This window comes from Photobacterium sp. NCIMB 13483, assembly GCF_003025475.1.
Classification (GTDB): domain Bacteria; phylum Pseudomonadota; class Gammaproteobacteria; order Enterobacterales; family Vibrionaceae; genus Photobacterium; species Photobacterium piscicola.
Map to the genome: position 1 here is coordinate 1 of NZ_PYLV01000014.1, position 57,671 is coordinate 57,671.

General features: G+C 43.6%; 50 protein-coding genes and 1 other RNA gene (1 of these 51 running past the window's edge). 32 read left to right on the forward strand and 19 right to left on the reverse strand.

What is annotated here, in order from left to right:
• Positions 1–164 precede the first annotated feature (164 nt).
• The 3 genes from degS to zapG form a co-directional block, all read right to left on the reverse strand.
• On the reverse strand, positions 165–1,241 hold the full coding sequence (degS, locus tag C9I86_RS12015) for an outer membrane-stress sensor serine endopeptidase DegS (RefSeq protein WP_080158334.1): 1,077 nt from the start codon (positions 1,239–1,241) through the stop codon (positions 165–167).
• A gap of 137 nt (positions 1,242–1,378) precedes the next feature.
• The gene (locus tag C9I86_RS12020) at positions 1,379–2,749 is read right to left on the reverse strand and encodes a Do family serine endopeptidase (protein WP_080158333.1); all 1,371 of its coding nucleotides are present in this window, start codon (positions 2,747–2,749) and stop codon (positions 1,379–1,381) included.
• A gap of 101 nt (positions 2,750–2,850) precedes the next feature.
• Positions 2,851–3,312, reverse strand: a complete 462-nt coding sequence (zapG, locus tag C9I86_RS12025) for a Z-ring associated protein ZapG (protein ID WP_080158401.1) — start codon at positions 3,310–3,312, stop codon at positions 2,851–2,853.
• 193 nt (positions 3,313–3,505) lie between these two features.
• Between zapG and zapE the strand changes: the two genes are divergently transcribed.
• The 8 genes from zapE (at position 3,506) to sspB (ending at position 10,100) form a co-directional block, all read left to right on the forward strand.
• Positions 3,506–4,651 (forward strand): cell division protein ZapE, encoded by a 1,146-nt coding sequence (gene zapE, locus C9I86_RS12030; protein ID WP_107276499.1) that lies wholly within the window; start codon positions 3,506–3,508, stop codon positions 4,649–4,651.
• Positions 4,652–4,950: 299 nt separating this feature from the next.
• A complete protein-coding gene (gene rplM / locus C9I86_RS12035; protein ID WP_060998308.1) occupies positions 4,951–5,379 on the forward strand; it encodes a 50S ribosomal protein L13 in 429 nt (142 codons plus the stop codon).
• A gap of 15 nt (positions 5,380–5,394) precedes the next feature.
• Positions 5,395–5,787, forward strand: a complete 393-nt coding sequence (rpsI, locus tag C9I86_RS12040) for a 30S ribosomal protein S9 (RefSeq protein WP_036793177.1) — start codon at positions 5,395–5,397, stop codon at positions 5,785–5,787.
• A 490-nt stretch (positions 5,788–6,277) separates the two neighbouring features.
• Complete coding sequence (petA, locus tag C9I86_RS12050; protein ID WP_107276451.1) at positions 6,278–6,868, forward strand: ubiquinol-cytochrome c reductase iron-sulfur subunit; 591 nt, start codon at positions 6,278–6,280, stop codon at positions 6,866–6,868.
• Positions 6,868–8,133, forward strand: a complete 1,266-nt coding sequence (locus C9I86_RS12055) for a cytochrome bc complex cytochrome b subunit (RefSeq protein WP_080158330.1) — start codon at positions 6,868–6,870, stop codon at positions 8,131–8,133. The genes petA and C9I86_RS12055 overlap by 1 nt, the downstream gene beginning before the upstream one ends.
• Positions 8,130–8,867: a cytochrome c1 gene (locus C9I86_RS12060; protein WP_107276452.1), complete on the forward strand. Its 738-nt coding sequence runs from the start codon at positions 8,130–8,132 to the stop codon at positions 8,865–8,867. Before C9I86_RS12055 ends, C9I86_RS12060 begins: the two co-directional genes overlap by 4 nt.
• A gap of 85 nt (positions 8,868–8,952) precedes the next feature.
• On the forward strand, positions 8,953–9,591 hold the full coding sequence (sspA, locus tag C9I86_RS12065; protein WP_080158328.1) for a stringent starvation protein SspA: 639 nt from the start codon (positions 8,953–8,955) through the stop codon (positions 9,589–9,591).
• Positions 9,592–9,593: 2 nt separating this feature from the next.
• Positions 9,594–10,100 (forward strand): ClpXP protease specificity-enhancing factor, encoded by a 507-nt coding sequence (sspB, locus tag C9I86_RS12070; RefSeq protein ID WP_080158327.1) that lies wholly within the window; start codon positions 9,594–9,596, stop codon positions 10,098–10,100.
• Between the two features lie 73 nt (positions 10,101–10,173).
• Here sspB and C9I86_RS12075 read toward each other — a convergent pair whose 3' ends face one another.
• The 4 genes from C9I86_RS12075 to C9I86_RS12090 are packed head-to-tail and all read right to left on the reverse strand — an operon-like array spanning position 10,174 to position 13,512.
• Positions 10,174–10,716, reverse strand: coding sequence for a BON domain-containing protein (locus C9I86_RS12075; RefSeq protein ID WP_080158326.1), 543 nt, complete (start codon positions 10,714–10,716; stop codon positions 10,174–10,176).
• Between the two features lie 3 nt (positions 10,717–10,719).
• Positions 10,720–11,310 (reverse strand): phosphoheptose isomerase, encoded by a 591-nt coding sequence (locus C9I86_RS12080; RefSeq protein WP_080158325.1) that lies wholly within the window; start codon positions 11,308–11,310, stop codon positions 10,720–10,722.
• Positions 11,311–11,312: 2 nt separating this feature from the next.
• Positions 11,313–11,687, reverse strand: coding sequence for a YraN family protein (locus C9I86_RS12085; RefSeq protein WP_107276453.1), 375 nt, complete (start codon positions 11,685–11,687; stop codon positions 11,313–11,315).
• Complete coding sequence (locus C9I86_RS12090; protein ID WP_107276454.1) at positions 11,665–13,512, reverse strand: penicillin-binding protein activator; 1,848 nt, start codon at positions 13,510–13,512, stop codon at positions 11,665–11,667. Before C9I86_RS12090 ends, C9I86_RS12085 begins: the two co-directional genes overlap by 23 nt.
• A gap of 61 nt (positions 13,513–13,573) precedes the next feature.
• Here C9I86_RS12090 and rsmI point away from each other — a divergent pair, with 61 nt between their 5' ends.
• The 17 genes from rsmI to lpxC all read left to right on the forward strand — a co-directional run bounded on the left by rsmI (position 13,574) and on the right by lpxC (position 32,535).
• Entirely contained in the window at positions 13,574–14,434 is an 861-nt protein-coding gene (gene rsmI, locus C9I86_RS12095; protein WP_080158323.1) for a 16S rRNA (cytidine(1402)-2'-O)-methyltransferase, read from the forward strand.
• A gap of 152 nt (positions 14,435–14,586) precedes the next feature.
• Positions 14,587–14,975, forward strand: an RNA gene (gene rnpB / locus C9I86_RS12100) — RNase P RNA component class A.
• Between the two features lie 270 nt (positions 14,976–15,245).
• Positions 15,246–15,704: a division/cell wall cluster transcriptional repressor MraZ gene (gene mraZ / locus C9I86_RS12105; RefSeq protein WP_107276455.1), complete on the forward strand. Its 459-nt coding sequence runs from the start codon at positions 15,246–15,248 to the stop codon at positions 15,702–15,704.
• Positions 15,705–15,718: 14 nt separating this feature from the next.
• Positions 15,719–16,666, forward strand: coding sequence for a 16S rRNA (cytosine(1402)-N(4))-methyltransferase RsmH (gene rsmH / locus C9I86_RS12110; RefSeq protein ID WP_107276456.1), 948 nt, complete (start codon positions 15,719–15,721; stop codon positions 16,664–16,666).
• Positions 16,663–16,980, forward strand: coding sequence for a cell division protein FtsL (gene ftsL / locus C9I86_RS12115; RefSeq protein ID WP_080158320.1), 318 nt, complete (start codon positions 16,663–16,665; stop codon positions 16,978–16,980). Before rsmH ends, ftsL begins: the two co-directional genes overlap by 4 nt.
• Before the next feature lie 3 nt (positions 16,981–16,983).
• Positions 16,984–18,726 (forward strand): penicillin-binding transpeptidase domain-containing protein, encoded by a 1,743-nt coding sequence (locus C9I86_RS12120; protein WP_080158319.1) that lies wholly within the window; start codon positions 16,984–16,986, stop codon positions 18,724–18,726.
• 9 nt (positions 18,727–18,735) lie between these two features.
• Positions 18,736–20,259, forward strand: a complete 1,524-nt coding sequence (murE, locus tag C9I86_RS12125) for a UDP-N-acetylmuramoyl-L-alanyl-D-glutamate--2,6-diaminopimelate ligase (protein WP_107276457.1) — start codon at positions 18,736–18,738, stop codon at positions 20,257–20,259.
• Positions 20,256–21,638 (forward strand): UDP-N-acetylmuramoyl-tripeptide--D-alanyl-D-alanine ligase, encoded by a 1,383-nt coding sequence (gene murF, locus C9I86_RS12130; RefSeq protein ID WP_107276458.1) that lies wholly within the window; start codon positions 20,256–20,258, stop codon positions 21,636–21,638. Before murE ends, murF begins: the two co-directional genes overlap by 4 nt.
• A complete protein-coding gene (gene mraY / locus C9I86_RS12135; RefSeq protein WP_080158316.1) occupies positions 21,638–22,720 on the forward strand; it encodes a phospho-N-acetylmuramoyl-pentapeptide-transferase in 1,083 nt (360 codons plus the stop codon). The genes murF and mraY overlap by 1 nt, the downstream gene beginning before the upstream one ends.
• Position 22,721: 1 nt before the next feature.
• Positions 22,722–24,059 (forward strand): UDP-N-acetylmuramoyl-L-alanine--D-glutamate ligase, encoded by a 1,338-nt coding sequence (murD, locus tag C9I86_RS12140; protein WP_107276459.1) that lies wholly within the window; start codon positions 22,722–22,724, stop codon positions 24,057–24,059.
• Entirely contained in the window at positions 24,059–25,372 is a 1,314-nt protein-coding gene (gene ftsW, locus C9I86_RS12145) for a cell division protein FtsW (protein ID WP_107276460.1), read from the forward strand. The genes murD and ftsW overlap by 1 nt, the downstream gene beginning before the upstream one ends.
• Positions 25,359–26,423: an undecaprenyldiphospho-muramoylpentapeptide beta-N-acetylglucosaminyltransferase gene (gene murG, locus C9I86_RS12150; RefSeq protein WP_080158313.1), complete on the forward strand. Its 1,065-nt coding sequence runs from the start codon at positions 25,359–25,361 to the stop codon at positions 26,421–26,423. The genes ftsW and murG overlap by 14 nt, the downstream gene beginning before the upstream one ends.
• 14 nt (positions 26,424–26,437) lie before the next feature.
• The gene (gene murC / locus C9I86_RS12155; RefSeq protein WP_080158312.1) at positions 26,438–27,901 is read left to right on the forward strand and encodes a UDP-N-acetylmuramate--L-alanine ligase; all 1,464 of its coding nucleotides are present in this window, start codon (positions 26,438–26,440) and stop codon (positions 27,899–27,901) included.
• Between the two features lie 273 nt (positions 27,902–28,174).
• Positions 28,175–28,960, forward strand: coding sequence for a cell division protein FtsQ/DivIB (locus tag C9I86_RS12160; protein WP_080158311.1), 786 nt, complete (start codon positions 28,175–28,177; stop codon positions 28,958–28,960).
• A gap of 12 nt (positions 28,961–28,972) precedes the next feature.
• Positions 28,973–30,229 (forward strand): cell division protein FtsA, encoded by a 1,257-nt coding sequence (ftsA, locus tag C9I86_RS12165; protein ID WP_080158310.1) that lies wholly within the window; start codon positions 28,973–28,975, stop codon positions 30,227–30,229.
• Positions 30,230–30,261: 32 nt separating this feature from the next.
• On the forward strand, positions 30,262–31,392 hold the full coding sequence (gene ftsZ / locus C9I86_RS12170) for a cell division protein FtsZ (RefSeq protein WP_080158309.1): 1,131 nt from the start codon (positions 30,262–30,264) through the stop codon (positions 31,390–31,392).
• Between the two features lie 225 nt (positions 31,393–31,617).
• The gene (lpxC, locus tag C9I86_RS12175) at positions 31,618–32,535 is read left to right on the forward strand and encodes a UDP-3-O-acyl-N-acetylglucosamine deacetylase (RefSeq protein ID WP_045028092.1); all 918 of its coding nucleotides are present in this window, start codon (positions 31,618–31,620) and stop codon (positions 32,533–32,535) included.
• Positions 32,536–32,607: 72 nt separating this feature from the next.
• Here the strand turns inward: lpxC and C9I86_RS12180 are convergent, their stop codons facing one another.
• A complete protein-coding gene (locus tag C9I86_RS12180; RefSeq protein WP_107276461.1) occupies positions 32,608–33,066 on the reverse strand; it encodes a DUF721 domain-containing protein in 459 nt (152 codons plus the stop codon).
• Between the two features lie 448 nt (positions 33,067–33,514).
• Here C9I86_RS12180 and secA point away from each other — a divergent pair, with 448 nt between their 5' ends.
• Positions 33,515–36,250, forward strand: a complete 2,736-nt coding sequence (gene secA / locus C9I86_RS12185) for a preprotein translocase subunit SecA (RefSeq protein ID WP_080158307.1) — start codon at positions 33,515–33,517, stop codon at positions 36,248–36,250.
• Between the two features lie 236 nt (positions 36,251–36,486).
• On the opposite strand, the gene mutT is transcribed toward secA, so the two are convergent.
• From mutT to nadC, 9 genes are all read right to left on the reverse strand, one after another.
• Positions 36,487–36,894, reverse strand: coding sequence for an 8-oxo-dGTP diphosphatase MutT (gene mutT, locus C9I86_RS12190; protein WP_107276500.1), 408 nt, complete (start codon positions 36,892–36,894; stop codon positions 36,487–36,489).
• Positions 36,895–37,026: 132 nt separating this feature from the next.
• Positions 37,027–37,227: a DNA gyrase inhibitor YacG gene (gene yacG / locus C9I86_RS12195; protein WP_080158306.1), complete on the reverse strand. Its 201-nt coding sequence runs from the start codon at positions 37,225–37,227 to the stop codon at positions 37,027–37,029.
• A gap of 7 nt (positions 37,228–37,234) precedes the next feature.
• Complete coding sequence (zapD, locus tag C9I86_RS12200) at positions 37,235–37,972, reverse strand: cell division protein ZapD (protein ID WP_080158305.1); 738 nt, start codon at positions 37,970–37,972, stop codon at positions 37,235–37,237.
• Between the two features lie 46 nt (positions 37,973–38,018).
• The gene (gene coaE, locus C9I86_RS12205; protein ID WP_080158304.1) at positions 38,019–38,624 is read right to left on the reverse strand and encodes a dephospho-CoA kinase; all 606 of its coding nucleotides are present in this window, start codon (positions 38,622–38,624) and stop codon (positions 38,019–38,021) included.
• 3 nt (positions 38,625–38,627) lie between these two features.
• Positions 38,628–39,503, reverse strand: a complete 876-nt coding sequence (locus tag C9I86_RS12210) for an A24 family peptidase (RefSeq protein ID WP_107276462.1) — start codon at positions 39,501–39,503, stop codon at positions 38,628–38,630.
• A 63-nt stretch (positions 39,504–39,566) separates the two neighbouring features.
• The gene (locus C9I86_RS12215) at positions 39,567–40,787 is read right to left on the reverse strand and encodes a type II secretion system F family protein (RefSeq protein ID WP_107276463.1); all 1,221 of its coding nucleotides are present in this window, start codon (positions 40,785–40,787) and stop codon (positions 39,567–39,569) included.
• 52 nt (positions 40,788–40,839) lie between these two features.
• Entirely contained in the window at positions 40,840–42,525 is a 1,686-nt protein-coding gene (gene pilB / locus C9I86_RS12220; RefSeq protein WP_107276464.1) for a type IV-A pilus assembly ATPase PilB, read from the reverse strand.
• A gap of 2 nt (positions 42,526–42,527) precedes the next feature.
• Positions 42,528–42,995, reverse strand: a complete 468-nt coding sequence (locus C9I86_RS12225) for a pilin (RefSeq protein ID WP_107276465.1) — start codon at positions 42,993–42,995, stop codon at positions 42,528–42,530.
• A 344-nt stretch (positions 42,996–43,339) separates the two neighbouring features.
• A complete protein-coding gene (gene nadC / locus C9I86_RS12230) occupies positions 43,340–44,227 on the reverse strand; it encodes a carboxylating nicotinate-nucleotide diphosphorylase (protein WP_107276501.1) in 888 nt (295 codons plus the stop codon).
• Positions 44,228–44,509: 282 nt separating this feature from the next.
• On the opposite strand from nadC, the gene ampD reads away from it, so the two are divergent.
• The 5 genes from ampD to lpdA all read left to right on the forward strand — a co-directional run bounded on the left by ampD (position 44,510) and on the right by lpdA (position 52,404).
• Positions 44,510–45,055, forward strand: a complete 546-nt coding sequence (ampD, locus tag C9I86_RS12235; protein ID WP_107276466.1) for a 1,6-anhydro-N-acetylmuramyl-L-alanine amidase AmpD — start codon at positions 44,510–44,512, stop codon at positions 45,053–45,055.
• A gap of 307 nt (positions 45,056–45,362) precedes the next feature.
• A complete protein-coding gene (gene pdhR, locus C9I86_RS12240) occupies positions 45,363–46,136 on the forward strand; it encodes a pyruvate dehydrogenase complex transcriptional repressor PdhR (RefSeq protein ID WP_107276467.1) in 774 nt (257 codons plus the stop codon).
• Positions 46,137–46,217: 81 nt separating this feature from the next.
• Positions 46,218–48,881 carry a pyruvate dehydrogenase (acetyl-transferring), homodimeric type gene (gene aceE, locus C9I86_RS12245; protein WP_107276468.1) on the forward strand — a complete coding sequence of 888 codons (2,664 nt, stop codon included), beginning with the start codon at positions 46,218–46,220 and terminating at the stop codon, positions 48,879–48,881.
• A gap of 12 nt (positions 48,882–48,893) precedes the next feature.
• Positions 48,894–50,777 carry a pyruvate dehydrogenase complex dihydrolipoyllysine-residue acetyltransferase gene (gene aceF, locus C9I86_RS12250; RefSeq protein ID WP_107276469.1) on the forward strand — a complete coding sequence of 628 codons (1,884 nt, stop codon included), beginning with the start codon at positions 48,894–48,896 and terminating at the stop codon, positions 50,775–50,777.
• Positions 50,778–50,973: 196 nt separating this feature from the next.
• Positions 50,974–52,404 carry a dihydrolipoyl dehydrogenase gene (gene lpdA / locus C9I86_RS12255; RefSeq protein WP_107276470.1) on the forward strand — a complete coding sequence of 477 codons (1,431 nt, stop codon included), beginning with the start codon at positions 50,974–50,976 and terminating at the stop codon, positions 52,402–52,404.
• Positions 52,405–52,513: 109 nt separating this feature from the next.
• On the opposite strand, the gene C9I86_RS12260 is transcribed toward lpdA, so the two are convergent.
• Positions 52,514–54,433, reverse strand: coding sequence for a methyl-accepting chemotaxis protein (locus tag C9I86_RS12260; protein WP_107276471.1), 1,920 nt, complete (start codon positions 54,431–54,433; stop codon positions 52,514–52,516).
• Positions 54,434–54,859: 426 nt separating this feature from the next.
• Between C9I86_RS12260 and acnB the strand changes: the two genes are divergently transcribed.
• A complete protein-coding gene (gene acnB, locus C9I86_RS12265; protein ID WP_107276472.1) occupies positions 54,860–57,457 on the forward strand; it encodes a bifunctional aconitate hydratase 2/2-methylisocitrate dehydratase in 2,598 nt (865 codons plus the stop codon).
• A 111-nt stretch (positions 57,458–57,568) separates the two neighbouring features.
• Here the strand turns inward: acnB and C9I86_RS12270 are convergent, their stop codons facing one another.
• Positions 57,569–57,671, reverse strand: partial view of a glycerate kinase gene (locus C9I86_RS12270; RefSeq protein ID WP_107276473.1) — the final stretch only. The gene runs 1,031 nt beyond the window's last position; only the last 103 of its 1,134 coding nucleotides appear in the window; its start codon lies beyond the right edge, outside the window — the gene reads right to left on this strand; its stop codon occupies positions 57,569–57,571.

Below are 57,671 nucleotides of genomic sequence, written 5' to 3' on the forward strand. Positions count from 1 at the left end.
TGGCAGAAAGCTTTGTACTACCAGAAAGGCAGGAAAGAAGTTATCCAAGGGCAGTAAAGAAAAGGCCTAGTCGCTATGCGACTAGGCCTTCAAGGAAGCGTAAATTATCTTAATTCACATGCATTACGCACCGTGCGAGGCTTTTTTGTGACTGTTATTTGTTATTATTTGGGAGGGTTCGCTAGTGGAGGTCGATTGGCAACCGTAACCGGGATCATCATTGGCTTACCGTTACGTAGAATCTTCACTTCAATATGGGTGCCCGGGCGAATATCCGTGACGATATCACGCACACTTTGCACATTAGTGACTTCTTTACCTGCTATCTCAATCACAATATCATTTTTCTTAAACCCTGCTTTTGATGCTGGGCCAGTTGGATCCATGCCATCAACAATAATGCCATTCACTTTCGCTACATCATAAAGTCGCGCCATTAGTGGGTTGATTTCACGTCCTTGAATGCCAATCCAACCTCGAATAACTCGACCATCAGCAATCAGTTTTTGCATGATCTTAATTGTTAACTGGTAGGGAATCGCAAATGAAATACCATAGGTTTCAATGTCGGTAGCTTGCTGAAAAGAAGCGGTGTTAATGCCCACTAACTCGCCGTCAGTGTTAACCAGTGCTCCGCCTGAATTACCTTTATTTATCGCCGCGTCTGTTTGTAAAAAATCTTGTGGTCCATAAAAACTCATGCCAGAACGGCCCGTGGCGGAGATAATACCAAAGGTGGTTGTTTGACCAAGATTATAGGGATTACCAATTGCCAATACCACATCACCAACAGCAGCTTTATAGTGTGAATTAACCGGAATAACGGGCAGGTTATCGGCATTGATTTTTAATACAGCCAGATCCGTTAGTTGGTCTAAGCCAATTAATTGTGCATTCAGTACTCGACCGTCTTGTAGCGCAACAATGATTTGATCTGCATGTGCCACAACATGATAGTTAGTAACGATATAGCCTTTATCACTCATGATGACACCGGAGCCAAGGCCTTGGGTGCGCAATTCTCGTTCTTGGCTATTACTGTTGTCATAGCGACGATTATAAATATTAACTACGGCAGGTGACGCTCGTCGCACAGCATAATTAAAAGAAAGGGGGGTTGAGTTGTTATCGGGTAATGATAAGGACACTGGCGTCGTCGGACGTAAATCAGGGACTGCAATCAGAACAATAATAGCAGTGATAAGGCCGAGAAAAATTGAACGACCAAGAAATGCTAGCATTAACAGTCCTTATAAAATGAGAAATAAAAAGGTGCTAACAGAATAGCACCCCTCTTAGGTGAGACCAACTATTGGCATTGATGCCGTTGTTAAATTCGTCCCACAATCAGACCTTCACGCGTATTGATACGTTAAAATTAACGAATAATAAGATACAGCACATTATTGCCGCGTTGAATTTCAAGTGCGATAACCTTGGGTGGATGCGCCAATGCTTTACGTAATTGACCCAGATTATTAATAGCAAGGCGGTTAAGACCAATAATAATATCACCTTTTAATAACCCTGAACGCGCAGCCAATGAGCCCTTTGTTAATTGTGTAACTTCAACGCCGTGCGCTTTACCATTAACGGTGGTGTTACTAAATTGCGCACCACTTAAGCTTGAGTGAAGATCATCAGCATTAACAAGGTTGTCAGCACTGGCACTTAACGTGACCGTGAATTGTTGTAATTTACCGTTACGCATAGCTTTTAAAGTGAGGGTTTTACCCGCGCCCAATGTCGCTACTTTTGCTCGTAATTCACTGAAGGAACGAATAGGATCGCCATTTACTGCAATAATAATGTCGCCTGCTTTTAAGCCTGCTTTTTGGGCGGCAGAATTTGGCATTACTTGGTTTACAAAGGCACCTTGATTGGTGTCATAGCCAAATGTTTGTGCTAATTCTGCGGTTAGTTCACGTCCTTGTACACCCAAGGTACCACGGCGAACTTGACCAAATTTAATGATTTGCGCTGTAAGGTTATTTACCATATTGGATGGAATGGCAAAACCAATACCGACGTTGCCTTTATCAGGCGCAAGGATCGCTGTATTAATACCGATTAATTCACCATTGAGATTAATCAGTGCGCCGCCAGAGTTACCACTATTAATTGCAGCATCGGTTTGAATAAAGTTTTCTATATTTTCAAGGTTTAAGCCACTACGACCTAAAGCGGACACAATCCCAGAAGTCACTGTTTGTCCAAGACCAAAAGGGTTACCAATCGCAATCGCAAAATCACCCACACGTAATTTGTCGGAATTCGCTAATTTAATTGCGGTTAATTTTTTTGGCGTGTCGATTTGCAGTAAAGCAATATCAGATGATTTATCACTGCCAATCAGTTTTGCGGTAACTTCATGGCCATCATATAGTTGAACCATGATTTTATCAGCGTTATTGATGACATGTTGATTAGTAACAATATAGCCTTTATTAGCATCAATAATAACGCCAGATCCTAGCCCTCGAAAAGGACGTTCTTGAACTTGCTCAGTTGGGAAATCAGGGCCGAAGAAAAAACGATAAGCGTCTGGTACATGTTGCTTTGAAACTTGTTTACCTTCTATGGCGATACTGACAACGGCTGGTGTGACTTGCTCAAGCATGGGCGCAAGACTAGGCACAGATTGATTACTTACCGTGATAGGAAGAGCAGCATTCGCTGTCAGTGGTGCCATAAGCGTACTAACAGTTAACGCTAATGCACTAATAACGAAAAGGTTTTTTTTACGCATGATTTAACTCCGAGTTAACAAGTTAAATTATGACTTGTTAACTGGAATTAAGTTCCCCAAATTATGCTTTTGAAGCGAAGTATTGATCGTATAAGTGACGACTAGCTTGCTTTTGCTGACTGTGCTGATGCCGCCATATCGTTATCTTTAATGGTGGTTGGCTTATCACTAAACAAGCCGGTTGCACCATTGGCGTAGTCACGCGGTTGGTGATCCATTACTTCATCTTCAATGGGGGTGTCGTTTTCCACTGGCTCTAAGGTGGTGATTCGTTGTGCAAATGGATTGTCTTGGGTCGGTAAATTAGGCATCAACTCCGCTGATGTCTTGGCCATGTGCTCATAGAGCTTACCGTAATCTTTAGATACATTGTCGAGTAACTCAGCGCTACGAGCAAAATGGTCGACAAGTTCTTGGCGATATTGCTCTAATTCATATTTTGATTTATCGAGATCTTTTTTTAATGACGAGTGCTGATTTTGGTTTTTGTTTGTTAACCGACTTATAATGGAACCAACAAAGATTCCCGCAATAAAAATAGCAATTGCAATAATCCAACTCATAACCATGATAACTCCTTGTGATTTTAGTGTTAATACGTGTTTTTCAGTCAAGTCGCTGTTTGTTCGAGCGTAATAACGCTACTACTATACCTTGAGCTAGTTGCGCATGATACTGATTCAATCATATATTGTGATGACGTATGCTGTGATTATTCCAGTAATAGATGAAAAGGGATCTCATCAAATGACGACGCTGACACCGCTCACGCAATACCATGCCGATCTGCAACGTATTGATTTTTTTGCAGACCCAGCCCAAGCCAATGCCGTTACGCATCTGGATGATTTATATCATCGGTTGCTGGAACCTGTTGCACCATTACCCATTACGACGCGATGGCAACGATTATCTTCTGCAACCAAAGCATTATTGCTATCGTCAACATTGTTAACACCAAAGACTAAAGCAGATATCGTGCCAGTTAGAGGGCTGTATTTTTGGGGTGGAGTCGGACGTGGAAAAACCTATTTAGTTGATACCTTTTTTGAGTGTTTGCCAACCCAACGAAAAATGCGAATTCATTTTCACCGTTTTATGTATCGGGTTCATCAACAGCTGCAACAACTTGATGGCATTGAGAATCCATTGGATCATGTGGCGGATAATTTTAAACAACAAACCGATATTATTTGTTTTGATGAATTTTTTGTCAGTGATATTACCGATGCGATGATTTTGGCAACGTTACTTGAAGCCTTATTTCAACGCGGCATTACTTTAGTCGCAACGTCGAACATCGCTCCCCATGAGTTATATCGAAATGGTTTGCAACGTGCACGATTTTTACCTGCGATTGCACTTATTGAGCAACATTGTGAGGTGGTTAATGTTGATGCGGGGATTGATTATCGCTTACGGTCATTGGCGCAAGCGGCAATATATTATTCACCGTTAGGGCCGCAAGCTAATCAAAATTTAGCGGATTATTTTGAACAGCTAAGTTTTGAGCCTCGTTATAGTGAGAAAACAATTGTTATTAATCAGCGCTCAATCACGGCTCAACGTGAGGCGAATGGCATCGTGCAATTTAGTTTTTATCAATTATGCCAAACGGCGCGCAGTCAAAATGATTATATTGAAATCGCTCAGCTGTACCACACAGTGTTAGTTGCTGATGTTCGCGTGATGACTGAGCACCAAGATGCCGCTCGGCGCTTTATTGCGATGGTGGATGAGTTTTATGAACGCCATGTCACCTTAATTATCTCCGCGGAAGTGCCTTTAACTGAGCTTTATATTAACGGACGATTACTGTTTGAATTTAAACGCTGTTGTTCGCGGCTAATTGAAATGCAAAGTGAACAATATTTAGCTCGACCTCATTTGGTCGATGAATAAAGGGAAATTCGTTTTTTTAAGATTCGTCATATCTAAAGGGTAATTAACACACTTTAAATTGTGATTTATTGGCCTAATTAGCAATTAATGAGCGTCGATATGAAAAAAAAACAATTTTTTTGGGAAAAAAGGTGATTTTTTCCGCACCCTTCTCTATAATCTTGCGACCCACCGTACCTGTATGGCGAAAGCCAGGAGTGCCACCCACTCGAAGGGGTGATGACTGGGCTCTTAACAGAGGAATCATCATTCGATGGTTCTAGTAAGTGAAACTATTTAAATAATGGGTATTAATTAGCATGAAAACTTTCGTTGCTAAACCAGAAACTGTAAAACGTGACTGGTATGTTGTTGACGCTGAAGGTAAAACTCTAGGTCGTCTATCAACTGAAATCGCTTCTCGTCTACGTGGCAAGCACAAGCCGGAGTACACTCCACACGTTGACACTGGTGACTACATTGTAGTTATCAATGCTGAGAAAGTAGCAGTAACTGGTGCAAAGCGTACAGATAAAATGTACCACCACCACACTGGCTTCATCGGCGGCCTTAAGTCAATCAGCTTTGATAAGCTAATTGCTAAGAAACCAGAAATGGTTATTGAAACTGCTGTTAAAGGCATGCTTCCAAAAGGTCCTCTAGGCCGTGCTATGTTCCGTAAGCTTAAAGTTTACGCAGGTACTGAGCACAACCATGCTGCACAACAGCCTAAAGTACTAGACATCTAATTGGGAATTATGACAATGGCAGAGAATCAATACTACGGCACTGGTCGCCGTAAAAGCTCAGCAGCTCGCGTTTTCATCAAACCGGGTACTGGCAACATCGTAATCAACAAGCGTAGCATCGAAGAGTACTTCAGCCGCCCAACAGCGCGCATGGTAGTTCTTCAGCCTCTTGAGCTTGTAGGTATGACTGAGAATTTTGACCTATACATCACTGTTAAAGGTGGTGGTATCACTGGTCAATCTGGTGCTATCCGTCACGGTATCACTCGTGCTCTTATGGAATACGATGAAACTCTACGTCCTGCTCTACGTGCAGCTGGCTACGTTACTCGCGACGCTCGTTGCGTTGAACGTAAGAAAGTTGGTCTACGTAAAGCACGTCGTCGTCCACAGTTCTCTAAGCGTTAATATTACGCTTCCAGATTTTATATCTGGTTTACTGTGTACAGAAAAGCTCAGCCCTCGGGTTGGGCTTTTTTTTTGATTATTTTCTATGAAAGTATTGTTTCTTATCTTCAATAGAATATTCTCGCACCTCGCACCTCGCACCTCGCACCTCGCACCTCGCACCTCGCACCTCGCACCTCGCACCTCGCACCTCGCACCTCGCACCTCGCACCTCGCACCTCGCACCTCGCACCTCGCACCTCGCACCTGCTGTTTTCCTATAAACACCCATGCATAATAACGAAAAACACCCTATATCCAACATTTGTTGCTAAACAAGGGCTTGAACTTGTGAATATGTTGACCTTTACTTATTCTTTAGATGTTGGCGATAATTTAAAACTGTAGCAAAATTGTTACTGTATTCTTTTTAGTTAGGCCTCAAGTTAAATATCAGGGATATAAAAAAGAACCAATAAAAAATCCAAGCAGGAGCTATTGGAGAAAATGGATGAGCAATGTGCGAATAAATAATGGAAGACGTCGCTTTTTAACGGCGACAACATCGGTTGTTGGCGGTATTGGTGCGGTTGCGATTGCAATCCCATTTATTAAATCATGGAACCCCAGTGAAAAAGCGAAAGCGGCTGGTGCTCCAGTTAAAGTCAACATTAGTAAATTAGTTGATGGACAAATGATTCGTGTTGAATGGCGAGGAAAGCCTGTGTGGATTGTGCGCCGCAGTAAGGCCGTCTTACAACAGTTAACCACCCATGATAATCAACTTCGAGATCCCGATTCAGATGAACCACAGCAACCGAATTATGCCCAAAATGCTTACCGTTCATTAAAGCCTGAAATATTTTTAGCTGTCGGTATCTGTACTCATCTTGGGTGTTCGCCAACGTATTTACCCCATAGCTTTAATGATCAAGTCAGTGGTATTGCCGCTGGCTTTTTTTGTCCGTGTCATGGTTCAACCTTTGATATGGCAGGGCGAGTATTTGCAGGCGTTCCAGCTCCACTTAATTTGGTGGTGCCGCCACATCAATTTTTGAACGATGACACCATTTTGATTGGGCTTGATAAGGAGACGGCATAATGGCGGGCTTAGTTGATTGGATCGATAAACGATTACCTGTAACCAATGCATACCGTAAGCATTTGTCTCAATATCCAATGCCAAAGAACTTTAACTTTTGGTATGTGTTTGGTTCTTTAGCGATGCTAGTACTGGTGAATCAGATTATTACGGGAATTTGGCTAACCATGAATTACGTACCGTCAGCCGATGGTGCATTTGCCTCCATTGAGTACATCATGCGTGACGTTGAGTATGGGTGGCTATTACGCTATATGCATTCGACCGGCGCATCCGCATTTTTTGTGGTGATCTATTTACATATGTTCCGTGGCCTAATTTATGGATCTTATCAAAAACCACGCGAGCTATTATGGTTGTTTGGAATGTTGATCTTTTTAGTGCTAATGGCTGAAGCTTTTATGGGATATTTGCTACCGTGGGGGCAGATGTCTTATTGGGGGGCACAGGTTATCATTTCCTTGTTTGGTGCGATCCCTGTGATCGGCGATGATCTCACCTTATGGATTCGTGGTGATTATGTTATTTCTGGCGCAACCCTTAACCGTTTCTTTGCATTGCATGTTATTGCATTACCGTTAGTGTTGTTATTGCTGGTGGTATTACATGTGCTGGCGTTGCATGAGGTAGGCTCAAATAATCCTGATGGCATTGATACTAAGTTACCGAAAGGTAGCCAAGGCGATGATTATCAGACCCAGTTTACGTTTCATGAAGACTATACTAAAAAATACGACATTATTGATTCGATCCCCTTTCATCCGTATGGGACGGTAAAAGATTTGATTGGCGTCGCTATATTTGCACTGTTCTTTAGTTATGTGATCTTTTTTGCACCTGAAATGGGCGGCTATTTTTTAGAAGCGCCAAATTTTGAAGCGGCTAACCCGATGAAAACGCCTGAGCATATTGCTCCTGTTTGGTACTTCACTCCGTTTTATGCCATTTTACGCGCTGTGCCTGATAAGCTACTTGGGGTTGCAGCGATGGGGGCTGCGATCATCTTTCTGTTCTTGTTACCATGGTTTGATCGTTGTCGAGTGCGCTCGTTCCGTTATCGCAGTAAATGGCATTTGATTAATTTGGCTCAGTTTACGGTGAGTTTTATTGCGTTGGGCATTTTAGGAGCGTTGCCTGTTACTCCATTATTTACAGTATTAGCGCAGATGTTTAGTTTTACCTATTTTATGTTTTTTATTGTGTTGTTTTTCTACAGTAAAAATGAAGCGACTCAACCGCTACCGAAGAGGGTGAACTTCAAATGAAACAATGGATTGTAGCATTACTGCTGTGGCTGCCGACCAGTGCTATTGCTGGTGGTGGAAGCGCCAATTTACAAGCTGCAAATAATGATTTAACCGATCAAGCGTCTTTACAACGTGGTGCGCAATTGTTTATCAATTATTGTGCAGGTTGTCATTCGACTCAATATCAACGTTATGAAAGGGTTGCTACAGATTTAGGGATCCCTTTGGATCTTATGCAGCAAAATTTAATGTTTAACCCGAATGCAAAAATTGGCGATTTAATGACAAATGCAATGTCAAAACAATACGCTGCAGCTTCTTTTGGTGCGCCTACACCTGATTTGACTATGGTGGCAAGGGTGCGAGGAACTGATTGGTTATATACTTATTTACATTCATTTTATGCTGATCCTGAGCGTCCGTTTGGAGTGAATAATAGCCTTTTTCCTAGTGTTGGAATGCCCCATGTATTAGAAGAATTACAAGGGGTACCGCGTAGAATCTATGAAACTCAAATGATCGATGGCAGTCCAACTCAAGTTTTGATGGGCATTGAAACCGATGGCAGTGGCCGCTTAAATTCACAACAATACGATACTGCGGTACGTGATTTGGTGAATTTTTTAGATTATTCCGCTGAGCCAATGAAGTTGGAACGACAGCGATTAGGGCTGTGGGTGATGGGATTTATTGTTATATTCTTAGTATTAACTGTGTTGTTGAAGAAAGAATATTGGCGTGATGTCCACTGATAAGGTAATCTAGTGGGTTAAGAATCTCGCAATGGGGGCTCAAGCCTCCATTGCTTTTTGTGTATTAAATATACTGGAGGGGTTGATGGCTGTTGCTGCCAATAAACGCTCTGTGATGACTCTGTATTCTGATGCTTCAGACATCTACAGCCATCAGGTGCGTATCGTACTAGCTGAAAAAGGCGTTAGTGTTGAAATTGAGCTGGTTGATCCAATGAGCCTGCCGGAAGATCTGTTAGAACTGAACCCATACAGTTCAGTTCCAACATTGGTTGATCGCGAATTAGCGCTATACCAAGCTAACATTATCATGGAGTACTTGGATGAGCGTTTCCCTCACCCACCTCTAATGCCTGTTTATCCTGTTGCCCGTGGTAATAGTCGTTTAATGATGTACCGTGTTGAACGTAACTGGTACTCACTAGCGAATAAGATTAACTCAGGTACTGCTGATGAAGCCGATAAAGCACGTAAGCAATTACGTGAAGAGTTATTAGCGTTAGCACCTGTATTTGCTGAATACCCATTCTTTATGAGTGATGAATTTAGCTTAGTTGATTGCTACCTTGCTCCACTACTATGGCGTTTACCTGAAATGGGTATTGAGCTAAGTGGTACTGGTGCTAAAGAAGTGAAAGCATACATGACGCGCGTATTTGAACGTGATTCATTCCTTGCTTCTTTAACTGAAGCTGAACGTGAAATGCGTTTAGCTGGCCAGTAATTATGGATATCGAAAATATGACGCCGCGCCGCCCTTATTTGTTGCGCGCGTTTTATGATTGGTTGGTTGATAATGACCTAACGCCACATTTAGTCGTTGATGCGACTTTACCTGGGGTTAAGGTGCCAATGGAGTTTGTGAGTGATGGTCAAATCATCCTTAACATCGCTCCAATGGCGGTGGGCAACTTAGAACTGAGCAATGAAGCGGTAAGCTTTAGTGCGCGTTTCAGTGGTCGTCCACACTCAGTTATCGTACCTATGTATGCTGTGTTGGCTATTTATGCGCGTGAAAACGGTGCAGGAACCATGTTCGAGCCAGAAGCAGCATATGATACTGATACAGCTATCTATGATGATGAGCAAGCGTTAGAAGACGAGAGCAGTGATGATGTTGTTGCTCCTTCAGTGTCACCATTTGCAGTCGTTACTGAAGCGGCTGAAGGTGATGAACCTGATGATGAGCCACCACGTCCACGTGGTCGTCCAAGCTTACGTGTTGTCAAATAATATTGGCAATCAGCTACAACAAAAAACGCAGCCAGTGGCTGCGTTTTTTTTCGCTTGATAATCAACAAGGGGATTAGTGCGTTAACGGTTTTTCAAACAGGGTAATAACATGTTCAACCCCTGAGACATTACGCGCAACATTGGTTGCTATTGTGGCTTGTTCTGGAGCGACATAACCTAATAAAAATACCCGTTTATTTTCCGTGATCACCTTGATAACTACATTGGTTAGTTGCTTACTGGCAATCAGTTGCGACTTTACTTTAGTGGTTAGCCAAGCATCTTCACTGATGTTTGCCATTGTTAACAAGGGACGTACTTGGATTTGATCATAAACACGATCAACATCAGGAATATGGCGTACTTGATTGATAAAGGCTTGTTTAAGCGGCTGTGATGTCGCTTGACCAACCACCAATACCGTGCCATTTAAGGCTACGCTATCTATGCTCAATTGCTTGGTGTATTCACGAGTATGAGCAATACCAGCAATATCCATGTCTATTTTTTGATCTTGCCAATGTTGAGTGTTATTTCGCGGATCATTGGTTGAAAAAACCGAACATCCTGATAGCGATAGACTAGATATAACGAGTAACGTCAATAACCACTTCATTGATTAGCCTTCGTTATGTGGAAATAAAACTTGATCAATCAAATCGCATAAACAATGAATCGTTAATAAGTGACCTTCTTGAATCCGCACCGTGCGTTGGGATGGAATACGAATTTCAACATCTTGCACGCCTAATAATCCCGCCATTTCACCGCCATCTTTACCTGTTAAGGCGATGATGTTCATATCTCGTGCGAGTGCCGCTTCCATGGCTTTGATGATATTTTTACTGTTACCACTGGTTGATAGCACTAATAAAATATCTCCCGCTTGGCCTAACGCACGAACTTGTTTTGAAAAAACTTCATCGTGGTGATAATCGTTAGCAATGGCCGTTAAAACGGTAGTATCTGCGGTTAATGCAAGGGCAGGCAGGCTTGGACGTTCAATTTCAAAACGGTTGATTAAGCATGATGCGAGTTGTTGAGCATTGGCTGCAGAGCCACCATTACCACAACTTAAAATCTTATTGCCATTTAATAAGCTTTGAACCATCACTTGAGCGGCTTTTGAAATCGCATCAGGTAAAGCTTCCGCTGCTGCAATTTGGGTTTGAATACTTTCGGTAAAACTTTCTCGAATGCTATCTAGCATGACTAACCTTCAACTAATATATTAGTAAACCACTCAATATGGTGGTGGTGACCTTGGATGGCAATGACATCAAAACGAAATTGACAATGCTCAATTGAGAAGCCATTTTTGTGCATCCAAAAAAAAGCCGCTCGTTTGAGCTTTTGTTGTTTATGCCAATTAACCGCTTCAACTGCAGAACCATAATGAGATTGCGTTCGGTATTTTACTTCAATAAACACCAAACACTTACCTTGTTGCATGATTAAATCAATCTCACCGCTACGACAGCTAAAATTTCGAGCGATAGGGGTCAGATGATGGCGGCACAAATATTGTTCCGCCATTAGTTCATAGGCTTGGCCAATCTGACGCTTACTGGGCAGGCGTATCACCACTGATCAGGTCTATGCTATCTGGCATATCAGAGATAGTGGCTGCTGGCATTTGAGTGGTTGATAGTGGAGTAATGCCTTCACTACTGAATTTACCCCAATCAATTTGTCGTTGCACAACACATTGGTTATTTACCGCCAGTTGTCCTGTTTCACCTTGAATACTGTGATGGTGATTAGCACGCATCTCAGGTAATTGCTTGGCGATTGCGTAAGCATCCATACCAAAGGCATGTAAACGGATACTGGTGTTACCTTGATTTGGCCACAATTGATTAAAGCGTTCCATATAAGCTGAATGTGGATTGATCAGTAATGGAATGTCGCTAATTTCAATACCGCGTAATTCACGGTTAGTGTTATGGCTGTCTGGGTTACTGCGTGAGCTCGCATAGATCTGTGCTGGATCACCCGTTGGCGGCATAGCAGCTTCAATGAACGGTTTTAGCATCATCAATTCATTGCGGCTTGCGACCATATAGATTGCATCAGCATGACTGCCTGCACCACGACCAAAAGCACTTCTTATTTGTTGTGGTATTTGCGCCTGATTACCAAAGCTAACCGTTAACGCTGGTTGACCATCAAGCTGAGCCCATTGTTGGCTAAATGCTTGTGCAACGCGTTGACCATAGCTATTGGAAGGTACTAATACGGTAGGGTTACGGTGACCTTGAGCATAAATACGTTCAGCCGCTTGTTGGGCTTCTTGTTCTGGTGATAGCGCAAAATAACAAGCATTAGGCTTATTATTACTGATTTGTGGTGGCATGTTTAATGCTAGCATGTTGATATGGCTAGTATTATCTTGCTGGAATGCAGTAATAACATTTTTGCGTAATGGCCCTACAACAAACTGAGTACCGTTTTGTTGTAGTTGTGCCATGATAGTAGGTATTGATTGAGCTTCAGTATCATAAATATTGAGCTCATTATTCGTATCACGACTTTTATCATCCATCATAGCATTGATAAAACCATCGCGAACCGCTTTACCTTGTGCGGCAAAACGGCCTGAAAGTGGCAATAACAAAGCAATATTATCCAGCTTAACGGCTTTCATTTCGATTAACGCTTTTAAATCGGCCGGTAAATATTGGTTTGCTGGATGGCTAGGATGACGATATAACCATTGTTCGATGGCTTGTTTCAGTTGCATTGGTGGCAACGTCGCACTGTTTTTCAACATCGCGAGTTCAACCCAACCTTTGAGCACACTGTCGTTATCCGTTAGCTTAACACTGCCTAATTGAGCATTGGTATAACCTGATAGGTCATGCCAAGCTTGCTGCCAGTTAGCGGCTTTTTGTGAGTGATCTAAATAGAAATCAAGTTTTGTACGCTCGCGTGCGGCTTGGAACGGATGATTCAATTGTTCCAATAAGTTAGCGCGTAGCATGTAATAACGTTGATACTGGCTCTTGGTTAGTGACCACGATGGCTGAAAGTTTAAACTGTTCAGTGCCGCTTGTGGTTGCCCTTGGTGCTCACGTACCATTGCACGCGCGAGTTGCCATTCCGCAATTTGAGTTGGGCTCATAGATTGCTGTGATAATTTAGCAATCCATTGATCGGCTTGTTGCCATTTATTTTCGAGGATCATTGCTTTAACGGCCATGATCTCCCAGTTAGTACGCTCTGCGCCATCACTGGTATTGGCTTTACTTAAATAGGCGGCTGAGCTTTGAGCGGCTACCGCAGTGATATCCGTTAATGGCACCTGATTATTGTACAGGTTTGGCGTGCTACACCCTGCTAAAGCAACAGCAAGGGCTACAGGCGCCATCAGTCGTGATACACTTTTACGCTTATGGGTAAAATTGGGCATTGAATTTATTCAACTGTGACAAATTACTCTTGATATTAATTGCAGATGAGATCTTAGACAAATGAGTGAGAGCAATTCAGGCATGGTAGATGTCGCAACTTTGTACATCGTACCAACACCTATCGGTAATCTTGCTGATATAACGCAGCGCGCATTAGACGTATTAGCAAACGTAGATTTAATTGCTGCTGAAGATACACGTCATACATCGCGATTGTTGTCCCATTTCTCTATCTCGACCCGCACCTTTGCGCTTCACGATCATAATGAACAGCAAAAAGCTGACTTTTTGATTGAGAAACTTCAGGCAGGTACTAGCATTGCGCTTGTGTCCGATGCTGGTACGCCGCTGATCAGTGATCCAGGGTATCATCTTGTTAATCGCTGTCGTCATGCGGGTGTTAAAGTTGTGCCATTACCTGGTCCATGTGCTGTAATTACAGCCTTGAGTGGTTCTGGTTTACCTTCTGACCGTTTTAGCTTTGAAGGTTTTCTTCCTCCGAAAAGTAAAGGTCGCCGCGATTGTTTTCAAGCATTAGCTGATGATGCGCGAACATTGATCTTTTATGAATCGCCACATCGTATTAATGATTCCCTAAGTGATATGTTAGCCGTGCTTGGCCCTGATCGCCAAGTAGTATTAGCGCGTGAGTTAACAAAAACTTATGAAACTATCCATGGCGCGCCTCTTGGCGAGTTGATCGATTGGATTGCAGAAGACAGTAATCGTGTTCGTGGTGAGATGGTGGTCTTAGTTGCAGGGCATCGCGCTCAGAAAGACGAATTATCAGTTGAGGTTTTACGTACACTGACCTTGCTTGCAAAAGAGTTGCCTCTTAAAAAAGCAGCAGCTTTGGCGGCTGAAATTCATGGCGGGAAGAAAAATGCATTGTATAAGTGGGGCCTTGAAAATTTAGAATAAGCGGATATTTGCAGGCGGCAGTTTACTTACTGTGTGATATAGCGTGGTTTTTATCTACGAATTAAAAATCAGCCGTTGGTTTTTTGTTCAAGCTGTAATTTTGGTGATTTTTTCACTGGTAACTGTGAGCGTTGTCTTATACAATTCGCCGCGGAGTTGGTCAGGTAATCGCTGCTTCGTTGGTAACCTTCGGGAAATCAATGGAGGGGAGGAAAGTCCGGGCTCCACAGGGCAGGGTGCCAGATAACGTCTGGGGGGCGCAAGCCCACGACAAGTGCAGCAGAGAGCAAACCGCCGATGGCCCATTGCTTGCAATGGTGCACAGGTAAGGGTGAAAGGGTGCGGTAAGAGCGCACCGCGCGGCTAGTAATAGTTTGTGGCAGGGTAAACTCCACCCGGAGCAAGACCAAATAGGTCCCTAATGGCGCGGCCCGCGTTGGGGACGGGTAGGTTGCTTGAGTCTGTGAGCGATTGCAGACCTAGACGAATGATTGCCGCCGCGAAAGCGGAACAAAACCCGGCTTATCGACCGACTCCCTACATTTAGAGAAGGTGGTGTTTGATTACAAGCACCACCTTTTTTTCGTTTTTTTTCCGCCAAAATTACATTTCGCAATCAGGTTTACTCGACCACTGTTAGAAGTGTGTCTGAATTACTGCCAATTGCTTGACATCGTTTTTGTCTCATACGTACACTTTGTGTGGGAATTTGTGGGGAAAAGTGGTGTTGTCTTATTATCTTTGTTGTTATTCTGCTAAAGTGAGTGATTAACGTACTCTTTTTATCGTGTAATTTAACCGAGATCCCCAAATGTTAAGAGGTGCCACTAACATTGTTATTGATGACAAAGGTCGCTGGGCAATGCCGAAGCGTTACCGGGCTGCATTAATTGAACAATGTCAGGGACACTTTGTTTGTACTATCGATCACCAGTTTTGTTGCTTGTTGCTATATCCCATCGATGAATGGGAACGAATTGAAGCTAAATTAGTACGTCTATCTAGCCTTCACCCCGCAGAGCGCCGCTTACAACGATTGTTGCTTGGCCATGCTAGCGAATGTGAACTGGATGCGCAGGGAAGGATATTAATTCCACCGACGTTAAGACAATATGCTCAGTTAGCGAATAAAATAGTGGTCGTTGGCCAGTTAAATAAATTTGAAATCTGGTCTGCGCCTTTATGGCAACAGCAAATTGAACATGATATCGACCTTCAGGCTGAGGATGCGCTGGAATGTTCCCCGCGCCTTAGTGAGCTTTCACTTTAGCTGAAATTATATTTATGTCTGAGCAATTTGAGCACGTTTCCGTTTTACTTAATGAATCAGTAGACGGGTTAGCGATTAAACCCGACGGTATCTATATCGATGGTACTTTCGGTCGCGGCGGTCATAGCCGTTTAATTCTTTCAAAACTAGGTGAGAACGGTCGCCTGTACGGTATTGATCGCGATCCTCAAGCGATTGCAGAAGCGCAAAAAATTGATGATCCACGTTTTGAAATTATCTATGGTCCATTTTCGGGTATGGAAAAATACATGCAAGAACGTGATCTGATTGGTCGTGTTGACGGTGTATTACTTGATTTAGGTGTTTCGTCACCGCAACTTGATGATGCTGAACGTGGTTTTAGCTTCATGCGTGACGGCCCACTGGATATGCGTATGGATCCAACATCAGGTATGTCTGCGGCTGAATGGCTAGCAGAAGCGGATGCTGATGATATTGCATGGGTATTAAAAGAGTTTGGTGAAGAACGTTTCGCTAAACGTATTGCCCGCGGTATTGTTGATTATCGTGAAAACCCAGATAAAGAGCCGTTAACACGTACGCGTGAATTAGCGAGTCTGATTGCTGAAGTATCACCATTTAGAGACAAACATAAGCATCCTGCAACCCGCAGTTTCCAAGCGATTCGAATTTACATTAACAGTGAATTAGAAGAAATTGACACCGCTTTACATGGTGCAATGCATACTCTTGCATCGGGTGGTCGTTTATCCGTGATCAGTTTCCATTCATTGGAAGATCGCATGGTAAAACGCTTTATTCGTAAGCAAAGCAAAGGTCCAGATGTTCCTGCTGGCTTACCATTAACCGAAGATCAAATTAAAGCACTGGGTTGTGCGGATATGAAACCTATCGGTAAAGCGATTAAACCATCACAAAATGAACTTGGTTATAACACGCGCGCTCGTAGTTCAGTGCTACGTTTGGCCGAGCGTCTATGAAAACAACAGAATCTTCAATGAATCTGGCTAGCCTGATCGGACGAGACCTCGTCACGGTCGGGTTGGTACCGCTGATTCTAGCCTTCACTATCCTCATTTCTGCCTTGTCTGTTGTCTACATTACTCATGAGTCACGTCAATTAATTGCGCAGCAAGAAAAGCTATTAATGCAACGTGAAACCTATGATGTTGAATGGCGAAATCAAATACTTGAAGAAAACTCACTTGCAGAACACAGTCGCATTGAACGATTAGCTGAAACTGAGCTCAAAATGCAACGTCCATCTGTCGATAATGAAATTGTTATACATTAAAAGATGAAATTATTTAACCGTTCAAATAAAAAGACGCAGGTTAGTCCTAAGAGTACGCCATTTCTAAAATGGCGCTTTATCGTCGTCTGTGGCTTTATTCTATTAGGTTTCTTTGGCTTAATTGCACGTGCTGCTTACATTCAGGTATTAGAACCTGGCCGTCTGATTCAAGAGGGTGATGCGCGTTCATTACGAGTACAATTAATGCCTTCTGCACGTGGTATTATTTCAGATCGTAACGGTGAGCAACTTGCCGTTAGTGTGCCCGTACAAGCCGTCTTTGCCAATCCCGTCGAAATATTCAAACATGGTGGTTTAAGTGAAACCAACCGTTGGAACGCGCTGGCCGATGTACTCGACCTTGACCGCGCAAAATTATTACGCCGCTTAGAAAAAAATAAGACCCGTCGTTTTATCTATCTTGCTCGTCAAGTTAGCCCGCCGATGGCAAATTACGTTAAAAAACTGAAATTGCCGGGTATTGGTCTAAAAGCAGAATCACGTCGTTTTTACCCATCAGGTGAAGTGAGTGCACAATTAATTGGTTTTACAGGTATTGATGGTCATGGACTTGATGGTATCGAAAAAACCTATGATGGTTGGCTAACGGGTGAACCGGGTCGCCGTACTGTGCGTAAAGATCGCTATGGCCGTGTTGTCGAAAATATCTCCCAACAAAGTCGTCAACCGGGTAAACCGCTTGAGCTAAGTATTGATCAGCGTATTCAAGCGATCGCTTACCGTGCTGCAAAAGAAGGGGTAATGGATATTCCAGCCACTTCAGTCAGTATTGCGATTTCAGATGTGCGTACTGGTGAGATTCTAGCGATGGTCAATGCGCCGTCATTTAACCCTAATGATCGCAATGATCGTCAGCCGTATAAAATGCGTAACCGCGTGATCACTGATACTTTTGAGCCCGGCTCAACGGTGAAGCCATTTGTGGTATATACCGCCCTTAAAAATGGGGTTGTGAACGAACATACGCTAATTAAGATTCCGCAAAGTAAGCATTTCCGTGTTGGCAGCAAGGTGATCACTGACGTATCACGCATTGAACCACTAGCGACCGTCCAGCGTATTTTACAAAAATCGAGTAATATCGGTGTGAGTAAACTCTCGCTAGCGATGCCTGTCGAAGATATTCTTGATACGTACCGTAAAGTTGGTTTTGATGAGCCGTCAGGGATTAACTTGATTGGTGAAACAACGGGCCACTTCCCGAATCGTTATCGTTGGTCTGACATTGGTCGTGCCACTTTAGCGTATGGTTATGGTATTTCATTAACACCAATTCAATTACTGCATGCTTACACCACGCTCGGTGCTTATGGTATTAAACGCCCGTTATCGATTCTAAAAACAGAAAAAGTGGTGCCGGGAGAGCAAGTGCTTGATCCTAAAATCGCTAAGAAAATTCTGTTAATGATTGAATCTGTGACTGATAAAGCGGGTGGTGGTGGTGGTTGGCGAGCGGCCATTCCTGGTTACCGTGTTGGTGTTAAAACCGGTACTGCGAAAAAAGCGATTGCTGGTGGCTATGGTAATGATTACTTCTCTTATACCGTTGGCGTGGCACCTATTAGTCATCCACGGTTAGCGATTGTAGTGATGGTTAATGAACCTAAAGGCGATAAATTCTATGGCGGTGCAGTTGCTGCGCCAATTTTATCAAAAGTACTTGGTGGTGCATTACAAATTCTAAACGTGCCGCCAGATGCGGATACGCTAAAAATAGATAAATGAGTGTGAGTCATGGCATTGGTTAAACAGGAAGTACAATTAGGCGCGGTATTAGCGCCTTGGCTAACAGCCAATAAGGTGCCAGCTGAATATTTACAGTTGGCATTAACCGCAATGACATTAGATAGCCGCCAAGTTACCACTGGGTGCTTATTTGCTGCGGTTAATGGTCATACCGTTGATGGACGTCGCTTTATAGATAACGCGATTGCCGCTGGTGCTAGCGCGATTATTGCAGAAGCGGATGATGTTGCCACTGACGGTGAGATCCTATTTAACAATGGGATCATTATTATCTATTTGCACAATCTTGGTCATAAGTTATCAGCCATTGCTGGGCGCTTTTATGCTGAACCGAATAACAAGCTTAAGTTGTATGCAGTAACCGGCACTAACGGTAAAACCACCATTAGCCAATTATTAGCACAATGGGCTGACTTAGTTGGTTATCGCGCTGGTGTGATGGGTACGACAGGCAATGGTTTGTTAACGGATCTACGCCCAGCAGCCAATACTACGGGTAGTGCGATTGAAATTCAGCAGACATTAGCTGAATTGGTCGCACAAGGCGCTAATTTTGCAGCGATGGAAGTGTCGTCACATGGCTTAGTGCAAGGTCGAGTTAGTGCATTACATTTTGTGGCGAGTATCTTTACCAATCTTAGTCGAGATCATCTTGATTATCATGGTGATATGGCACATTACGCGGCGGCGAAAAAAAGTTTATTTACCGAACATGACAGTGGTGTTGCGGTTATCAATGCTGACGATGTAGTCGGTCAACAATGGCTTGCAGATTTACCTCAAGCGGTTGCAGTCGCGATGAATGCTGAAGCTGTGGCATTCCATGGTGGATCAAAGTTATGGGCAACTGCAGTCGATTTTAGCACCCAAGGTGTCACCATTAGCTTTGAGTCTAGCTGGGGTAACGGCACATTTACTGCGCCATTAGTCGGCTCATTTAATGCGACCAATTTATTATTAGCATTGGCGACATTGTTAGTTAGTGGCCATTCATTGCCTGAGTTATTAGCCGTAGCCCCGCGTTTACAAGCGGTTATTGGGCGAATGGAAGTGTTTCAATCACAGCTTGGCGATAAAGCGATGATGGTGGTTGATTATGCCCATACGCCAGACGCACTAGAAAAAGCCCTGCAAGCTTTACGGGTGCATTGTGAAGGCAAACTGTGGTGTTTATTTGGCTGTGGTGGTGATCGTGATACCGGTAAGCGCCCAATGATGGCCGCGATTGCAGAACAATATGCCGATCATATTATTCTTGTTGATGATAATCCTCGTAGTGAAGATCCACAGCAAATCATGTTGGATATGCAAGCCGGATTAACTGCTGCGGCGACGGCAACAGTGATTCATGATCGGGCTCAAGCATGTGCTTATGCAATTCAACAGGCAGCACCAAATGATATTATTTTAGTGGCTGGAAAAGGCCATGAAGATTACCAAATTTTAGCTGATCGTACGATCCACTATTCAGACCGCGAAACTGTGGCCGCATTATTTAGAGAACAGGCATGATAAAGGTTCAACTAAGTCATTTACAGTCAGTACTCAATGCTGAACTTATTGGCGCGGATGCTGAGATTGCAGCAGTATCAACAGATACTCGTACCATTGATAATAATACCCTTTTTATTGCCTTAATTGGCGAGCGTTTTGATGCTCATGATTTTTGTCAAAATGCCGTTGATAATGGGGCGAAAGCATTATTGGTCAGTAAACCGTTAGCTGTCGATATTCCACAATTGGTTGTTGCTGATACCCATCAAGCACTTGGCCAATTAGGGGCATGGCTTAAAGCTAAAATGACCGCTGAACACGGTTTAAAAACACTGGCGCTAACGGGCAGTTGTGGCAAAACCACCGTTAAAGAAATGGCGGCGGCAATTTTAGCCACTAAAGGACAAGTGCTGGCTACCGCTGGTAATTTTAATAATGATATTGGCGTGCCGTTAACATTATTACGTTTAACTGCTGCGGATAATTATGCCGTGATTGAGCTTGGTGCTAATCATTTAGGTGAAATTGCTTATACCACCGCTTTAGTTAAACCTGACGTGGCATTGATCAATAACCTTGCGGCAGCGCATCTTGAAGGGTTTGGCTCATTAGAAGGTGTTGCTAAAGCGAAAGGTGAGATTTTTGAAGGATTGACGGCACAAGGGCAGGCGGTTATTAACCTTGATTCTAATCAGCTCACAATGTGGCAACCATCATTAGCAAACCACAGTGTAAGTAACTTCTCGGTGACACAAGCCAATGCTGATTATTTTGCCGCGAATATAAATATTAACTCTCAGGGGTTGGCTTGTTTTACAATGCAAACCCCAATGGGCGCGATTGATATTAGTTTAACGTTAGCGGGCACTCACAATGTTAGCAATGCACTGGCAGCCGCCGCATTGACCATGGCATTAGGTGCGACGCTTGCTGATGTAAAGCAAGGATTAGAGCGCGTTGTTAATGTTAAAGGTCGCTTAGCTATCACCACGCTGCCGTCTGGGTTACGGTTAATTGATGATACTTATAATGCCAGTGTTGCTTCTGTGAAAGCGGCGATTGATGTGCTGCACAGTTTCAGCGGTAAGCGTTACTTTATTTTGGGTGATATGGCCGAACTTGGTGAAGAAAGCGAAAGCTTACACCGTGAAGTGGGTGAATATGCACGTGATAAACAGTTTGATGGCGTGATGACTTTTGGTCGTGCCAGTGCTGTGGTCAGTGAACTGAATAACGGTCAGCACTTTAGTGATAAAGCCGCATTGATCGACGAACTTAAACAACAATTACACCAACAAATTAGCCAATCCCATACTCCTCAAGTGACTGTGCTTGCCAAAGGCGCGCGTAGCTCTCGAATGGAAGATGTTATTATTGCATTGCAGGAAGATAAATAATGATTTACTGGTTAGCTGACCACTTTCAGTCCTCAATCCCCTTTTTCCGTCTGTTTGAATACCTGACGTTCCGCGCCATCATGAGTATTTTAACGGCGTTATTATTTTCGTTATGGTTAGGTCCACGCATGATCGCACGTTTGCAGATGCTGCAAATCGGTCAGATTGTACGTAATGATGGCCCTGAATCGCATTTTAGTAAACGCGGTACGCCAACCATGGGCGGACTGATGATTTTAGCTGCAATTACGTTAACCGTATTATTGTGGTGTGATCTTAGTAACCCTTACGTATGGGCTGTATTGGCTGTGATGTTGGGTTATGGCGCAATTGGTTTTGTTGATGATTACCGCAAAGTTGTGCGTAAAAATACTGATGGCTTAATTGCGCGTTGGAAATATTTTTGGCAATCAGCCATCGCACTTGTGGTGGCTTTTGTGCTTTATGCTTACGGTAAAGATACCGCTGCAACCCAATTAGTGGTGCCTTTCTTTAAAGATGTGATGCCACAATTGGGTCTGTCTTACATTGTTCTGACGTATTTTGTCATTGTTGGTACCAGTAACGCGGTTAACTTAACCGATGGTCTTGATGGCTTAGCTATTATGCCAACCGTGATGGTTGCGGCGGGCTTTGCCTTTATTGCATGGGCAACCGGTAACTACAACTACGCAGAATACTTACATATTCCTTATTTAAGTAATGCGGGTGAGTTAGTTATTCTTTGTACTGCTATTGTTGGTGCTGGTTTAGGTTTCTTATGGTTTAACACTTACCCAGCTCAAGTGTTTATGGGCGATGTAGGCTCATTAGCATTAGGCGGCGCATTAGGTACTATTGCGGTGTTAGTTCGCCAAGAGTTTCTATTGGTGATCATGGGCGGTGTGTTCGTGATGGAAACAGTATCGGTTATTTTACAAGTTGGTTCGTTTAAGCTACGCGGACAACGTATTTTCCGTATGGCACCGATTCACCACCACTACGAATTAAAAGGTTGGCCAGAACCACGGGTTATTGTCCGTTTCTGGATCATTACACTGATGCTGGTATTGATTGCGTTAGCTACATTGAAGGTGCGTTAACATGAATGGCTTGGTAGGTATTAACAAGGTTGTTGTGATTGGACTTGGTATGACAGGTCTATCGGTGGTGAATCATTTAGTACGATTACCACAATTGCTGGATATTAAAGTAATTGATACCCGTGATAATCCGCCAGGCCAAGAACAATTACCTGCGGGTGTCGATGTGTGCGCGGGTCAATGGAACCTACAATGGCTACTTGATGCTGATTTAATCGTTGCCAGCCCAGGGATTGCATTAGCAACACCAGAGTTATTGTTAGCCGCGCAATCAAATATTGAGATTGTGGGTGATATTGAGTTATTTGCGCGTGCGGTGAATAAACCCGTGGTTGCGATCACCGGCTCTAACGGTAAAAGTACCGTTACCAGTTTAGTCGGTGAAATGGCTAAAGAAGCCGGTATTAATGTCGGTGTTGGTGGCAATATTGGTTTTGCGGCTTTAGATATGTTGGCTCAAAATCACGATCTTTACGTGCTTGAGTTATCCAGTTTTCAGTTAGAAACTACGTCATCCTTGGTTGTTGATGCTGCGGTATATCTCAACTTGTCGGAAGATCATATGGATCGTTATCCAGGTGGTTTAGCTGATTATAGCAATGCCAAAATGCGTATTTTTGATCATGCTAAATTGGCGGTGTATAACCGTGACGATCTTGCTACCAAGCCTGATTTTAACGGCAATATGACCAGCTTTGGTTTTGATAATGCTGATTATGGTTTGATGGTGGTTGATGGCGCGGAATGGTTAGCGATTGCGGGTGAGCCATTAATGGCTGTCAGCGAAATTGCGTTAGTTGGCCGTCATAATGTGGCGAACTGTTTAGCAGCATTAGCATTAGCCGATGCGGTCGGTATTGATCGCACTGCCGCTTGCCAAACAATGCGCCGTTATACTGGATTAGCTCATCGATGTCAGTTGGCAGTGAATTGCCACGGTGTTAAATGGGTTAATGATTCAAAGGCAACCAACCTTGCTAGTACCGTTGCAGCATTAACGGGCTTGCAATTGGCAGGTAAACTGCATTTATTAATGGGTGGTGACGGTAAAGGCGCTGATTTCAGTGAACTTAAACCGATTCTGGCTGACTTAAATGTACAACTTTATTGTTTTGGTCGTGATGGACATTTATTCAGTGATTTAGTTGAAAACGCAATAAATGTCGACACCATGAGTGAGGCAATGGATCGCGCAGCAGCTACCGTACAAGCTGGCGATATGGTTTTATTATCACCGGCGTGTGCCAGTTGGGATCAATTTGCCAACTTTATGGCACGCGGTGATGCTTTCGTTGAACAAGCCATTCGGCTACAAGATTCAATCTCAGGAAAAATGTAATGTTTAAAATGGCCCGTAACGGATTATCGGTAGTTTGCGGTTGGTTTTTAAAACCCGCTAAACCGATTCTGTATGACCGCCAATTGGTGTGGATAGCAATAGCCCTGATGATGACAGGGTTAGTAATGGTAACGTCAGCATCCATACCTGTCGCTACTCGTCTTACGGGTGTTCCTTTCTTTTTCGCACTTCGTCATGGCTTCTTTTTAGTCTGTTCGATAGTGATCGCTGCGTTTGTTATGCGGATCCCATTAGCTAAATGGGAAAAGTACAGTGTGCCAATGCTATTGATTTCAATCTTTTTATTGATTGTAGTATTGGCTATCGGCCACTCGGTTAATGGTGCTGCTCGTTGGATACCATTAGGGGTGTTTAACTTGCAACCGGCGGAAGTTGCCAAACTGTCATTATTTGTGTTTCTTGCGGGCTATTTAGTTCGTCAATATAACCAAGTCCGTGGCAGTTTTATCGGTTTTGCTAAGCCATTAATCGTACTGGGTATTATGGGCTTTCTGTTGCTACAACAGCCTGACTTAGGTTCGTTCGTGGTCATGTTTGTCGGTACCATCGGGATGCTATTTATTGCGGGTGCGCGGTTATGGCAATTCTTAGTCATGCTCGCAACTGCCTTAGTTGGCATTGCGATGTTGATAGCCTTTGAACCTTACCGTATGCGACGGGTAACCTCGTTTTTAAATCCATGGCAAGATCCTTATGGTAGTGGTTATCAGCTAACCCAATCATTAATGGCATTTGGTCGTGGAGAATGGTTTGGGCAAGGACTGGGTAACTCGATTCAAAAACTGGCTTACTTACCAGAAGCACATACTGACTTTGTATTTGCTGTTTTAGCCGAAGAATTAGGCTTAGCTGGAGTAATCGTTGTTTTAACATTATTGTTTGCATTAGTGTTTAAAGCGATTGCTATTGGACGTAAATGTCTAGAAAGCGGGCTTTTATTTGGTGGTTATTTGGCGTTTGGCTTTGGTATTTGGTTTGCGTTTCAAACCTTGGTTAACGTTGGTGCCGCTGCGGGTATCGTACCGACCAAAGGCTTAACCTTGCCCCTGATCAGTTATGGTGGTTCAAGTCTCTTTATCATGGCTGCTGCGGTGGCGATTTTGATTCGAATTGATTTTGAACAGCGGGTCGCTGCTAAATTTGCATCAGAGCAACCTGCAGAGGTTGATGATGAAGCACTCGATAATATGGAAGTAGCAGTTGAACAAGTCTCTTTAGATTCTCAAGTGCTTGCAACTGCTGATAATTCACAACTAGAACAAGATAAAAAGCATTCTAATGACAAAGAATAAACGTTTATTGGTGATGGCGGGTGGTACTGGCGGTCACGTCTTTCCTGGGCTAGCAGTTGCACGTCGATTGCAGCAACAAGGATGGGAAATTCGCTGGTTGGGTACCGCCGATCGTATGGAAGCGGATTTAGTGCCTAAACACGGTATTGATATCGATTTTATTAAAGTAAAAGGATTACGTGGTAGCGGTATTGTATCGTTATTAGGTGCGCCATTTAAAATTATTAAAGCGATTATTCAAGCGCGTAAATATATCAAAGCATGGCAACCGGATGTAGTGCTTGGTATGGGGGGGTATGTCAGTGGACCTGGTGGTGTTGCTGCATGGTCACTGGGTATTCCGGTGGTATTGCATGAGCAAAATGCCGTAGCTGGGCTAACCAATCAGTGGTTGGCTAAAATTGCCAGCAAAGTGCTGCAAGCTTTTCCCGGTGCTTTCAAAGATAAGCAAGTGGTCGGTAATCCGGTTCGTGAAGATGTGACATTATTGCCTGCACCTAAACAACGCTTTGCTGAACGCACTGGGCCAATTCGTGTATTGGTGATGGGCGGCAGTCAAGGGGCGCGTATTTTAAACCAGACCATGCCAGAAGTAGCAGGGATTCTAGGGGATAACGTCACCATTTGGCATCAAGCGGGTAAAGGCAGTCAGCAATCGACACAAGAAGCTTATGTGAAGCATTGTCAAACACCCCATAAAGTGACTGAGTTTATTGACGATGTTGCCGCTGCTTATGGCTGGGCTGATTTGGTTGTTTGCCGCTCTGGTGCATTAACGGTATCAGAATTATCGGCAGCGGGTGTTGGCGCTATTTTTATTCCGTTTATGCACAAAGATCGCCAACAAGCTTTAAATGCCGAACATTTAGTCGCATGTGGTGCCGCTAAAATGATTGAACAACCGCAATTGACGGTTGATGGCTTAGCCCAACAAATTAATTTATTAAATCGTATTGCGCTTGAGCACATGGCTTGTGCGGCGCGTAATGCTGCTATCATTGACGCAGACCAACGTGTTGCCGATGTGATTAAATCACTAGCAAAGAATTAAACAGGAACAAAGTGATGAGTAAACTGGATAACCAGCAATTAGCAAAGATTCGAACTATGGTGCCTGAGATGCGCCGAGTCGAACGAATTCACTTTGTTGGTATTGGTGGTGCTGGCATGAGCGGCATCGCAGAAGTATTGGTTAACGAAGGTTACCGTATTAGTGGTTCTGATATTGCACCCAATGCCGTGACCAATCGTCTAACCGCAAAAGGCGCGGAAATCTTTTTTGGTCATGCGCCTGAAAATGTCACTGGCGCCAGTGTGGTTGTGGCATCAACGGCTATCAACAAACAAAATCCAGAATTATTAGCCGCAACAGAGTTACGTATTCCTGTTGTGCGCCGTGCTGAAATGCTGGCTGAGTTAATGCGTTACCGTCATGGTATTGCGATTGCGGGAACGCATGGCAAAACCACTACCACCGCACTGACGACACAGATTTATTCTGAAGCGGGTCTTGATCCAACGTTTGTTAACGGCGGTTTAGTTAAAAGTGCTGGAACTAATGCGCGTTTAGGTTGTAGTCGGTATTTAATCGCTGAAGCAGATGAAAGCGATGCGTCATTTTTACACTTACAACCAATGGTGTGTGTAGTCACTAACATTGAAGCTGATCATATGGATACTTATGGTGGCGACTTTGAAGTGTTAAAACAAACCTTTATTGATTTCCTCCATAACCTGCCATTTTATGGTTTAGCGGTAATGTGTATTGATGATCCAGTGGTACGTGAATTATTACCACGTGTTGGTCGTCCAATGTTGACTTATGGTTTTGCTGAAGATGCCGATGTGCGCTTAGTTAACTATACTCAAACGGGCCAACAAGGTCATTTTACGGTATTGCGTAATGATAAGCCGGCATTGAATATTACGCTTAATATTCCAGGTAAACACAACGCATTGAATGCAACGGCTGCAATTGCAGTGGCAACTGAAGAAGGTGTCAGTGATGATGCTATCATGCGCGCTTTAGTTGAATTTGAAGGCACAGGGCGTCGTTTTGATCACTTAGGTGAGTTTGAAACGGGTAATGGTAACGTGATGCTGGTGGATGATTATGGTCATCACCCAAGCGAAGTGGATGTTACTATTCAAGCTGCACGTGCAGGTTGGCCTGATAAGCGTTTAGTGATGATATTTCAGCCCCACCGCTACAGTCGTACCCGTGATTTATACGATGATTTTGCTAATGTATTAGAGCAAGTCGATGTGCTAGTGATGCTGGATGTGTATGCTGCGGGTGAAACCCCGATTGCTGGTGCTGATAGTCGTTCGTTGTGTCGTACAATCCGTTCACGCGCGAAAATTGATCCTATCTTTGTGCCACAAGCAGAGCATTTGCCTGCAGTATTAGCCAATATTATCCAAAATGATGATTTGGTTCTGACACAAGGCGCGGGTGATGTTGGCAAAATAGCCCGCCAATTGGCTGAATTACAGCTGAATATTCCAGCTATGCGTCAAGATGCTTAATTGGTATTTTTTGCTTTGATCGAGAGCATAAACACCGATCACTGGCTGTAAAAGGGTAATTCCAGTGCCAGTGATCGCTATTTTTTGCGATTTCTCGACAAATAGATAAATTTATTGTCAGGTTATGCTCGGAAAACGCCTTATGAGTGTTGGAGTGGGTCGAGTTGCTCGGTATAATCGTTTAACTTTGCTCGTTATACCTGACTGAGCGCACCATCATAAAATACCTTTATGGAATGGTTTGGCTTAAATGGTAAGGTAAATAGACACGCGATGACTGAACAAGTCGTAAATAAAGAGCATATATCATCCTCTCCTCGTGGTTTGAAGCGTTGGGGCGGATTAGCGTTTTTTCTCTTTGTCATTGGTTTTACGGTTTGGCTTGTCAGTGCTACCAAAGACTGGATGACAGATGCAAACCGATTACCCTTGTCAAATTTAGTCATTCAAGGGCAGCTACATTATCTGACTAAAGATGATGTCAGACAGTCAATTTTACATCTTCATCATCTGGGTAGTTTTATGACCCAAGATGTAAATAGTATTCAAGCATCCGTCGAGGCATTGCCTTGGGTTGCTCAAGCTGCTGTACGTAAACAATGGCCGAATACCATTAAAGTGTTTTTGGTTGAAAATCAACCTGTCGCTGAATGGAACGGAACCTATTTAGTTAATCGTGCAGGGGCTGTTTTTAAAGCACCAGCATTGCAAGTGGCAGGATTAGGGTTAACCAACCTGATTGGCCCGAAAGGCAGTAGCGAAGAAGTTTTAGCTGGATTGCGTGAAATGCGTCCGGTACTGAAAAAAGCGGGTTTTGGGATTGCGTCATTATCATTTAATGAACGTCGTGCTTGGCGCGTGGTATTAACAAACGGCATTAGACTTGAATTGGGGCATGACGCTCGAATGCAACGTATAAAACGTTTTATCGAGATTTATCCTGAGTTATTAAAGCAGGGTAAGCCGATTGATTATGTAGATTTGCGTTATGATACTGGCGCAGCTGTGGGTTGGAAAACAATGCCGGAGTATGATAAACATGCGCCGGATAAAAAATAAGAGCGTGCACTGATGACTAAGGCTGCAGATAAAAAACTCATAGTTGGTCTTGATATCGGCACTTCCAAAGTTTGCGCTTTGGTTGGGGAGGTCCTACCTGATGGCAATGTTAATGTCATTGGTGTGGGTAGCAGCCCATCACGCGGAATGGATAAAGGTGGGGTTAATGACCTCGAGTCAGTAGTAAAGTCAGTTCAGCGTGCTGTTGATCAGGCTGAACTCATGGCTGATTGCCAAATTGGTTCCGTGTGTTTATCGCTATCAGGTAAACATATTAGTTGCCAAACAGAAAAAGGCATGGTGCCTATTTCTGATAAAGAAGTGACTCAAGATGACGTCGATAATGTTATTCATACGGCGAAATCAGTAAAAATAAGCGATGAGCAACGTACGTTGCATGTAATTCCTCAGGAATTTGCGATTGATTACCAAGAGGGCATTAAAAACCCAGTTGGTTTATCAGGTGTTCGTATGGAAGCAAGTGTTCATTTGATCACTTGTCATAACGACATGGCACGCAACATCGTTAAAGCAGTAGAGCGTTGTGGTTTAACTGTTGATCATCTGATTTTCTCAGGATTAGCAGCAAGCCATGCTGTACTGACCCCAGATGAGCGTGAGCTCGGCGTATGCGTGGTCGATATCGGCGGCGGTACAATGGATCTTGCCATTTGGTCTGGTGGCGCATTACGTCATGCGGAAGTAATTCCCTATGCTGGTAATGTTGTGACTAGTGATATTGCTTATGCGTTTGGTACACCGCCGGGTGACGCTGAAGATATTAAAGTGAAATACGGTTGTGCACTGAGTGAATTGGTGAGCAAAGATGCTAAGGTTGATGTACCGAGTGTTGGTGGTCGTCCATCTAGAAGCTTGCAAAGTCAAACACTAGCAGAAGTAATAGAGCCTCGATATAGTGAATTGCTAGGGTTAGTAAATCAAAAATTACTAACCGTACAAGATCAATTGCGAGAGGCTGGTGTTAAACACCACCTAGCAGCGGGCATCGTCCTTACCGGGGGCGCTGCGCAAATGGAAGGTTTAACTGAATGTGCTGAGCGGGTTTTCCGCAATCAAGTACGTATTGGTCAGCCTCTTGATCTGAGTGGATTGACTGACTATGTTCAGGCTCCACCCTATGCTACTGCAGTAGGATTACTGCACTACGGAAAGGATAGTCAATCATTTGATGAAAATGCACAAGAACCGAAACGCTCGGTAACTGGGCTATTTTCACGAATCAGTGGTTGGTTCGAAAAGAATTTTTAAACCTGATGCGAACAGGATAACGGAGAGAACAAATGTTTGAACCGATGATGGAAATGTCTGATGAAGCTGTAATTAAGGTCATTGGCGTTGGCGGCGGCGGCGGTAATGCAGTCGATCACATGGTACGTGAGTCTATTGAAGGCGTGCAGTTCATTAGTGTTAACACTGATGCACAAGCTCTTCGTAAAACAAGCGTAAGTACTGTTATTCAAATCGGTGGTGATATCACTAAAGGTTTGGGTGCGGGTGCAAACCCACAAGTGGGCCGTGATTCAGCGCTAGAAGATCGTGAAGCAATCAAGAAAGAGCTTGAAGGCTCTGACATGATCTTCATTGCAGCGGGCATGGGTGGTGGTACCGGTACTGGTGCTGCACCAATCATTGCTGAAGTAGCGAAAGAGCTTGGTATTCTTACTGTTGCTGTTGTGACTAAACCATTTAGCTTCGAAGGTAAGAAGCGTATGGCATTTGCAGAGCAAGGTATTGATGAGCTTTCTAAGCATGTTGATTCATTAATTACTATTCCTAACGAAAAGCTACTTAAAGTACTTGGTCGTGGTATCACATTACTTGATGCCTTTGCGAAAGCAAACGACGTACTTAAGAATGCGGTTCAAGGTATTGCTGAGCTAATCACTCGCCCAGGCATGATCAACGTCGACTTTGCGGACGTACGTACCGTAATGTCGGAAATGGGTCATGCAATGATGGGTAGTGGTGTTGCTGCTGGTGATGACCGTGCTGAAGAAGCTGCTGAAATGGCAATTTCTAGCCCATTACTAGAAGATATCGATCTTGCTGGCGCACGTGGTGTTTTAGTTAACATTACTGCTGGTATGGATATGCGTCTAGACGAATTCGAAACTGTGGGTAACACAGTTAAAGCATTCGCTTCTGATAACGCAACTGTGGTTATCGGTACATCACTTGACCCAGATATGACTGATGAGCTACGTGTAACCGTAGTGGCAACAGGCATTGGTAAAGAGTGTAAGCCTGATATCACATTAGTAACGTCATCAAAACCAGCCCCTGCTGTTGCACAGGAAAAACCTGCTGCAATCGCTGAAGAGAAGCCTGTTGAAACTCAACAAGCTAAAACTCAGGGTGCAGATCATGACTACTTAGATATCCCTGCATTCTTGCGTAAGCAAGCGGACTAAAATAGCCAACATATTGATTGTGGCGGCTAATTTAGCTGAGTAAGAGTTGCATCTTTTGTTTCACCACAAAAGATGCTCTTTTGTATCCGCAGTGAATTATTTTGGATATTTTTTAGGTTATGGTATGATAAGTGTTCAATTCACCAATTCGGTGTTGAGAATAGTTTCTATTCACCTAATAAGTTTGCAAGCAAAAGTTTGTTTAACCGTTGAGATATAAAGCAGATGATCAGACAACGTACACTTAAAAGCATTGTGCAGACGACTGGCGTGGGCCTCCACTCTGGACGTAAAGTGACGCTTATCCTGCGTCCTGCAGCCGCAAATACTGGCGTGATTTATCGCCGTACTGACCTTAATCCACCTGTGGATTTCCCTGCAAATGCAGACTCAGTGCGCGATACCATGTTATGTACCGCTCTTGTGAATGAACAAGGCGTGCGCATTTCAACTGTTGAGCACTTGAATGCTGCACTAGCCGGTATGGGTATCGATAATGTGATTATCGAAGTTGATGCACCTGAAATTCCTATTATGGATGGTAGCGCAAGCCCATTTATTTACCTGCTTCAATCAGCAGGTATTGATACGCTAAATTCGCCAAAGCGTTTTTTACGTATTAAAAAGCCTGTTCGCATTGAAGATGGCGACAAGTGGGCGGAACTCGTACCTTATAACGGTTTCCGTCTCGATTTTGCTATCGACTTTAACCACCCTGCGATTGATTCAGATCAGCAGCGTCTAGTGTTAGATTTTTCAAGCCAGTCTTTTGTTAAAAAGATTAGCCGTGCACGTACTTTCGGTTTCATGCGCGATATCGAATACCTTCAGTCACAAAACTTGTGTCTTGGTGGTAGCTTTGATAACGCAATTGTACTGGATGACTACCGTATCCTGAACGATGACGGTTTGCGTTTTGACAATGAACTTGTCACTCACAAAGTATTGGATGCCATTGGTGACCTTTACATGTGTGGTCATAATATCATTGGTGAAATGCGCGCTTATAAATCAGGTCATGCGCTGAACAACCAACTACTGCGTGCAGTATTGGCTGATCAAGAAGCCTATGAGTGGTCAACCTTTGAAGATGAGCGTGAAGTGCCGGTCACTTTTGCTCAACCGGGTATGGTATTGGCGTAAATCACGCAACTACCTTGTATTAAAAAACGCCGAGCATATTTGTTCGGCGTTTTTGTATCTGCTATTTGTGATTTAGCTGGTTTTCTTTTTCGCCAACTTTGCTAACCGTTCAAGGCAAGCTTTGACTTTATTCGGTGCATTTTCAGCGGTGGCTAATAAATGTTGTGCAGCCACATCACTGATTGGCTTTTGAATAATATCGGGAATTTTGTCTTGCTTACGAATCGCGACTGCCGCAAGAGCGGGGTTTACCTTTACTTCAATATCACGCAATTTAGGTAATAGCTTCTCGCGTAATTTGATCATTAATTGATAACGTTCATAATTGAGTCGCATTGACCATGCCGCGGATGCCGTTTCAATGATCAGCACTCCTTGACGGTAATTACTGACACGACAATGCTCGGCACAATTGAGATGGGATTTTACTGCGCTATCAAGTTTACTTAACGCCGCCGCCCGTTGTTGAATCGATGTTAGACCATCACTATCAAGTAGATGTGCTGCGGTTTGTGGACGATGATCTCTCATGATTTTAGTTCCTGAATATGCAACAGAATAAAAATGTCACTTTTGCGGATATGATCTTAATTTTTCAAAGATAAAAACATTTGCTGTGGCTTTTATCATAGGCGATGACACTAATATGACTTATCATATCAGGCATATAGGTTAGTATATGTTGAATGATATGTCTGCCTGGCAACAGCAAGCATTGGATTTTTTGTACTGAAGCGGCAATAAATTGTATTAGTTTAGCATTGAGCGTGATGCTTTTTGCTAGGATAGTAATGTTAGCCCTTGAAAAGCGACTATCGCGACACAATATCAATATTACACGTTTTAGGATTAACCTCTTAGTCACCGTTGTGACGATTCCTATGGGATAGGGATGGCTTAGGTCCCCCAAGGAATGAAACCCGAATTAAGCGATTCAGCAATAGAAACGCTGATATAACAAAGAGAAAACGGCATCACCATGTTATCAAAACTACTGACTAAAGTTATCGGTAGCCGTAACGACCGCACTCTGCGTCGTATGCGCAAAATTGTTGATCAAATCAATAAGCTAGAACCTCAGTTTGAAAGCCTACAAGATCATGAGCTGCAAGCAAAAACAGCTGAATTTCGTGAGCGTTTAGATCAAGGCGAAACGCTAGATCAACTACTACCAGAAGCCTTTGCGACTGTTCGCGAAGCATCAAGCCGTGTCTATGGCATGCGTCACTTTGACGTCCAGCTACTGGGTGGCATGGTTCTAAATGACTGCAAAATTGCTGAAATGCGTACTGGTGAGGGTAAAACTCTTACTGCAACATTGCCGTCATACCTTAACGCTCTTACCGGTAAAGGTGTTCACATCGTAACAGTGAACGACTACCTAGCCGCGCGTGATGCCGAAACCAACCGTGAATTATTTGAATTCCTCGGCATGACTGTTGGCGTTAACGTACCAAATATGTCACCGCAAGCGAAAAAAGAAGCTTACGCCGCCGATGTACTTTACGGTACTAACAACGAATTTGGTTTTGATTACCTACGTGACAACATGGCATTCCGCCCTGAAGATCGTGTTCAACGTGAACGCTTCTTCGCGGTTGTCGATGAAGTTGACTCCATCCTAATCGATGAAGCGCGTACACCGCTGATTATCTCAGGCCCAGCTGAAGATAGCTCAGAAATGTACATCAAAGTGAACAAGCTAATCCCGTTATTGGTACGTCAAGATAAAGAAGACAGTGCCGATTACCGTGGTGAAGGTCACTACACCGTTGATGAAAAATCAAAGCAAGCGCACTTTACCGAAACGGGTCAAGAATTCATTGAAGAATTGTTGATTACCAACGACATTATGGCAGAGAACGATACCCTTTATTCTCCAGCTAATATTAGTTTACTACACCACGTTAATGCCGGCTTACGTGCACACGTGTTGTTTGAAAAAGACGTCGATTATATTGTGCAAGACGATGAAGTTGTCATTGTCGATGAGCATACTGGCCGTACTATGCCAGGTCGTCGTTGGTCTGAAGGTCTTCACCAAGCTGTTGAAGCGAAAGAAGGCGTTAAGATTCAAAACGAAAACCAAACCTTGGCATCGATTACCTTCCAGAACTATTTCCGTTTATACGAAAAATTATCTGGTATGACAGGTACAGCGGATACTGAAGCGTTTGAATTCCAGTCTATTTATAATCTAGATACGGTAGTGCTACCGACTAACCGTCCAATGGCACGTATTGATAACGGCGATTTAGTCTACATGACTGAAGCTGAAAAATTTGCCGCGATCAGTGAAGATATTACCGAGCGTGTTAAAAACGGTCAGCCATGTCTTGTCGGTACTGTGTCGATTGAAAAATCAGAGCTGTTATCAAACGCACTGAAAAAAGCCGGTATCAAGCACAACGTATTGAATGCGAAATTCCACGAAAAAGAAGCAGACATCATCGCTGAAGCGGGTGCGCCAAGTGCGGTAACTATCGCAACTAACATGGCCGGTCGTGGTACCGATATCATGTTGGGTGGTTCATGGAAATCAGATGTTGAGAAGTTAACTGATCCAACGGCTGAGCAAATTGCTAAAATTCGTGCTGATTGGCAAATCAAACATGATGCTGTATTAGCATCGGGTGGTTTACACATTCTTGGTACTGAGCGTCATGAATCACGCCGTATCGATAATCAGTTACGTGGTCGTGCTGGTCGTCAGGGTGATGCAGGTTCTTCTCGTTTCTATCTTTCAATGGAAGATGGCCTAATGCGTATCTTCGCCTCTGATCGTGTTTCAGGCATGATGAAGAAGCTGGGTATGGAAGAAGGCGAAGCGATTGAGCACCCATGGGTATCAAAAGCTATCGAAAATGCGCAACGTAAAGTTGAAGGTCGTAACTTTGATATTCGTAAGCAATTACTTGAATTTGATGATGTGGCTAACGATCAGCGTCAGGTAGTGTATGAACTACGTGATGAGTTGATGAATGCGAACGATATCAGCGAAATGATTGAGCACAACCGTGAAGACGTGTTAAATGCCATCATTGATAACTACATTCCGCAGCAATCGCTAGAAGAAATGTGGGATATCGACGGTCTAGAAGCGCGTCTAAAAGAAGACTTTGATTTAGAGCTACCAATCAAACATTGGTTAGACACTGAAGATAAGCTTTATGAAGAAGCGCTGCGTGAACGTATCATCGAAAAAGCATTTGAGCTATACCGTGAAAAAGAACAAGTTGTTGGCGCTGAAGTGCTACGTAACTTTGAGAAAACGGTTATGCTGCAAAACCTCGATACATTATGGAAAGAACACCTAGCGGCGATGGATCATCTTCGTCAAGGTATTCACCTACGTGGTTATGCACAAAAGAACCCTAAGCAAGAGTACAAGCGTGAGTCGTTTGAACTGTTTGAAGAGATGCTTGATAACTTAAAGAGTGATGTTGTTTCTATCCTAAGTAAGGTACGAGTACAGCAGCAGGAAGAAGTTGATCGCATGGAAGAAGAACGTCGTCAAATGGCAGAAATGCTAGCGCGTCGTCAACAATTCCAACATCAAAATGCTGACAATCAGATTGTTGATGAATCATCTCAAGCAGAAGACGATGGCCATCAAGGTACGTTTGAACGCGAAGAGCGTAAAGTCGGCCGTAATGAGCCTTGTCCATGTGGTTCTGGTAAGAAATACAAGCAGTGTCACGGTAAGATCGACTAAGATCGCCGTTAAGCTGTAATAAAAAAGGTCGCTTTTGAGCGACCTTTTTTTATGGCTGTAATTTTTAGTGTAAGAAACCTACCGTCATTCCCTACAGTGAGGTTACGAACGAGATAGGGAATCTACTATTCATACGCCGTAGAGTTAATATTATTTTTGGTATCTGTTAGGCTCAAGCTCATTGTGAGTAGATCCCGGATAATTTCGTACCTCAATTTCCGGGATGACGGAATAAATTATCCCCCATAAACCTCAACTATCTTCGCCAATACCGCCATATTAGCCTCAGGGAATGGGTATTGCTCAAGATCATCAATGGCGACCCACAATCCGGCTTGGCCTTCATTACCACATGCTTCACCTGTGAATGCTGTGATGGCGAAAAAATCAAACTGTAAGGCTTTATCAGGGTAATCATGAGCAAGGCTAATCAATGGCGTTAGCGTAGTGACTTGAATCCCTACTTCCTCGTTAAGTTCACGAATAACCGCTTGTTCAGCAGTCTCATTGGCTTCTACTTTGCCGCCTGCAAATTCCCATAATCCACCTTGATGAGCATTGGCGTGGCGACGAGTAATGAAGATGTGATCTTGGGTTGAATTTAAAATGATCCCTGCTGCGATCCAAACACGTTTTTTAGGCATAACTTCTTTTGACATAAGATCGTACCTACATAAAATCAGACAAGAAAAATATTGTTATTAAAAAGGGCGAGCTAATGTTGACATTGGCTCGCCTTTAATCAGTTATCCGTTACTTTGTCGCTGAATGAAGAGTTAGTAGGTATCTTCTGACCAACCGTCGGCATCTGACATATCAGGTGCACCCGCAATGGATTTCTCTTCATCTGCCCACTCACCAAGATCGATCAATTGGCAGCGTTTACAGCAAAATGGACGGTATGGACTTTGTTCGCCCCACACTACATCCGTTTTACAGGTTGGGCATTTCACCACTGTCGGTTGAGATTGTGACATAGTTACCTCAGCAAATAGCTAGTTTAAAGTCGATATTACTTGCCACTGTCGAGCCTTCTTCATAAGGAGAAAAGCGAATAGAGAAGTGGCTGCGATGACCTGATACTACAGGATAAACACCATAGCTTGCATCGATTTCAATACGAAGTAAACACGATAGGCTTGCATCATTTTGGAAAAAACCATTATGTGCTGATTGTGGTTGGTATTGTGCTGATTGACGGACTAAGTGTAGCCATAGCTTGAGTGCTTCATCGACTTCAGCTAATTGGTCAAGCCATGCTTGAGTCGTTTGTTGACGTTCTTCTAATGGCATTTGACGCCAAAAGTGCAGCGCTGGCAGATCAAAACTACAAGTGCCACCAGGAATTGAGAAACGTTGACGAATCGAGCTTAGAAAACGATCTTCACGCAGGCTTTGGCCCAAACGTGGTGCAGCTAATAAGTTTTTCTGAGCATGACTCATGTTATCGAGTAATGATTGAATCGCGGTTGGATCAACACCGTCATAGTCTAACCATGCTTTTAATTTAGTGCTTTGCTTATCGAGCGCTTTCGCAAGATCAGTTTTAACTGGAATTTGTTCTATTAACTCTAACAGATCAAATAAGGCATTAAAGAAAATCGTATATTGCCATGGGTCGCTAAGGTCGCTGCTGTCATGTAATTGTTTGAGTAAGTGTTCTAGGCGTAGGTAAATACGCACTTTTTCATTGAGAGGGTGTTCATAGCGATGTATTTGCATAACGGAAACCAGTGGAAGCCAAAAAATAATGAATGCGCGCTAAGCGTTATTTTGCTGCTTGCGCTAGAGCAAGATAATGCAGATGTAGCTGAGCAACTTGCGTCAACAGTGCCTGATTATCACCGTTATTACAAATGATATCATCGGCAGCATCGAGCCGTTGTTGGCGCGAAGCTTGCGCTGCAAGAATATTTTTTATTTGCTCAAGCGATACATTGTCTCGCTGCTGGGTACGCATTATCTGTGTTTGTTGGTCAACGTCAACCACCAGTAATCGATCGGTTAGGGTTTGCAGGTTATTCTCGATCATTAACGGCACAATCAGCAGACAATACGGCGATGTAGCACGCTCTATATCAGCTAACATCTTTTCACGTATCAACGGGTGAAGCAGTTGATTGAGCCAGTTTTTGAGTTGTGGATCACTAAAAATAGCGGTTCTTAATTGGCTACGATCAAGGTTGCCATCGCTTAGCAGTATGTGATTACCGAATTTTTCCGTGATGCGGGCTAAACCGACACTGCCGACTGCCACTACTTCACGGGCGATAATATCGGCATCAATTAAATCGATGCCATAGTCAGCAAACATATTGGCAACGGTTGTTTTACCACTGCCAATACCACCAGTTAAACCAATTACAATTGTCATCAATCAGAATCCTAAATAAGAGCCAACATACCAATTTAAAATTGGTTGGCCCCATAGCATAGCAATCCAGCCAGCGACAGCAAGGTATGGTCCAAAAGAGAACGGGGTTTGTTGATCTTCCTGCTTGATACGTAGCATGATAATGCCGCATATTGCGCCGATAAGAGAGGAAAGTAGCACCACAAATGGCAATAATGACCAGCCTACCCATGCGCCAATCGCCGCCAGTAGTTTAAAATCACCATAGCCCATGCCATCTTTTTTGGTCAGTAATTTAAACGCCCAAAATACCGACCACAGCGATAAATACCCCGCCATTGCGCCAATAATAGAATCAGTTAATGAAACCGGACTGATACCACTTAAGGCCAATAAAATACCCGCCCACATCAATGGTAGCGTGATTTGATCCGGCAGTAGCATTTTGTCGATATCAATAAAGGTCAGCGCGATCAGAGCAAAGCTTGCGCCTAAAACAGCAACTGCCCACCAAGTTGGCGGCAACATAAGCGCGACGGTTAGGCTAATAATCGCGGTCAGAAGTTCAATTGCGGGATAGCGCTTACTGATCGGCGCATGACACTCGCGGCATTTGCCTTTTAATACTAACCAGCTAATAAGCGGAATATTTTCTAGCGCACTGATAGCATGATTGCAGTGGGGGCACCGAGAACGGGGAACGCTGAGATTAAATGGCGTTGGATCATTTTGAAGCGGTACATCAAGTTCAGGAAAGCAATCATGGCATTCTTGACGCCACTGACGTTCCATCATGATCGGTAGCCGATAAATAACTACATTTAAAAAACTACCAATCAACAACCCAAAAATCGTGGCAAACAGTGGATACAGCCACGGGTAATAACTCAGTACAGCCATGCAATACTCTCTTAAAAAATACATTTGATAACGTTAATGTCACGGCTATTGATTGGAGTGTAATTACCCTATAACGCTCATTAGCGTAAAGATAGGCATGTACATCGCGACTAATAAACCACCGATAATGATACCAAGAATAATGATAATAAACGGTTCCATGATTTGGCCCAGATTATCAACAGTATTATCGACATCATCTTCGTATAACTGAGCCATTTTATTGAGCATATCATCAAGTGCCCCCGATTCTTCACCAATCATCACCATTTGCAACATTAATTCTGGAAAAACATCGGCTTGACGCAGGGCTAAGTATAAAGGCATACCGGCAGCGGTACTGTTATAAACTTCATCAATCGCTTGTTCAATGTAAAGATTATTACTGGTTTTTCCCGCCGATTGAATGCCCGTTAATAGCGGAATACCAGCATTAAAGGTAGTGGCGAGAGTGCGAGCAAAACGAGAAATGGTCGCTTTAAGTAATACTCCACCAACAATTGGCAGCTTTAGGCTCAGCTTATCGACGCGATAATGAAAACCATAATACTGGCGATAGCAATAACGGTAGATGATGATGGTCAGCACAATGCCACCGCCAAGATAATAGCCATAATCAATGAGAAAGTCTGAAGCCTTCATGACTTGGCGCGTAAACCATGGCAGTTCCGCGCCAAAGCCACTGAAAATAGCCGCAAATTGAGGAATAACAAACACCAGCATTAATACTGTTACTAAGATAGCGGTGATAGAGACCATCGAAGGGTAGATCATCGCTTTGATGATCTTTTTTCGCATAGCTTCGGCTTTTTCACGATACACCGCAATGCGACCAAATACTTGTCCAAGGTGGCCGGTTTGCTCACCCGTATCGACCAAGTCACAATAAAATTTATCAAACAATGGCGAGCTAGAGCGCATTGCTTTGGCTAATGATGATCCGGCTTCAACTTGATTGGTTACCTGAATTAGGGTGGCGCGCATTTCTGCTTTGTGGTGACTGTTAGCCATTAAGGTTAATGCTTGTACTACAGGAACGCCTGATTCAACCATGGTCGATAATTGACGCGTCACCATGGTGACATCTTCGGGCTTCATTTGGTTACGAAGTCGATCTAAGGTGCCGGGAGAGGTGCGTTTGATCTTTTTAATATTGATCATTTGCTCGGTGAGCTGATGACGGACTTCTTGTTCTTGAAATCCCATTGTGACCCCTGAGACTTTACGTCCGGCTTGATTGATGCCCCGCCATTGGTAGTAACGAATTTTAGTGGCAGCAACCATAAGAGATCCTTTTTAAAAATACAGTGATGGAAAGTAAAGTCGAGTGATGTTATTAGAGTTGTAGTACCCGTTGTAATTCGACAAGGCTAGTAATGCCTTCAACTAATTTATCTACTCCTGATTCGCGTAGTCGTTGCATGCCTTGGCTGGCAGCAATATCTTCTAATTGTAAGCTGGTGGCGTTTTGCATTAATGCTTCAGCAATTTCACGGCTAAATTGCATCACTTCATAAATACCCACTCGGCCAACATAGCCTTTGTTGCAATCATCACAGCCTTCTTTATGGGCTTGATAAACACTGGTGTTAAGTGGCAGTTTTAAGCGCTCACAAGTTAAGTCATCAAGTAGATGCGGTTGTTTACAGTGACTGCATAATCGGCGTGCTAACCGCTGCGCAATAATCAAACTCAGTGATGAGGCAAGGTTAAAATCTTCCACCCCCATGTTGGTTAAACGGGTAATGGTTTCCGCAGCTGAGTTGGTGTGCAGGGTTGATAACACCAAGTGCCCAGTTTGCGCCGCTTTAACCGCAATTTCGGCGGTTTCAAGGTCGCGAATTTCACCCACCATTACTACATCTGGGTCTTGACGTAGAAACGATCGCAATGCTTCAGCAAATCCAAGTCCAGCCTGATTATTGATTTGAACTTGGTTGATACCTTGGAGGTTGATCTCAACCGGATCTTCGGCGGTGGAAATATTGCGCTCGTCAGTATTTAAAATACTTAAACCAGTATAGAGCGATACGGTTTTGCCGCTGCCTGTGGGGCCTGTCATCAAAATCATCCCTTGCGGGCGTTGCAAGGCGGTTAAATAAGCCTGCTTTTGAGCATCGCTATACCCTAAAATATCAATGTTTAAGCTGGCACTGGAACTGTCTAAAATACGCAGTACCACTTTTTCGCCCCACAAGGTTGGTAGGGTCGACACCCGCAGATCAATTGCCAGTGACTCTGATAATTTAAGTTTAATGCGGCCATCTTGGGGTTGACGGCGTTCGGCAATATTGAGCTTTGACATTACCTTTAAACGGGTTGATAACCGCCGCGATAAACTGGCTGGTGGCGTTAAATGCTGATGTAAAATACCATCACAACGAAATCGAATTCGATAGCTGGTTTCATAGGGTTCAAAGTGAATGTCGGATGCTTTACGGCGCAGGGCATCCATTAAGACTTGGTTGATATAACGAGTAACCGGAGCGCTGTCTTGGCTTAAATCGGTGGCTTCATCAAGTTCAAGATCGTTAATATCAATTAAGTTACCTAAATCTTCATCACTGATTTGACGGCTGTTACCAACATCACCGATATCACTGCCGTAAACTCGGCGAATCGCTGATTCAAGTTGTTTATTGTCTAATAATAGTGCTTCAACGTTCTTACCAATAGCGAAGCGAAATTCATCTTGCGCCTCGACATTGGTAGGATCGCTAAGGCCGACGAAAAGGGTGCTATTATCTTGCGCAAGCGGTAGCACGCGATGGCGTAACACCAGTTCACGTTGGTAGACACTTTGACAGCAACCTTGAAAGTCATAGTGGTGGACATCCACTCGATCAAGGTTGAACAGGTGTGATAATGAACGTGCCAGTTCATCATCCGCCATGATACCCAGACGAGTAATGGCGGTCGGGACATTGATCCCTTCCGCCGTCACCGACTCGACTATTTGCTGCTCTTGTTCGGCGCTGATTAAGTCAGCTTGGAACAGGATCGAGGCGAGGTTTGTTTGCATGGTTAATTTGTTGAAGGTGCAGCTTTAGATGACGTGCATCCTTTAGGTAATAGGGCTTTTTCTATGTTTGTTGAAGTGCAAGTCCAGGTTCCAGTTTCTGTTATTCGTGTGAGTACCAATGAATCACCTTTTAATAAAGCGTTAACGTTTGCCGATTTAAATGCAAGAGTTAGAGTACCTGCATCTGATGTGCCTATTTTTGCTAAAGTGAAATCACCTAAAGGCATGACATCTGGTGCTCCTAAATCTTTAGGTGTTTCACCAACTGTTGAATTATCAGGAAAACGACCATTTTCAACAACAAATGCTTCAATATTGGTTTTTACGCCTGTCATTGTTGAAAGAACTGACGCCACTTCTGCTTTAGCGACATATTTTTGATACTGTGGAATCGCTATTGCTGATAACACACCGATCACCGCCACCACGATCATCAATTCAATAAGGGTAAAGCCTTGTTGCTTTTTCATATTCCATTCCTTGAAGGTTTTAAATTGTCCAACATGGACAAAGGGGTAGTGCTGTGGAACTAGAATAAAAGGCTTAAGATATTGATTGAATAACAGTGGTGGTATTGCTCGGCGCAGTTTGAATTATTTGTGCCGTCGTTGCAGCAGTTACAAAATAGCGCTGGAGTTGGGGCGCAGAAATGAGGCAGGTTGTGAGGTGAATAAGGGGCGAGGAGTCAGGAAGGGCGAGTAACGAGTGGCGAGATAAAAACTGTTCTTCCTCGGCCCTCGAAAACTAGTAACCTCGATCCTCTATACCTGCTCTTCCTCGAAAACTAATAATCTCGCCCCTCGAAACCTGTGTGCTACCTAAACCTCATCGACAAATCCATTGCCCGCACATGCTTGGTTAGCGCACCGACTGAAATATAATCTACACCTGTTAATGCACATTCGCGAATATTATTCAGAGTAATATCACCAGAATTTTCCAACGCCGCACGACCTGCGTTAATTTTTACCGCTTCACGCATCATCTCTAGGCTGAAGTTATCCAGCATAATAATATCTGCGCCAGCGGCAATCGCTTGTTCTAATTCGGCTAGCGATTCGGTTTCTATTTCTACCGGTTTGCCGGGGTTTAGCTGCTTGGCAGTGGCGATTGCTTTTTCAATGCCACCACAGGCCATGATGTGATTTTCTTTGATCAAATAGGCATCAAACACCCCAATGCGGTGGTTAAAACCACCACCACAACTGACCGCATATTTGAGGGCGCTGCGCAAGCCGGGAACAGTTTTGCGAGTGTCTAATAAACGGGTGTTGGTGCCTTGTAGTTGGTTAACATATTCGGCGGTAAGGGTGGCGCAGCCTGATAAGGTTTGAATAAAATTCATCGCGTTACGCTCACCAGTTAGCAATACTCGTGATGGGCCACTTAGGGTACATAACACTTGATTGGGTTTGACTACCTCGCCATCGCTAACATGCCACTCAATGACGACTTCACCGCCTAATTGGGCAAACACTTCATCGGCCCACAGTTGACCACAAAAAACGCCATATTCACGGGTAATAATAGTGGCAGTGCTGTGACTATCCGCCGCAATTAAATTGGCGGTAATATCACGGCTAGCATCAATCTCACCACCTAAATCTTCACGCAGAGTATCAGCAACGGCGCGAGTGATTTCTAGCGGTAGTTGCTGTTTAAGGTAAGTAAGGCGAGCACTGCTGTCGTGTTTCTGTTCCATAGTCGTCATGTCGTATCCATTGCAAGAGTTTGCCGGTAAGTGAATTACCGCGAGTGATAGCAAAAGCATACAGGGAATAGCTTTAGTTTTCGAGGGGAGAAAGGGGTTAGGGGCGAGGGAAAGCAGGAAGAGCTGGGGGCGTGTGGAATCTTTTTTTCCGTGACTATTTACAGAGAGATAGTTTTAGTTTTTCCTACGATACTCGATACTCGATACTCGATACTCGATACTCGATACTCGATACTCGATACTCGATACCTATTTCTTTACTTTGAGGTTGATATGACTTTAACCATTAATCGCGATCACTGGCTTGATAACGTTAAACACGTGCCATCGCCATTTTGTGATACTCGCCCTGATGATGATATTTCACTGCTGGTGGTGCATAACATTAGTTTGCCGCCGGGGGAGTTTGGTGGACCTTACATTGAGCAGTTATTTACGGGGCGGCTTGATCCTAACGAACATGCTTATTTCGCATTAATTCATCAGTTCCGCGTTTCGGCTCACTGTTTGATTCGCCGTGATGGGAGTATTATTCAGTTCGTACCGTTTAATGCGCGAGCATGGCATGCGGGAATTTCTTGCTTTGAAGGGCGTGATAAATGTAACGATTATTCGATTGGCATTGAACTTGAAGGTTGTGACTATTTACCTTTTACATCGTGTCAGTATGAAACATTAGCCACTCTTACCCAAAAAATAATGCAGCAATATCCTGCTATTACACGCCAGCGAATTACCGGGCATGAATTTATTGCGCCGGGACGTAAAACTGACCCCGGATTAGTGTTTGATTGGCATGGCTATAAAGCCCAATTGTAAGCGGTGAATTATTAATAGATTGGTTAATTAGTACTGATAAATCATAGGCTTTTTATCTAAACCTTCTTTTACCTAGCATCAGGATTGAATTTAGTTGGTCGCTTAGTGTCTGATTGATTGTTATTTGATGTAATTATATGTGTTTGATTTATGTTAACGAATGCGCGTTCTATGATTTCAATCAAGTTGAGTGTGGACTTTCACGATTATTTCTGTAAACTTTCCACGTCAGCAAATTGGTAATACCAATTACCCGTATTGTTAGTTTTGTTATGAAGCAGATTGATTATAAGAAGCATTCATCATAATGACCTATAAACGTATTCGCCAACCCAAACTTTGTGAGGCTATCGAAAAAGAGCTTGAGTGTTTGATTGTTGAAGGGACGTTATCTCCGGGACAACAACTGCCTCCTGAGCGTGAACTAGCAAAGCAATTTGATGTTTCTCGCCCTTCTGTTCGTGAGGCGATTCAACGCTTAGAAGCCAAACATTTACTGACGCGTCGTCAAGGTGGCGGCACATTTGTGACAGAAAATTTGTGGGAAAGTTTTTCTGAGCCACTGCTCGATTTATTAGCGGCACACCCTGAAACACAATTAGATTTAGTTGAAGCGCGCCATGCGCTAGAGGGATTAGCGGCATATTATGCGGCCCTGCGTGGTAATGATGATGACTTTGATCGTATTAAAGATTGTCATATGCGGATTCAACAAGCACAACAACAAGGCGATTTAGCCGCCGAAGCAACTGCGGTAATGCAATACCTTATTGCGGTTACAGAGTCGGCACATAATGTGGTGTTATTGCACATTATTCGTAGTTTAGCGCCATTGTTGGAACAGAACGTATTACAGAATTTTGAATACCTTAATCGTCATCAAGCGGTGGTGGATAAGGTGAGCAAACATAGGGCCAATATTGTTGCGGCGATTGTTTCAAAACAGCCTAAAAAGGCGCGTGAAGCATCCCATGCACATTTGGCTTACATTGAGGAAACTTTGTTGGATTTATCGCGAGAAGATAGCAGGCGTCAACGCTCTCTTCGCCGAATCCAGCAACGCAAGGACGGGCTTGACTAGGGTTCTTTATCAGCCAAAGGCCATTTGCAAGTCGCGACATTGTTAGTTTAGTTGATTGATTATAACGAAAGGATAGATCGCATGTCTGAAGTCATGAAGAGTGACGTGGATGCACTGGAAACTCAAGATTGGTTAGAAGCCCTTGAATCAGTAGTCCGTGAAGAAGGTGTTGAACGCGCACAGTACTTACTAGAGCAAGTATTGGATAAAGCACGTTTAGATGGTGTTGATATGGCAACAGGCATCAACACTAATTACATTAATACGATTCCTGCGGCGCAAGAACCTGCGTACCCAGGTGATACTACGCTAGAGCGTCGTATCCGTTCTATCATTCGCTGGAACGCGATCATGATCGTATTGCGTGCTTCAAAGAAAGATTTAGACCTAGGCGGCCACATGGCGTCTTACCAGTCTGCTTCGGCTTTCTATGAAGTATGTTTTAACCACTTCTTCCGCGCACCTAATGACGTGGATGGCGGCGATTTGGTTTATTACCAAGGTCACATCTCTCCAGGAATCTACTCTCGTGCTTTCGTTGAAGGCCGTTTAACAGCAGATCAGCTTGATAACTTCCGTCAAGAAGTTGATGGCAAAGGTATTCCTTCATACCCACACCCTAAGTTAATGCCTGAATTCTGGCAGTTCCCAACGGTATCTATGGGTCTAGGTCCTATCTCTGCGATCTACCAAGCGCGTTTCCTTAAATATTTAGAAGGCCGTGGTCTTAAAGACACTTCAGCGCAACGTGTTTACGCGTTCCTAGGTGACGGCGAGATGGATGAGCCAGAATCACGTGGTGCGATTTCTTTCGCTGCGCGTGAGAAGCTAGATAACCTATGTTTCCTTATCAACTGTAACCTACAGCGCCTAGATGGTCCGGTTATGGGTAACGGTAAGATCATTCAAGAGCTAGAAGGCCTATTTAAAGGTGCTGGCTGGAATGTGGTTAAAGTGATCTGGGGTAACAACTGGGATTCACTGCTAGCTAAAGACACTACTGGTAAGTTACTTCAGTTAATGAACGAAACTATCGATGGTGACTACCAGACATTTAAATCTAAAGATGGCGCTTATGTACGTGAGCACTTCTTTGGTAAATACCCTGAGACTGCGGCACTGGTTGCTGACATGACAGATGAGCAAATCTTTGAGCTGAAACGTGGTGGTCACGATTCATCTAAGCTATTTGCTGCATTTACTAATGCAAAAGATACTCAAGGTAAGCCGACTGTTATTCTTGCTAAAACTGTTAAAGGTTACGGCATGGGTGAAGCAGCAGAAGGTAAGAACATCGCTCACGGCGTGAAGAAAATGGACATGACTCATGTTCAATACCTACGTGATCGTTTAGGTCTACAAGATCTTATCTCTGATGAAGCAATTAAATCATTGCCTTACCTAGAGCTTGAACAAGGCTCTGCAGAGTACAACTACCTACACGCTCGTCGTGAAGCACTATTAGGTTACACACCTAAGCGTAGCCCTAAGTTCACTCAAGAATTTAAAGTACCTGAGCTAGAAGAGTTTGCACCATTGCTGGTTGAGCAAAAGCGTGAAATCTCTACCACAATGGCTTACGTTCGTACGCTTAATATTCTATTGAAAGATAAGAATATCGGTAAGAACATCGTGCCTATCATCTGTGATGAAGCGCGTACATTTGGTATGGAAGGTCTGTTCCGTCAAGTGGGTATCTACAACCCTGCGGGTCAAACTTACACTCCAGAAGACCGTGGCGTTGTTTCTTACTACAAAGAAGCAAACTCAGGTCAGGTACTGCAAGAAGGTATCAACGAATTAGGTTCAATGGCATCTTGGGTTGCTGCTGCAACATCATACAGCACTAACAACCTACCAATGATTCCGTTCTACATTTACTACTCAATGTTTGGCTTCCAACGCGTTGGCGACATGGCGTGGATGGCAGGTGACCAACAAGCTCGTGGCTTCCTATTAGGTGCTACTGCAGGTCGTACTACCCTGAACGGTGAAGGTCTACAGCACGAAGATGGCCACTCACACATCATGGCTAACACAGTGCCAAACTGTATCTCTTACGATCCAACGTTTGCTTACGAGCTAGCGGTTATCATGCAAGACGGTATTCGTCGCATGTACGGTGAGAGCCAAGAGAACATTTATTACTACCTAACAGTAATGAATGAAAACTACGCAATGCCTGGCATGCCTGAAGGCGCTGAAGAAGGCATTCGTAAAGGTATCTACAAGTTAGAATCTTACGCTGGTAGCAACAAAGTTCAGTTAATGAGCTCTGGTACTATCATGAATGAAGTTCGTGCTGCGGCTCAAATTCTTAGTGATGATTACGGTGTTGCATCTGACGTTTATTCTGTAACGTCATTCAACGAATTGACCCGCGATGGTCAAGATGTTGAGCGTTACAACATGCTGCACCCACAAGCTGAGCAGAAAGTACCTTACATCACAACGGTTATGGGTTCTGAGCCTGCAATCGCTGCGACTGACTACATGAAAAACTACGCAGAACAAGTTCGCGCGTTCATGCCTTCTGAGTCATTTAAAGTACTGGGTACTGATGGCTTCGGTCGTTCAGACAGCCGCGCTAACCTACGTCGTCACTTTGAAGTTAATGCAGGCTACGTTGTTGTTGCTGCACTTTCTGAATTGGCAAAACGTGGTGACATTGAGAATTCTGTTGTTGCAGAAGCAATTGCTAAATTCAACATTGATACAAACAAGATCAACCCGCTATACGCGTAAGAGGCAAATATAATGACAATCGAAATTAATGTACCTGATATCGGTGCAGATGAGGTTGAAGTGACTGAGATTCTTGTTAGCGTTGGCGACAAGGTTGAAGAAGAGCAATCACTGATCACTGTTGAAGGCGATAAAGCATCAATGGAAGTGCCTGCTTCACAAGCGGGTATCGTAAAAGAAATTAAAATCGCGGTGGGTGATTCAGTCTCTACTGGTTCATTGATCATGATCTTTGAAGCTGAAGGCGCAGCGGTAGCAGCTCCTGTGGCAGAAGCAGCACCAGTTGCCGCACCTGTGGCAGCGGCAGCAGCTGAGCTTAAAGAAGTACATGTGCCTGATATCGGTGGTGATGAAGTTGAAGTCACTGAAATCATGGTTGCTATCGGCGACAGCATCGAAGAAGAGCAATCACTACTTACCGTTGAAGGCGATAAAGCATCAATGGAAGTACCTGCACCGTTCGCTGGTGTACTAAAAGAAATTAAAATCGCAACAGGTGATAAAGTTTCAACTGGCTCACTAGTGATGATTTTTGAAGTTGCTGGTTCAGCGCCAGTAGCGGCTCCTGCTCAAGCAGTAGCACCTGTAGCGGCGGCACCTGCTGTTGCAGCAGCAAAAGAAGTTCATGTGCCTGATATCGGCGGTGATGAAGTTGAAGTCACTGAAATCATGGTTGCGGTTGGCGATACAGTAGAAGAAGAGCAATCTCTAATTACTGTTGAAGGCGACAAAGCATCAATGGAAGTTCCTGCTCCTTTCGCTGGTACTATCAAAGAAATCAAAATCGCTGCTGGCGACAAGGTTTCTACTGGCTCGCTAATCATGATCTTTGAAGTTGCTGGCGCAGCACCGGTTGCAGTTGCGGCGGCTCCTGTTCAAGCGGTAGCACCTGCACCTACAGCGGCACCTGTTGCATCAGCTCCAGCTGCTGCAACAACGGGCGATTTTGAAGAAAACAACGATTATGCACATGCATCACCTGTTGTTCGTCGTCTAGCACGTGAGTTTGGCGTTAACCTTGCGAAAGTTAAAGGTACAGGCCGTAAGAACCGCGTTCTGAAAGAAGACGTTCAAAGCTTCGTTAAAGATGCACTTAAGCGTCTTGAATCTGGTGCAGCAGCATCGGCTTCAGGTAAAGGCGATGGCGCAGCTCTAGGTCTACTACCTTGGCCGAAGATTGACTTCAGCAAGTTTGGTGACACTGAAGTTAAGCCGCTGTCTCGCATTAAGAAGATTTCTGGCGCGAACCTGCACCGTAACTGGGTAATGATTCCACACGTTACACAGTGGGATAATGCAGATATCACTGAGCTTGAAGCATTCCGTAAAGACCAAAACGCTATCGAAGCGAAGAAAGACTCTGGCATGAAGATCACGCCACTAGTGTTCATTCTTAAAGCGGCAGCGAAAGCACTGGAAGCGTTCCCTTCATTCAACTCTTCACTATCAGATGATGGCGAGAGCTTGATTTTGAAGAAATACATCAACATCGGCATCGCGGTAGATACACCGAATGGCTTGGTTGTTCCTGTATTTAAAGACGTGAACAAGAAAGGTATTTACGAGCTATCTGAAGAGCTAATGACTATCTCTAAGAAAGCACGTGCTGGTAAGCTAACTGCATCAGATATGCAAGGTGGCTGTTTCACTATCTCAAGCCTAGGTGGCTTAGGTGGTACTGCGTTCACTCCAATCGTGAATGCGCCAGAAGTAGGTATCCTTGGTGTATCTAAGTCTGAAATGAAGCCAGTATGGAACGGTAAAGAGTTTGAACCGCGTCTACAACTGCCATTATCACTATCATACGATCACCGTGTGATTGATGGTGCTGAAGGTGCACGTTTCATTACTTACTTAAATGGTTGTCTATCTGACATCCGTCGTTTGGTACTATAAGGTTTCACATCCACAACGCCATGCCTACCTTAAGTAGGCATGGAATTGTTGTTTAGCTCACAGGCTGCAGTAATTTATTTTTCATGTTGTTAACAGGTCTGTAAACTTGTTACTCAATTTGACGGTGAATTTAGCATTAAAAAGTACAGCGTAGCTGATAGCCTGTTAGGGATAAAAGACTTACAACGAGGTCATGATGAGCAAAGAAATTAAAGCCCAGGTAGTGGTGTTGGGTTCAGGCCCTGCTGGTTATTCTGCGGCATTCCGTTGTGCAGACTTAGGTCTAGATACGGTTCTAATCGAAAAATTTAATACTCTTGGCGGCGTATGTCTTAACGTCGGTTGTATTCCATCAAAAGCTCTGCTTCACGTAGCGAAAGTGATCGAAGAAGCAAAAGCGATGGCTGAACATGGCGTGATTTTCGGTGAGCCACAAACCGATATTAATAAAATCCGTCTATGGAAAGATAAAGTAATTACCCAACTTACTGGCGGTCTTGGCGGTATGGCTAAGATGCGTAAAGTTAACGTGGTTAACGGTTACGGTAAATTTACTGGCCCTAATTCAATTGTTGTTGAAGGTGTTGATGGTCAAACGACTGTTACTTTTGACAATGCAATTATCGCTGCGGGTTCACGCCCAATTAAACTGCCTTTCATTCCACATGAAGACCCACGTATTTGGGATTCAACAGATGCGCTAGAGCTTAAAGAAGTACCTGAAAAGTTACTGATTATGGGCGGCGGTATCATTGGTCTTGAAATGGGTACGGTTTACCACGCGCTAGGTTCTGATGTCGACGTTGTTGAGATGTTCGATCAAGTTATTCCAGCAGCTGATAAAGATATCATTAAAGTTTTCACTAAGCGTATTTCTAAGAAATTCAACCTAATGCTAGAAACGAAAGTGACAGCAGTTGAAGCGAAAGAAGACGGTATCTACGTTTCAATGGAAGGCAAGAAAGCACCTGCGGAACCTACACGTTATGATGCAGTGTTAGTGGCTATCGGTCGTGTACCAAATGGTCAGTTAATCGATGCTGAGAAAGCGGGTATCAATGTTGATGAGCGTGGTTTTATTCACGTTGATAAACAAATGCGTACTAACGTTGCTCACATTCATGCGATTGGTGACGTTGTTGGTCAACCTATGCTTGCTCACAAAGGTGTGCATGAAGGTCACGTAGCGGCTGAAGTTATTTCAGGTAAGAAGCACTACTTCGATCCTAAAGTTATTCCTTCAATTGCCTACACTGAGCCAGAAGTTGCGTGGGTAGGTAAGACTGAGAAAGAAGCGAAAGCTGAAGGTATTAACTACGAAGTTTCAACATTCCCATGGGCTGCATCTGGCCGTGCTATCGCATCTGATTGTGCTGATGGTATGACGAAGATGATCTTCGATAAAGACACTCACCGCGTTATCGGTGGTGCTATCGTGGGTACTAATGGTGGTGAATTGTTAGGTGAAATTGGTCTAGCGATCGAGATGGGTTGTGATGCGGAAGATATCGCATTAACAATTCATGCTCACCCAACATTGCATGAATCAATTGGTCTTGCAGCAGAAGTATTTGAAGGTTCAATCACTGACCTGCCAAATGCAAAAGCAGTAAAGCGTAACAAGTAATTCTCGCTTAATGCTCTGTGAATAAAAAAAGCGCCTGATGGCGCTTTTTTGTTAGTTATCGTTTTGTTCGCTATAGCTTCGTAAACCGATAGCAGTGTAAGGTTGATAATTACAATTTAAAAGTGCCGACCATATCATCCAAACGCTGTGAAAGTTGGCGTAATGATTGGCTAGAATCTGCCAGTTGCGCTGCTGTTTCTGCGGTTAACTGAGTGGTTTCATTGATCTCTTCAATATTGCAATTAATGTCGCGCACCACAATTGATTGCTCTTCGGTTGCGGTTGCGACCTGAGTATTCATATCGGCAATTAAGCTAATACGATCCGCAATGGAAATTAAAGCGGTAGAGGCTTGATCAGATGCTGAGACGCCATTGTCTGATAGCTGACGACTTTGCTCTATTGCACTAACGGCATTTGATGCTTCTTGTTGTAAGCGGTTAATCATCGTTTGAATTTCATCCGTCGAAGTTGCCGTTCGACTAGCAAGATTGCGAACTTCATCGGCAACCACGGCAAACCCGCGTCCTTGTTCTCCCGCTCGTGCCGCTTCAATGGCAGCATTTAATGCCAACAGATTTGTTTGTTCTGAAATTCCTCGAATCACATCTAAAATACTACCAATAGATTGAGTGTTATTTGCTAATGAATCAATCACATCACTAACCTGACCGATATCGGATGACAGTTGATTAATGGTATTGCGGGCTTCGCTCACCACTTGTTGACCATCATGGGTTTGCTGTTCGGCTTGTTGAGTCGATTCGGCGGCGAGAGCGGCATTACTGGCAATTTCATTAACCGTTGCTCCCATTTCATTGATTGCTGTTACAACCAATAAGGTTCTATCGCGTTGGCTATGGCTATTATCAAGGGTTAATTGAGCTTGAGATGCCACAGATTCTGCCGCTTGGCGAAGGGCGTTCCCCGTTTCTGCAACGTCAATCACTGAATGGTGGATCTTACCAATAAAGCCATTAAATCCTGATGATAATTGTCCAATTTCATCATTAGCTTCAACGTTTAAACGGTGGCGTAAATCACCATCGCCTTCACCAAGATTCTTAAACATTAATGCTAGGTTTTTAATTGGGCGAGTAATACTGCTGGCGAGAAAAATAGCGATAACAATAAAGATTGCAGCAATAATGGCGGTAAATAAAATAACTTGATTACGAATAGTCGTGAGGGCAGCAAAGGCTTCTTTTTTTGGAAGTTCGCCAATCACATACCAATCCATGGCGGGAATGTAGCTCGCTGCTAAAAAGACATCTTCATTATTACTCTTTGTTTCTATCACACTAAAACTTTGTTTATTTAATAAGGTGGTGGCAACGGTTGAATCAAATAAGGTCGTAATTGAATTGTGACCTAACATTTTGTCGTTATCACGATGGATTTTAATGGTACCTTTACTATCGACTAAATAGACAAATCCGGTTTGTTCAATTTTAAATTGACTAATAAAACTTGCCATATCATCAAGAGATTTAGAGAGCCCCGCTAAAGTATCACCCTGTGGTTGCTGATAGTTAACAAACAGTTTTACCTCACCAGTTTTTTCTCTAAAGATACTGAGGCTGCGAGTGTGGTTCGCTTGAATAGCGTCAAAAAACCATTGATCTTGTTGAGGGGTCAGTTGGCGTAAAAAACCATTTTGGTTCCAGTAATCGCCGTTGTGACGGTTAGCAATAGAGACATCTAATAACTGGTATTGATGCTGAATATTACGTAATTCTTTGACTAAACGGGTTTTATCTTGCGGGGCTTTGGTAGCTAACACACTGTCGATAACGTAGCTGTTATTGGCAAGTTGCTCTGCGGCTGATTGTAACTGAGTGACTTCTTTTTCGACATTATTACGAATTTGCAACAAGATCGAGGGCAATTCTAAGTCTAAGATTCGAGTGGTAATGGCTGCGCGAACTTGGCTTTGACTAAGGACACTGACTAAGGTCGTTGAAGCGAGTACTGCCATGGTGATGGCGATGATCAGTTTTGATTTGATGCTTAAATGTTTGTAATTCATAAGACGGCTTATATTTATGAGCAAATGAACAGACCATACGTGGTTACGTCATGATGGTCGGTGAAATGAAAATACAGGCTTATGTATCGGCGTATTTATGATAAAACTTTAGTGATTTATGGCGCGCAATATGAGCTAGCGCTAACTTTAGTGAGCAATATTGATACTTGTCACATGAGATTTAGTGGCAGGGTTATCAATATTTAGCGGTGACTGAGGCGATATTTATTAAAACTGTGAATGTTGTAAAACATCGACTTATTTTAATTTTAGGTTAAAAATGCTATGGTATTTAACAGTTTTGATCTCTAATTAGCCGTTAAGATGTCAGGTATAGATTAAATCGCAATGACTGATCAGTGAGAGATCATTTAACTTCCAAGGATGTTCGGCGTTATCGTCGAGCCAATATAAGAGGAATATGTCGTGCTTGAAGCCTACCGTAAACACGTCGAAGAGCGTGCGGCAGAGGGGGTTGTTGCTCAACCTCTTAATGCTGAACAGGTTGCCGCTCTGATTGAGCTATTAAAAACCCCGCCGCAAGGTGAGGAAGCGGCACTACTGGATTTATTAGAAAACCGTATTCCACCGGGTGTGGACGAAGCCGCTTATGTAAAAGCGGGTTTTCTGGCTGCAATCACTACTGGTGAAGCACAATCGCCATTAGTTGACAAAACCAAGGCCGCGCAGTTATTAGGGACCATGCAAGGTGGTTACAATATCGAACCACTAGTGTCATTACTTGATGATACTGAGCTTGCCCCTATCGCTGTTAGTGCGCTATCTCATACTTTACTGATGTTTGACTCATTCTATGATGTTGAGCAAAAAGCCAAAGCGGGCAATACTTTTGCCAAGCAAGTGATGCAATCATGGGCTGATGCCGAGTGGTTCTTATCTAAGCCTGCTCTTGCTGAAAAAATCACTCTTACCGTATTTAAAGTCAGTGGTGAAACCAATACTGATGACTTATCTCCTGCGCCTGATGCGTGGTCACGACCGGATATTCCGTTACATGCATTAGCGATGCTAAAAATTGAGCGTGAAGGGATCACACCCGATCAAGCGGGAGTGATTGGTCCTATTACGCAAATTGAGGCCCTTAAACAACAAGGTCATCAATTAGTGTATGTTGGTGATGTCGTGGGAACCGGATCATCACGAAAATCAGCAACTAACTCAGTGCTATGGTTTATGGGGGATGATATTCCTTACGTACCTAATAAGCGTGCTGGTGGCTACGTGCTTGGTGGTAAGATCGCGCCGATCTTCTTTAATACTATGGAAGATGCTGGTGCACTGCCGATTGAAGTTGATGTAACAAAACTTGCTATGGGCGATGTGATTGACGTTTATCCGTTTAAAGGTGAAGTGCGTCGTCATGATAACGATGAATTGGTCTCAACCTTTAAACTAAAAACCGAGGTTTTGATTGATGAAGTGCGTGCGGGTGGGCGAATTCCATTGATCATTGGTCGTGGCCTAACCGATCGTGCCCGTCAAGCGTTAGGCTTGCCTGCATCTGATGTGTTCCGTCGTCCTGTGGCCGTTAAAGATAACGGTAAAGGTTATACTCTAGCGCAGAAGATGGTCGGTAAAGCGTGTGGTGTTGAAGGGGTTCGTCCTGGCACCTATTGTGAGCCTAAGATGACCACCGTTGGTTCGCAAGATACCACCGGCCCCATGACGCGTGATGAACTGAAAGACTTAGCCTGTTTAGGTTTTTCTGCCGATCTAACCATGCAGTCTTTCTGTCATACTTCTGCTTATCCAAAACCGATTGATGTTAATACGCACCATACATTGCCTGATTTTATTATGAATCGTGGTGGAGTGGCATTACGTCCTAAAGATGGTGTTATTCACTCATGGCTTAACCGCATGTTATTGCCAGATACTGTTGGTACGGGGGGCGATTCACATACTCGTTTCCCATTAGGTATTTCATTCCCTGCGGGTTCTGGTTTAGTGGCATTTGCTGCGGCAACGGGCGTGATGCCGCTTGATATGCCGGAATCTATTTTGGTGCGTTTTAAAGGTGAGATGCAAGCGGGGATTACCCTGCGAGATCTGGTTCATGCGATTCCTTATTTTGCTATTCAGCAAGGGCTATTAACGGTTGAAAAATCGGGTAAGATCAATGAATTCTCAGGTCGTGTACTTGAGATTGAAGGGGTTGAGCATTTATCGGTTGAGCAAGCGTTTGAACTTTCTGATGCATCGGCAGAGCGAAGTGCTGCAGGCTGTACCGTTAAATTATCGCCAGAATCGATCACTGAATATTTAAACTCAAATATTGTAATGCTGAAGTGGATGATCGCTGAAGGCTATGGTGATCGTCGTACCATTGAGCGCCGAATTACTGCGATGCAAGCATGGTTAGCCAATCCTGAGTTAATGACCGCAGATAAAGATGCTGAATATGCGCATGTGATCGAGATTGATCTGGCAGATATTAAAGAGCCAATTCTGTGTGCGCCGAATGATCCTGATGATGCGCGTTTATTGTCTGAGGTGGCGGGAACCGCGATTGATGAAGTATTTATCGGCTCATGTATGACTAACATTGGTCATTTTCGTGCGGCAGGTAAGTTACTTGAGAAATTTGGTGGCCAACTAGATACTCGATTATGGGTGGCACCACCAACTAAGATGGATAAAGACCAGCTTACCGAAGAAGGCTATTACGGTATTTTTGGTCGTGCTGGAGTACGTATTGAAACACCGGGATGTTCATTGTGTATGGGTAACCAAGCACGAGTGAAAGATAAAGCTACGGTAATGTCGACCTCGACCCGTAACTTCCCTAACCGTTTAGGTAATGGTGCCAATGTGTATTTATCTTCGGCTGAGTTAGCCGCGGTCGGGGCTATTTTAGGTCGTATTCCAACTATGGATGAATACCTAACTTATGCTAAACAGATTGATGCAACAGCGGCTGATACTTACCGTTATCTCAATTTTGATCGCATGGCGGATTACACTAACAAAGCTGATGAAGTCATTATTCAGCAACCGGTTTAATTGACATTATTGTTGACGTAACGGTTATTGAATAAAAATAAAGAGCGAAAAACGCCGCGAATAATCGCGGCGTTTTTATTAGTATTGCTTAATTATTTATGAGCCAATGCATTAGCGGTTCAAGCAATACATTGCTGCCACATTACGGGCGGTTAATTCAACATTGATTGCCGCATTGCTAAAGGCTTGTTCAAGACTCATCGCTGCGGGAACA

Excerpts from the sequence above, each read along its gene's own strand:
- degS (WP_080158334.1), bottom strand. The coding sequence starts at position 1,241 with ATGCTAGCATTTCTTGGTCGTTCAATTTTTCTCGGCCTTATCACTGCT.
- C9I86_RS12020 (WP_080158333.1), bottom strand. The coding sequence starts at position 2,749 with ATGCGTAAAAAAAACCTTTTCGTTATTAGTGCATTAGCGTTAACTGTT.
- zapG (WP_080158401.1), bottom strand. The coding sequence starts at position 3,312 with ATGAGTTGGATTATTGCAATTGCTATTTTTATTGCGGGAATCTTTGTT.
- rplM (WP_060998308.1), top strand. The coding sequence starts at position 4,951 with ATGAAAACTTTCGTTGCTAAACCAGAAACTGTAAAACGTGACTGGTAT.
- rpsI (WP_036793177.1), top strand. The coding sequence starts at position 5,395 with ATGGCAGAGAATCAATACTACGGCACTGGTCGCCGTAAAAGCTCAGCA.
- petA (WP_107276451.1), top strand. The coding sequence starts at position 6,278 with ATGAGCAATGTGCGAATAAATAATGGAAGACGTCGCTTTTTAACGGCG.
- C9I86_RS12055 (WP_080158330.1), top strand. The coding sequence starts at position 6,868 with ATGGCGGGCTTAGTTGATTGGATCGATAAACGATTACCTGTAACCAAT.
- C9I86_RS12060 (WP_107276452.1), top strand. The coding sequence starts at position 8,130 with ATGAAACAATGGATTGTAGCATTACTGCTGTGGCTGCCGACCAGTGCT.
- sspA (WP_080158328.1), top strand. The coding sequence starts at position 8,953 with ATGGCTGTTGCTGCCAATAAACGCTCTGTGATGACTCTGTATTCTGAT.
- sspB (WP_080158327.1), top strand. The coding sequence starts at position 9,594 with ATGGATATCGAAAATATGACGCCGCGCCGCCCTTATTTGTTGCGCGCG.
- C9I86_RS12075 (WP_080158326.1), bottom strand. The coding sequence starts at position 10,716 with ATGAAGTGGTTATTGACGTTACTCGTTATATCTAGTCTATCGCTATCA.
- C9I86_RS12080 (WP_080158325.1), bottom strand. The coding sequence starts at position 11,310 with ATGCTAGATAGCATTCGAGAAAGTTTTACCGAAAGTATTCAAACCCAA.
- C9I86_RS12090 (WP_107276454.1), bottom strand. The coding sequence starts at position 13,512 with ATGCCCAATTTTACCCATAAGCGTAAAAGTGTATCACGACTGATGGCG.
- rsmI (WP_080158323.1), top strand. The coding sequence starts at position 13,574 with ATGAGTGAGAGCAATTCAGGCATGGTAGATGTCGCAACTTTGTACATC.
- mraZ (WP_107276455.1), top strand. The coding sequence starts at position 15,246 with ATGTTAAGAGGTGCCACTAACATTGTTATTGATGACAAAGGTCGCTGG.
- rsmH (WP_107276456.1), top strand. The coding sequence starts at position 15,719 with ATGTCTGAGCAATTTGAGCACGTTTCCGTTTTACTTAATGAATCAGTA.
- ftsL (WP_080158320.1), top strand. The coding sequence starts at position 16,663 with ATGAAAACAACAGAATCTTCAATGAATCTGGCTAGCCTGATCGGACGA.
- C9I86_RS12120 (WP_080158319.1), top strand. The coding sequence starts at position 16,984 with ATGAAATTATTTAACCGTTCAAATAAAAAGACGCAGGTTAGTCCTAAG.
- murE (WP_107276457.1), top strand. The coding sequence starts at position 18,736 with ATGGCATTGGTTAAACAGGAAGTACAATTAGGCGCGGTATTAGCGCCT.
- murF (WP_107276458.1), top strand. The coding sequence starts at position 20,256 with ATGATAAAGGTTCAACTAAGTCATTTACAGTCAGTACTCAATGCTGAA.
- mraY (WP_080158316.1), top strand. The coding sequence starts at position 21,638 with ATGATTTACTGGTTAGCTGACCACTTTCAGTCCTCAATCCCCTTTTTC.
- murD (WP_107276459.1), top strand. The coding sequence starts at position 22,722 with ATGAATGGCTTGGTAGGTATTAACAAGGTTGTTGTGATTGGACTTGGT.
- ftsW (WP_107276460.1), top strand. The coding sequence starts at position 24,059 with ATGTTTAAAATGGCCCGTAACGGATTATCGGTAGTTTGCGGTTGGTTT.
- murG (WP_080158313.1), top strand. The coding sequence starts at position 25,359 with ATGACAAAGAATAAACGTTTATTGGTGATGGCGGGTGGTACTGGCGGT.
- murC (WP_080158312.1), top strand. The coding sequence starts at position 26,438 with ATGAGTAAACTGGATAACCAGCAATTAGCAAAGATTCGAACTATGGTG.
- C9I86_RS12160 (WP_080158311.1), top strand. The coding sequence starts at position 28,175 with ATGACTGAACAAGTCGTAAATAAAGAGCATATATCATCCTCTCCTCGT.
- ftsA (WP_080158310.1), top strand. The coding sequence starts at position 28,973 with ATGACTAAGGCTGCAGATAAAAAACTCATAGTTGGTCTTGATATCGGC.
- ftsZ (WP_080158309.1), top strand. The coding sequence starts at position 30,262 with ATGTTTGAACCGATGATGGAAATGTCTGATGAAGCTGTAATTAAGGTC.
- lpxC (WP_045028092.1), top strand. The coding sequence starts at position 31,618 with ATGATCAGACAACGTACACTTAAAAGCATTGTGCAGACGACTGGCGTG.
- C9I86_RS12180 (WP_107276461.1), bottom strand. The coding sequence starts at position 33,066 with ATGAGAGATCATCGTCCACAAACCGCAGCACATCTACTTGATAGTGAT.
- secA (WP_080158307.1), top strand. The coding sequence starts at position 33,515 with ATGTTATCAAAACTACTGACTAAAGTTATCGGTAGCCGTAACGACCGC.
- mutT (WP_107276500.1), bottom strand. The coding sequence starts at position 36,894 with ATGCCTAAAAAACGTGTTTGGATCGCAGCAGGGATCATTTTAAATTCA.
- yacG (WP_080158306.1), bottom strand. The coding sequence starts at position 37,227 with ATGTCACAATCTCAACCGACAGTGGTGAAATGCCCAACCTGTAAAACG.
- zapD (WP_080158305.1), bottom strand. The coding sequence starts at position 37,972 with ATGCAAATACATCGCTATGAACACCCTCTCAATGAAAAAGTGCGTATT.
- coaE (WP_080158304.1), bottom strand. The coding sequence starts at position 38,624 with ATGACAATTGTAATTGGTTTAACTGGTGGTATTGGCAGTGGTAAAACA.
- C9I86_RS12210 (WP_107276462.1), bottom strand. The coding sequence starts at position 39,503 with ATGGCTGTACTGAGTTATTACCCGTGGCTGTATCCACTGTTTGCCACG.
- C9I86_RS12215 (WP_107276463.1), bottom strand. The coding sequence starts at position 40,787 with ATGGTTGCTGCCACTAAAATTCGTTACTACCAATGGCGGGGCATCAAT.
- pilB (WP_107276464.1), bottom strand. The coding sequence starts at position 42,525 with ATGCAAACAAACCTCGCCTCGATCCTGTTCCAAGCTGACTTAATCAGC.
- C9I86_RS12225 (WP_107276465.1), bottom strand. The coding sequence starts at position 42,995 with ATGAAAAAGCAACAAGGCTTTACCCTTATTGAATTGATGATCGTGGTG.
- nadC (WP_107276501.1), bottom strand. The coding sequence starts at position 44,227 with ATGGAACAGAAACACGACAGCAGTGCTCGCCTTACTTACCTTAAACAG.
- ampD (WP_107276466.1), top strand. The coding sequence starts at position 44,510 with ATGACTTTAACCATTAATCGCGATCACTGGCTTGATAACGTTAAACAC.
- pdhR (WP_107276467.1), top strand. The coding sequence starts at position 45,363 with ATGACCTATAAACGTATTCGCCAACCCAAACTTTGTGAGGCTATCGAA.
- aceE (WP_107276468.1), top strand. The coding sequence starts at position 46,218 with ATGTCTGAAGTCATGAAGAGTGACGTGGATGCACTGGAAACTCAAGAT.
- aceF (WP_107276469.1), top strand. The coding sequence starts at position 48,894 with ATGACAATCGAAATTAATGTACCTGATATCGGTGCAGATGAGGTTGAA.
- lpdA (WP_107276470.1), top strand. The coding sequence starts at position 50,974 with ATGAGCAAAGAAATTAAAGCCCAGGTAGTGGTGTTGGGTTCAGGCCCT.
- C9I86_RS12260 (WP_107276471.1), bottom strand. The coding sequence starts at position 54,433 with ATGAATTACAAACATTTAAGCATCAAATCAAAACTGATCATCGCCATC.